At 56.2% G+C, this 46,721-nt stretch carries 55 protein-coding genes, 4 tRNA genes and 2 rRNA genes (2 of these 61 only partly in view); 54 read left to right on the top strand and 7 right to left on the bottom strand.

The window, feature by feature from the left end; genetic code table 11:
* From AC193Q_RS17295 to bfr, 52 genes are all read left to right on the top strand, one after another.
* Positions 1 to 474, top strand: a 23S ribosomal RNA gene (locus tag AC193Q_RS17295) (it extends 2,418 nt beyond the left edge of the window).
* 153 nt (positions 475 to 627) lie between these two features.
* Positions 628 to 743: ribosomal RNA gene (gene rrf / locus AC193Q_RS17290) — 5S ribosomal RNA — on the top strand.
* A 132-nt stretch (positions 744 to 875) separates the two neighbouring features.
* On the top strand, positions 876 to 1,829 hold the full coding sequence (gene birA, locus AC193Q_RS17285) for a bifunctional biotin--[acetyl-CoA-carboxylase] ligase/biotin operon repressor BirA (RefSeq protein WP_047296938.1): 954 nt from the start codon (positions 876 to 878) through the stop codon (positions 1,827 to 1,829).
* Positions 1,819 to 2,568, top strand: a complete 750-nt coding sequence (locus AC193Q_RS17280) for a pantothenate kinase (RefSeq protein WP_047296936.1) — start codon at positions 1,819 to 1,821, stop codon at positions 2,566 to 2,568. Before birA ends, AC193Q_RS17280 begins: the two co-directional genes overlap by 11 nt.
* Before the next feature lie 7 nt (positions 2,569 to 2,575).
* Complete coding sequence (locus AC193Q_RS17275; RefSeq protein ID WP_047296935.1) at positions 2,576 to 3,013, top strand: hypothetical protein; 438 nt, start codon at positions 2,576 to 2,578, stop codon at positions 3,011 to 3,013.
* A 142-nt stretch (positions 3,014 to 3,155) separates the two neighbouring features.
* A tRNA-Tyr gene (locus AC193Q_RS17270) sits at positions 3,156 to 3,240 on the top strand.
* A gap of 24 nt (positions 3,241 to 3,264) precedes the next feature.
* Positions 3,265 to 3,338, top strand: a tRNA-Gly gene (locus AC193Q_RS17265).
* Between the two features lie 26 nt (positions 3,339 to 3,364).
* Positions 3,365 to 3,440, top strand: a tRNA-Thr gene (locus AC193Q_RS17260).
* 84 nt (positions 3,441 to 3,524) lie between these two features.
* Positions 3,525 to 4,718: an elongation factor Tu gene (gene tuf, locus AC193Q_RS17255; protein ID WP_095668187.1), complete on the top strand. Its 1,194-nt coding sequence runs from the start codon at positions 3,525 to 3,527 to the stop codon at positions 4,716 to 4,718.
* A 53-nt stretch (positions 4,719 to 4,771) separates the two neighbouring features.
* Positions 4,772 to 4,847: transfer RNA gene (locus AC193Q_RS17250), tRNA-Trp, on the top strand.
* Between the two features lie 45 nt (positions 4,848 to 4,892).
* Positions 4,893 to 5,261 carry a preprotein translocase subunit SecE gene (secE, locus tag AC193Q_RS17245; RefSeq protein ID WP_041074957.1) on the top strand — a complete coding sequence of 123 codons (369 nt, stop codon included), beginning with the start codon at positions 4,893 to 4,895 and terminating at the stop codon, positions 5,259 to 5,261.
* A gap of 9 nt (positions 5,262 to 5,270) precedes the next feature.
* Positions 5,271 to 5,804: a transcription termination/antitermination protein NusG gene (gene nusG / locus AC193Q_RS17240; RefSeq protein ID WP_025113545.1), complete on the top strand. Its 534-nt coding sequence runs from the start codon at positions 5,271 to 5,273 to the stop codon at positions 5,802 to 5,804.
* Between the two features lie 117 nt (positions 5,805 to 5,921).
* Positions 5,922 to 6,353, top strand: coding sequence for a 50S ribosomal protein L11 (gene rplK / locus AC193Q_RS17235; protein WP_003228756.1), 432 nt, complete (start codon positions 5,922 to 5,924; stop codon positions 6,351 to 6,353).
* Positions 6,353 to 7,048, top strand: coding sequence for a 50S ribosomal protein L1 (gene rplA, locus AC193Q_RS17230; RefSeq protein WP_003228754.1), 696 nt, complete (start codon positions 6,353 to 6,355; stop codon positions 7,046 to 7,048). The genes rplK and rplA overlap by 1 nt, the downstream gene beginning before the upstream one ends.
* A 198-nt stretch (positions 7,049 to 7,246) precedes the next feature.
* Positions 7,247 to 7,747, top strand: coding sequence for a 50S ribosomal protein L10 (gene rplJ / locus AC193Q_RS17225; protein WP_003228752.1), 501 nt, complete (start codon positions 7,247 to 7,249; stop codon positions 7,745 to 7,747).
* Positions 7,748 to 7,821: 74 nt separating this feature from the next.
* Entirely contained in the window at positions 7,822 to 8,187 is a 366-nt protein-coding gene (rplL, locus tag AC193Q_RS17220) for a 50S ribosomal protein L7/L12 (RefSeq protein ID WP_041074960.1), read from the top strand.
* Between the two features lie 221 nt (positions 8,188 to 8,408).
* On the top strand, positions 8,409 to 12,482 hold the full coding sequence (gene rpoB / locus AC193Q_RS17215; protein WP_027614262.1) for a DNA-directed RNA polymerase subunit beta: 4,074 nt from the start codon (positions 8,409 to 8,411) through the stop codon (positions 12,480 to 12,482).
* A gap of 63 nt (positions 12,483 to 12,545) precedes the next feature.
* Positions 12,546 to 16,745: a DNA-directed RNA polymerase subunit beta' gene (rpoC, locus tag AC193Q_RS17210; protein WP_047296933.1), complete on the top strand. Its 4,200-nt coding sequence runs from the start codon at positions 12,546 to 12,548 to the stop codon at positions 16,743 to 16,745.
* 215 nt (positions 16,746 to 16,960) lie between these two features.
* Positions 16,961 to 17,332 carry a 30S ribosomal protein S12 gene (rpsL, locus tag AC193Q_RS17205; RefSeq protein ID WP_003186084.1) on the top strand — a complete coding sequence of 124 codons (372 nt, stop codon included), beginning with the start codon at positions 16,961 to 16,963 and terminating at the stop codon, positions 17,330 to 17,332.
* A 107-nt stretch (positions 17,333 to 17,439) separates the two neighbouring features.
* On the top strand, positions 17,440 to 17,913 hold the full coding sequence (gene rpsG, locus AC193Q_RS17200; protein ID WP_003228745.1) for a 30S ribosomal protein S7: 474 nt from the start codon (positions 17,440 to 17,442) through the stop codon (positions 17,911 to 17,913).
* A gap of 30 nt (positions 17,914 to 17,943) precedes the next feature.
* Positions 17,944 to 20,049: an elongation factor G gene (gene fusA / locus AC193Q_RS17195; protein ID WP_047296931.1), complete on the top strand. Its 2,106-nt coding sequence runs from the start codon at positions 17,944 to 17,946 to the stop codon at positions 20,047 to 20,049.
* A 31-nt stretch (positions 20,050 to 20,080) separates the two neighbouring features.
* Positions 20,081 to 21,274, top strand: a complete 1,194-nt coding sequence (gene tuf / locus AC193Q_RS17190; RefSeq protein WP_095668187.1) for an elongation factor Tu — start codon at positions 20,081 to 20,083, stop codon at positions 21,272 to 21,274.
* Positions 21,275 to 21,432: 158 nt separating this feature from the next.
* On the top strand, positions 21,433 to 21,744 hold the full coding sequence (gene rpsJ, locus AC193Q_RS17185) for a 30S ribosomal protein S10 (RefSeq protein WP_003186070.1): 312 nt from the start codon (positions 21,433 to 21,435) through the stop codon (positions 21,742 to 21,744).
* 80 nt (positions 21,745 to 21,824) lie between these two features.
* A complete protein-coding gene (rplC, locus tag AC193Q_RS17180; protein ID WP_003228738.1) occupies positions 21,825 to 22,460 on the top strand; it encodes a 50S ribosomal protein L3 in 636 nt (211 codons plus the stop codon).
* 12 nt (positions 22,461 to 22,472) lie between these two features.
* On the top strand, positions 22,473 to 23,075 hold the full coding sequence (gene rplD / locus AC193Q_RS17175; RefSeq protein WP_003228735.1) for a 50S ribosomal protein L4: 603 nt from the start codon (positions 22,473 to 22,475) through the stop codon (positions 23,073 to 23,075).
* The gene (gene rplW / locus AC193Q_RS17170; RefSeq protein WP_002555488.1) at positions 23,072 to 23,371 is read left to right on the top strand and encodes a 50S ribosomal protein L23; all 300 of its coding nucleotides are present in this window, start codon (positions 23,072 to 23,074) and stop codon (positions 23,369 to 23,371) included. Before rplD ends, rplW begins: the two co-directional genes overlap by 4 nt.
* A gap of 14 nt (positions 23,372 to 23,385) precedes the next feature.
* The gene (gene rplB, locus AC193Q_RS17165; protein WP_003228734.1) at positions 23,386 to 24,210 is read left to right on the top strand and encodes a 50S ribosomal protein L2; all 825 of its coding nucleotides are present in this window, start codon (positions 23,386 to 23,388) and stop codon (positions 24,208 to 24,210) included.
* Positions 24,211 to 24,226: 16 nt separating this feature from the next.
* Positions 24,227 to 24,502 carry a 30S ribosomal protein S19 gene (gene rpsS, locus AC193Q_RS17160; protein ID WP_003228731.1) on the top strand — a complete coding sequence of 92 codons (276 nt, stop codon included), beginning with the start codon at positions 24,227 to 24,229 and terminating at the stop codon, positions 24,500 to 24,502.
* 11 nt (positions 24,503 to 24,513) lie between these two features.
* Positions 24,514 to 24,846, top strand: coding sequence for a 50S ribosomal protein L22 (rplV, locus tag AC193Q_RS17155; protein ID WP_003103908.1), 333 nt, complete (start codon positions 24,514 to 24,516; stop codon positions 24,844 to 24,846).
* Between the two features lie 13 nt (positions 24,847 to 24,859).
* On the top strand, positions 24,860 to 25,546 hold the full coding sequence (rpsC, locus tag AC193Q_RS17150) for a 30S ribosomal protein S3 (RefSeq protein ID WP_003176422.1): 687 nt from the start codon (positions 24,860 to 24,862) through the stop codon (positions 25,544 to 25,546).
* A 12-nt stretch (positions 25,547 to 25,558) separates the two neighbouring features.
* Positions 25,559 to 25,972: a 50S ribosomal protein L16 gene (gene rplP, locus AC193Q_RS17145; protein ID WP_003228729.1), complete on the top strand. Its 414-nt coding sequence runs from the start codon at positions 25,559 to 25,561 to the stop codon at positions 25,970 to 25,972.
* Entirely contained in the window at positions 25,972 to 26,163 is a 192-nt protein-coding gene (gene rpmC / locus AC193Q_RS17140) for a 50S ribosomal protein L29 (RefSeq protein ID WP_002555481.1), read from the top strand. Before rplP ends, rpmC begins: the two co-directional genes overlap by 1 nt.
* A gap of 2 nt (positions 26,164 to 26,165) precedes the next feature.
* Positions 26,166 to 26,432, top strand: a complete 267-nt coding sequence (gene rpsQ, locus AC193Q_RS17135) for a 30S ribosomal protein S17 (RefSeq protein WP_003194644.1) — start codon at positions 26,166 to 26,168, stop codon at positions 26,430 to 26,432.
* A 23-nt stretch (positions 26,433 to 26,455) separates the two neighbouring features.
* Positions 26,456 to 26,824: a 50S ribosomal protein L14 gene (gene rplN, locus AC193Q_RS17130; RefSeq protein ID WP_002555479.1), complete on the top strand. Its 369-nt coding sequence runs from the start codon at positions 26,456 to 26,458 to the stop codon at positions 26,822 to 26,824.
* 11 nt (positions 26,825 to 26,835) lie between these two features.
* Complete coding sequence (rplX, locus tag AC193Q_RS17125; RefSeq protein WP_003186046.1) at positions 26,836 to 27,150, top strand: 50S ribosomal protein L24; 315 nt, start codon at positions 26,836 to 26,838, stop codon at positions 27,148 to 27,150.
* Positions 27,151 to 27,170: 20 nt separating this feature from the next.
* Positions 27,171 to 27,710, top strand: a complete 540-nt coding sequence (gene rplE / locus AC193Q_RS17120) for a 50S ribosomal protein L5 (RefSeq protein WP_003210069.1) — start codon at positions 27,171 to 27,173, stop codon at positions 27,708 to 27,710.
* Between the two features lie 13 nt (positions 27,711 to 27,723).
* Positions 27,724 to 28,029 carry a 30S ribosomal protein S14 gene (gene rpsN, locus AC193Q_RS17115; protein ID WP_007955639.1) on the top strand — a complete coding sequence of 102 codons (306 nt, stop codon included), beginning with the start codon at positions 27,724 to 27,726 and terminating at the stop codon, positions 28,027 to 28,029.
* Between the two features lie 209 nt (positions 28,030 to 28,238).
* Complete coding sequence (gene rpsH, locus AC193Q_RS17110; protein ID WP_007966178.1) at positions 28,239 to 28,631, top strand: 30S ribosomal protein S8; 393 nt, start codon at positions 28,239 to 28,241, stop codon at positions 28,629 to 28,631.
* Between the two features lie 12 nt (positions 28,632 to 28,643).
* Entirely contained in the window at positions 28,644 to 29,177 is a 534-nt protein-coding gene (rplF, locus tag AC193Q_RS17105; RefSeq protein ID WP_007966176.1) for a 50S ribosomal protein L6, read from the top strand.
* Between the two features lie 10 nt (positions 29,178 to 29,187).
* Entirely contained in the window at positions 29,188 to 29,538 is a 351-nt protein-coding gene (gene rplR, locus AC193Q_RS17100) for a 50S ribosomal protein L18 (protein ID WP_003186037.1), read from the top strand.
* Between the two features lie 3 nt (positions 29,539 to 29,541).
* Positions 29,542 to 30,042: a 30S ribosomal protein S5 gene (gene rpsE / locus AC193Q_RS17095; protein WP_003176409.1), complete on the top strand. Its 501-nt coding sequence runs from the start codon at positions 29,542 to 29,544 to the stop codon at positions 30,040 to 30,042.
* Between the two features lie 2 nt (positions 30,043 to 30,044).
* Positions 30,045 to 30,221 carry a 50S ribosomal protein L30 gene (rpmD, locus tag AC193Q_RS17090; protein WP_003176408.1) on the top strand — a complete coding sequence of 59 codons (177 nt, stop codon included), beginning with the start codon at positions 30,045 to 30,047 and terminating at the stop codon, positions 30,219 to 30,221.
* 3 nt (positions 30,222 to 30,224) lie between these two features.
* On the top strand, positions 30,225 to 30,662 hold the full coding sequence (gene rplO / locus AC193Q_RS17085) for a 50S ribosomal protein L15 (RefSeq protein WP_003228720.1): 438 nt from the start codon (positions 30,225 to 30,227) through the stop codon (positions 30,660 to 30,662).
* Positions 30,663 to 31,991 (top strand): preprotein translocase subunit SecY, encoded by a 1,329-nt coding sequence (secY, locus tag AC193Q_RS17080; protein ID WP_003228718.1) that lies wholly within the window; start codon positions 30,663 to 30,665, stop codon positions 31,989 to 31,991.
* 27 nt (positions 31,992 to 32,018) lie between these two features.
* On the top strand, positions 32,019 to 32,135 hold the full coding sequence (gene rpmJ, locus AC193Q_RS17075; protein ID WP_002555468.1) for a 50S ribosomal protein L36: 117 nt from the start codon (positions 32,019 to 32,021) through the stop codon (positions 32,133 to 32,135).
* 130 nt (positions 32,136 to 32,265) lie between these two features.
* Positions 32,266 to 32,622 (top strand): 30S ribosomal protein S13, encoded by a 357-nt coding sequence (gene rpsM / locus AC193Q_RS17070; RefSeq protein ID WP_008374135.1) that lies wholly within the window; start codon positions 32,266 to 32,268, stop codon positions 32,620 to 32,622.
* Positions 32,623 to 32,652: 30 nt separating this feature from the next.
* The gene (gene rpsK / locus AC193Q_RS17065; RefSeq protein ID WP_002555466.1) at positions 32,653 to 33,042 is read left to right on the top strand and encodes a 30S ribosomal protein S11; all 390 of its coding nucleotides are present in this window, start codon (positions 32,653 to 32,655) and stop codon (positions 33,040 to 33,042) included.
* An 18-nt stretch (positions 33,043 to 33,060) separates the two neighbouring features.
* Positions 33,061 to 33,681 (top strand): 30S ribosomal protein S4, encoded by a 621-nt coding sequence (rpsD, locus tag AC193Q_RS17060; protein ID WP_003176404.1) that lies wholly within the window; start codon positions 33,061 to 33,063, stop codon positions 33,679 to 33,681.
* Between the two features lie 22 nt (positions 33,682 to 33,703).
* Positions 33,704 to 34,705 (top strand): DNA-directed RNA polymerase subunit alpha, encoded by a 1,002-nt coding sequence (locus AC193Q_RS17055; RefSeq protein WP_003186012.1) that lies wholly within the window; start codon positions 33,704 to 33,706, stop codon positions 34,703 to 34,705.
* Between the two features lie 42 nt (positions 34,706 to 34,747).
* Positions 34,748 to 35,134 carry a 50S ribosomal protein L17 gene (gene rplQ / locus AC193Q_RS17050; RefSeq protein ID WP_003176402.1) on the top strand — a complete coding sequence of 129 codons (387 nt, stop codon included), beginning with the start codon at positions 34,748 to 34,750 and terminating at the stop codon, positions 35,132 to 35,134.
* Between the two features lie 240 nt (positions 35,135 to 35,374).
* Entirely contained in the window at positions 35,375 to 36,829 is a 1,455-nt protein-coding gene (locus tag AC193Q_RS17045; protein ID WP_095668188.1) for a catalase, read from the top strand.
* A 150-nt stretch (positions 36,830 to 36,979) separates the two neighbouring features.
* Positions 36,980 to 37,444, top strand: a complete 465-nt coding sequence (gene bfr / locus AC193Q_RS17040) for a bacterioferritin (protein WP_003228714.1) — start codon at positions 36,980 to 36,982, stop codon at positions 37,442 to 37,444.
* A 65-nt stretch (positions 37,445 to 37,509) separates the two neighbouring features.
* On the opposite strand, the gene uvrA is transcribed toward bfr, so the two are convergent.
* A complete protein-coding gene (gene uvrA, locus AC193Q_RS17035) occupies positions 37,510 to 40,344 on the bottom strand; it encodes an excinuclease ABC subunit UvrA (RefSeq protein WP_047296905.1) in 2,835 nt (944 codons plus the stop codon).
* Positions 40,345 to 40,535: 191 nt separating this feature from the next.
* Here uvrA and AC193Q_RS17030 point away from each other — a divergent pair, with 191 nt between their 5' ends.
* Both AC193Q_RS17030 and AC193Q_RS17025 read left to right on the top strand, forming a co-directional pair.
* On the top strand, positions 40,536 to 41,933 hold the full coding sequence (locus tag AC193Q_RS17030) for an MFS transporter (protein WP_095668189.1): 1,398 nt from the start codon (positions 40,536 to 40,538) through the stop codon (positions 41,931 to 41,933).
* A gap of 9 nt (positions 41,934 to 41,942) precedes the next feature.
* Positions 41,943 to 42,461, top strand: coding sequence for a single-stranded DNA-binding protein (locus AC193Q_RS17025; RefSeq protein ID WP_007966163.1), 519 nt, complete (start codon positions 41,943 to 41,945; stop codon positions 42,459 to 42,461).
* 80 nt (positions 42,462 to 42,541) lie between these two features.
* Here the strand turns inward: AC193Q_RS17025 and AC193Q_RS17020 are convergent, their stop codons facing one another.
* The 6 genes from AC193Q_RS17020 to AC193Q_RS16995 all read right to left on the bottom strand — a co-directional run.
* Entirely contained in the window at positions 42,542 to 43,699 is a 1,158-nt protein-coding gene (locus AC193Q_RS17020) for a glutathionylspermidine synthase family protein (RefSeq protein ID WP_483878631.1), read from the bottom strand.
* Positions 43,700 to 43,701: 2 nt separating this feature from the next.
* On the bottom strand, positions 43,702 to 44,388 hold the full coding sequence (locus AC193Q_RS17015; RefSeq protein WP_095668191.1) for a DUF1190 domain-containing protein: 687 nt from the start codon (positions 44,386 to 44,388) through the stop codon (positions 43,702 to 43,704).
* Positions 44,389 to 44,405: 17 nt separating this feature from the next.
* On the bottom strand, positions 44,406 to 44,831 hold the full coding sequence (locus AC193Q_RS17010; RefSeq protein WP_025109509.1) for a DUF350 domain-containing protein: 426 nt from the start codon (positions 44,829 to 44,831) through the stop codon (positions 44,406 to 44,408).
* Between the two features lie 14 nt (positions 44,832 to 44,845).
* Positions 44,846 to 45,493 carry a DUF2491 family protein gene (locus tag AC193Q_RS17005; protein WP_041074457.1) on the bottom strand — a complete coding sequence of 216 codons (648 nt, stop codon included), beginning with the start codon at positions 45,491 to 45,493 and terminating at the stop codon, positions 44,846 to 44,848.
* A 202-nt stretch (positions 45,494 to 45,695) separates the two neighbouring features.
* On the bottom strand, positions 45,696 to 46,394 hold the full coding sequence (locus tag AC193Q_RS17000) for a PspA/IM30 family protein (protein WP_041074459.1): 699 nt from the start codon (positions 46,392 to 46,394) through the stop codon (positions 45,696 to 45,698).
* Between the two features lie 17 nt (positions 46,395 to 46,411).
* On the bottom strand, positions 46,412 to 46,721 hold the 3' portion of the coding sequence (locus AC193Q_RS16995) for a YjfI family protein (RefSeq protein WP_230679397.1). It continues 272 nt past the right edge of the window; 310 of the gene's 582 nt are visible here — the last part of the coding sequence; its start codon lies off the right edge, out of view; the stop codon is at positions 46,412 to 46,414.

Below are 46,721 nucleotides of genomic sequence, written 5' to 3'. Positions count from 1 at the left end.
TAAAAGGTACTCCGGGGATAACAGGCTGATACCGCCCAAGAGTTCATATCGACGGCGGTGTTTGGCACCTCGATGTCGGCTCATCACATCCTGGGGCTGAAGCCGGTCCCAAGGGTATGGCTGTTCGCCATTTAAAGTGGTACGCGAGCTGGGTTTAGAACGTCGTGAGACAGTTCGGTCCCTATCTGCCGTGGACGTTTGAGATTTGAGAGGGGCTGCTCCTAGTACGAGAGGACCGGAGTGGACGAACCTCTGGTGTTCCGGTTGTCACGCCAGTGGCATTGCCGGGTAGCTATGTTCGGGAAAGATAACCGCTGAAAGCATCTAAGCGGGAAACTTGCCTCAAGATGAGATCTCACTGGAACCTTGAGTTCCCTGAAGGGCCGTCGAAGACTACGACGTTGATAGGTTGGGTGTGTAAGCGCTGTGAGGCGTTGAGCTAACCAATACTAATTGCCCGTGAGGCTTGACCATATAACACCCAAGCAATCTGAATGCTCGAAAGAGACCAGATTGCGGTGTGTGAAGACGCAATGAACCGAAAGTTCGCGCTGCTCACAAACACCTGTATCACATACCCGATTTGCTGAAGCGAGGCCAGTTGGTCACGAGTCAGTACCCGAATTTCTTGACGACCATAGAGCGTTGGAACCACCTGATCCCATCCCGAACTCAGAAGTGAAACGATGCATCGCCGATGGTAGTGTGGGGTTTCCCCATGTGAGAGTAGGTCATCGTCAAGATTAAATTCCGAAACCCCAATTGCGAAAGCAGTTGGGGTTTTGTTTTGTCCGCAGGAAAGTGGCTTGCTTGATTTCTATGCAATTGCCCGGGTCATGGCTATTATTCGGGCCTCATTGTGAGGCGAGACCTGCATGTTGACGTTGTTGAATCTTTTAAAGGATGGTCGATTCCATTCCGGCGAGGCTTTGGGGATTGCCCTGGGAATCAGTCGAAGTGCGGTGTGGAAGCAGCTTCAGCATCTTGAGGCCGAACTCGGATTGTCAATTAACAAAGTCCGGGGCAGAGGCTATCAACTGGCTGCACCCCTGACGCTGCTCGACCCCCTGAAGATTGGTGCCTTGGCAGCGGTTTGGCCGATTACAGTCTTTGACTCCATTGACTCCACTAACGCAGAGGCGCTTCGCGCGATCAATCAGGGTCGAGCGGCGCCGTTTCTGGTATTGGCAGAGCGACAGATTTCCGGTCGTGGCCGCCGGGGACGCAAGTGGGTAAGCCCTTTTGCTGAAAATCTCTACTACAGCCTCGTTCTGCGCATAGATGGTGGCATGCGTCAGCTTGAAGGCTTGAGTCTGGTGGTCGGTTTGGCTGTTATGCACGCCTTGCGAAAGTTGGGGGTGGCGGGCGCAGGATTAAAGTGGCCCAACGATGTGCTGGTCGGAAACAAGAAAATCGCCGGTATTCTTCTTGAGCTAGTAGGGGATCCGGCAGATGTTTGCCACGTGGTGCTGGGTATAGGTATCAACGTGAACATGCAGGTTGCTGAGGCGGTTGGCCAACAATGGACGTCGATTCGACTCGAGACCGGCAAAAGCTGCGATCGCAACGTCTTGGTGGCTGAGTTGAACGAGCAACTGCGCGGCTATATCCAGCGCCATCAGGTTGATGGTTTCTCTGCGCTCCAGGAAGAGTGGGAAAAGGATCACATGTGGCAAGGTCGCCCGGTTTCTTTGATTGCCGGGGTAAGTCATATAGAAGGCGTTGTGCTTGGCATCGATAGCCAAGGTGCGCTGCGCTTGAAGGTGGACGGCGTGGAAAAGGTTTTTAGTGGTGGTGAGCTCAGCCTGAGGTTGCGTGATGATTCTTGAGCTCGACTGTGGGAATAGCTTTATCAAGTGGCGTGTATTGAATACGGCCGCTGGCGGTCTTTTCGCGGAGGGTGTTGTCGACTCGGATCAGGCTCTGGTGGATAGCCTATGCGCATTTGATAGCCTGTCGTTGCGTAAATGTCGGTTGGTCAGTGTAAGAACCAGCGAAGAAACTGCCGCGCTCACCCGGATTCTCGAGCAGGCGTTCGGTGTCTCGGTTGTGTGCGCCACGTCGTCCAGTGAAATGGCTGGTGTCAGGAATGGCTATCACGACTATGAACGCTTGGGGCTGGATCGCTGGTTGGCGATGCTTGGTGGCTTTCATTTGGCTGCGGGCGCCTGTCTGATTCTGGATTTCGGCACTGCAGTGACGGCTGACTTTATTAATGCCGAAGGTGAGCACCTTGGGGGATTCATTTGCCCAGGGATGCCCTTAATGCGTAACCAATTGCGTACACATACCCGGAAAATCCGTTATGGGGACTCGGCTGCCGAAAGAGCGCTTGCGAGCCATGCTCCGGGGCGCAGTACCGTCGAAGCGGTGGAGCGTGGATGCTCTTTGATGTTGAGAGGCTTTGTCCTGACCCAGATGGAAATGGCTCGATCCTATTGGGGAGAGCGCTTTACTGTTTTTATTACCGGTGGCGATGCTGGGTTGGTGGCGGACATCGTGCCTGAAGCGCGGATCGTCCCTGATCTGGTATTCATAGGGTTGGCGATGGCCTGTCCGTTAACTTGAGGTTTGTATGCGTTGGTTGTTCCTGCTGCTCGTTGTTCTCAATGTGTTTTATTACGTCTGGCATCAGCAGGAAGCTCCCTTGCGTGCGAAAGATGTCACGCCCCTCAGCATGTACCGCGGGTCTCAACAAGATATTCGCTTATTGAGTGAGGCGAATGGTGGCTCTGGGGGAGGGCAGGGCGTGCTCCGAGCTGGGCAAGAGTGTCTATTTTTGGGTGGTTTGACTCAAGAAAGCATCATTTCCGCGCTGCAGCTGCGTCTAGCGGCCATGGGTGTGAAGGTTCAGGCGTCGCAAAAGGATCTCTCCGAGCCTGGTTATTGGTTGCGCATTGCGCCCGAAAGCCAGCGTTTATTAGGGGATGTGCAGTTGCAGAACCTTTCCAAGGAATTCAATGAGTTAAAACATAAAATAATGCTGTGTGAGGGGGTTGCACCGCTGGAATAGTTTGCATAGAATGGCGCCCGCTCCACAGCGAACACCTAATCAGGTGGTCAGCGCGGAGTGGTGTCAACGCAGCTAACCTCAGGTTTTTAATGAGAAAATGCTTGACAGAAGGTCGGCATAGTATAGAATGCCGGCTCGCTTAGGAGGGGTTCCCGAGCGGCCAAAGGGATCAGACTGTAAATCTGACGTCTACGACTTCGAAGGTTCGAATCCTTCCCCCTCCACCATTTTTAGCGTGAGCTGCAAGCTCCGCGGGTATAGTTTAGTGGTAGAACCTCAGCCTTCCAAGCTGATGATGCGGGTTCGATTCCCGCTACCCGCTCCAAGTTTGCAGGTTGTGCAAAGTGTTACGCTCTTGTAGCTCAGTTGGTAGAGCACACCCTTGGTAAGGGTGAGGTCAGCGGTTCAAATCCGCTCAAGAGCTCCATATAACAAGGCAGATATGAAAATATCTGCCTTTGTTTTAATGGTAGATATCGTTCGTCTAATTCTTCTGTTGAGGGTGTTATCGATGGCTAAGGAAAAATTTGATCGTTCCCTGCCCCACGTCAACGTAGGGACCATTGGTCACGTTGACCACGGTAAAACCACTCTGACCGCTGCTCTGACTCGCGTCTGCTCCGAAGTTTTCGGTTCGGCCGTAGTTGAGTTCGACAAGATCGACAGCGCTCCAGAAGAAAAAGCTCGCGGTATCACCATCAATACCGCGCACGTTGAGTACAACTCGAACATTCGTCACTACGCTCACGTTGACTGCCCAGGTCACGCTGACTATGTGAAGAACATGATCACCGGTGCTGCTCAAATGGACGGCGCTATCCTGGTTTGCTCGGCCGCTGATGGTCCGATGCCACAAACCCGTGAGCACATCCTGCTGTCCCGTCAGGTAGGCGTTCCGTACATCGTGGTTTTCCTGAACAAGGCTGACCTGGTAGACGACGCTGAGCTGCTGGAACTGGTTGAGATGGAAGTTCGCGACCTGCTGTCCACCTACGACTTCCCGGGCGATGACACCCCAATCATCATCGGTTCGGCTCGTATGGCGCTGGAAGGCAAAGACGACAACGAGATGGGCACCACTGCCGTCAAGAAGCTGGTTGAAACTCTGGACAGCTACATCCCAGAACCAGTTCGTATGATCGACAAGCCATTCCTGATGCCAATCGAAGACGTATTCTCGATCTCGGGTCGCGGTACTGTTGTGACTGGTCGTATCGAGCGCGGTATCGTTCGCGTTCAAGATGCACTGGAAATCGTTGGTCTGCGTGACACCACCACCACCACCTGCACCGGTGTTGAGATGTTCCGCAAGCTGCTCGACGAAGGTCGTGCTGGTGAGAACTGCGGCGTTCTGCTGCGTGGTACCAAGCGTGACGACGTTGAGCGTGGTCAGGTTCTGGTCAAGCCAGGTTCGGTTAAGCCGCACACCAAGTTCACCGCAGAAGTTTACGTTCTGAGCAAGGAAGAAGGCGGTCGTCATACTCCGTTCTTCAAAGGCTACCGTCCACAGTTCTACTTCCGTACTACTGACGTGACTGGTAACTGCGAGCTGCCAGAAGGCGTTGAAATGGTAATGCCAGGTGACAACATTCAGATGACTGTTACCCTGATCAAAACCATCGCGATGGAAGACGGTCTGCGTTTCGCTATCCGTGAAGGCGGTCGTACCGTCGGCGCTGGTGTAGTGGCCAAAATCATCGAATAAGCAGTTGTAATGTATTTTTCGGGCCGGCATAATGGTCGGCCTGATTTTGTTTTAGGTCAGTAGCTCAATTGGCAGAGCGACGGTCTCCAAAACCGTAGGTTGGGGGTTCGATTCCCTCCTGACCTGCCAGATTCACTCGGTGTGTCTGGCTTTCTTTTCACAGGATCTTCATAGATGACTCCTAAGGCTGAAGCTCAAGGCTCTCGCTTCGATCTGCTAAAGTGGCTTGTGGTAGCCGCTTTGGTAGTTGTGGGTGTAGTTGGCAATCAGTATTACGCTGCTTCGCCGATCCTGTACCGTGTACTCGCATTGCTCGTGATTGCTGCTGTAGCTGCCTTTGTAGGCCTGCAGACTGCAAAGGGCAAGTCGTTCTTTGTACTGGTTAAGGAAGCGCGCACCGAGATTCGTAAAGTCGTATGGCCAACTCGCCAGGAAACTACGCAGACAACGCTAATTGTTGTTGCTGTGGTTATCGTTATGGCGTTGCTGTTGTGGGGTGTTGATTCCCTGCTCGGCTGGCTTGTTTCCTTGATTGTCGGCTAAGGGTGTCCCGTGGCTAAGCGTTGGTACGTTGTGCATGCTTACTCGGGTTACGAGAAGCATGTCATGCGCTCGCTGATTGAGCGCGTTAAGCTGGCTGGCATGGAAGATGGCTTCGGCGAAATTCTGGTTCCCACTGAAGAAGTGGTTGAAATGCGTAATGGCCAGAAGCGCAAAAGCGAACGCAAGTTCTTCCCAGGCTATGTGCTGGTACAGATGGATATGAACGAGGGTACTTGGCACTTGGTCAAGGATACTCCTCGGGTGATGGGCTTCATTGGCGGTACCGCCGACAAGCCTGCTCCAATCACCGACAAAGAGGCGGAAGCCATTCTTCGTCGCGTGGCCGATGGTAGTGATAAGCCGAAGCCGAAGACTCTGTTTGAGCCGGGTGAGGTGGTTCGGGTTACCGATGGTCCATTCGCTGACTTTAACGGCACTGTCGAAGAAGTTAATTACGAAAAGAGCCGTGTCCAGGTGGCAGTGCTTATTTTCGGTCGCTCTACTCCGGTAGAGTTGGAGTTCAGTCAGGTCGAAAAGGTCTAACTGAACAAGCATCCCAACCCCGCAGCCCTAGGCTGTGGGGTTTTGTCGTCACTGGGATAAACGCGCAAGTAACCGGGGAGCCTTTCGAGGCGTTCGAACCCGTAATTGGAGTGCCTCATGGCCAAGAAGATTACCGCTTACATCAAGCTGCAAGTGAAGGCCGCTCAGGCTAACCCAAGCCCACCTGTTGGTCCTGCTCTGGGTCAGCACGGCGTGAACATCATGGAATTCTGCAAGGCTTTCAACGCCCGTACTCAGGGTCTTGAAGCAGGTCTGCCGACTCCAGTGATCATCACTGTCTACAGCGACCGTAGCTTCACTTTCGAAACCAAATCCACCCCTGCTTCGGTTCTGCTGAAGAAGGCGGCCGGTCTGACCAGCGGTTCCGCTCGTCCGAACACCGTTAAGGTTGGCACTGTTACCCGTGCTCAGCTGGAAGAAATCGCGAAAACCAAAAACGCGGATCTGACTGCAGCTGATATGGATGCAGCCGTGCGTACTATCGCCGGTTCTGCTCGTAGCATGGGCCTTAACGTGGAGGGTGTGTAATGGCTAAGCTGACCAAGCGTCAAAAGGCTATCGCCGGCAAAATCGAAGCAGGCAAGGCCTACAACATTGTAGACGCTGCTGCTCTGCTGGCTGAGCTGTCGACTGTCAAGTTCAGCGAGTCGTTCGACGTTGCTGTAAACCTGGGTGTAGACCCGCGCAAATCCGACCAGGTTGTTCGTAGCGCTACTGTGCTGCCACACGGCACTGGCAAGACCGTTCGCGTTGCTGTGTTCACCCAGGGTCCAGCTGCTGAGGCCGCTCTGGCTGCCGGCGCTGACCGTGTAGGTATGGACGACCTGGCTGCTGAAATGAAAGGCGGCGACCTGAACTATGACGTAGTGATCGCATCCCCGGATGCCATGCGCGTTGTAGGTCAACTGGGTCAGATCCTCGGTCCACGTGGCCTGATGCCTAACCCGAAAGTCGGCACCGTAACTCCAGACGTAGCTACCGCGGTTAAAAACGCCAAGGCTGGCCAGGTTCGTTATCGCACCGACAAAAACGGCATCATCCACACTTCCGTTGGCAAGATCGGCTTCGATGCCGTCAAGCTGAAGGAAAACGTTGAAGCCCTGATCGCTGATCTGAAGCGTATCAAGCCAGCTTCTTCGAAAGGTATCTACGTCAAGCGCGTTACCCTGAGCACCACTATGGGCCCAGGTCTGGTTATCGATCAGAGCTCGCTGGACGCGTAAGACAAAGATTGGCGCGTTTGATTGCGCCAATTGAAAGATTGGGGTCCCTGCCTGGCGGGGGCTATCCAAGACCGTAGGCGACGCAAGTCTTAAACCATAAGCCTACGCAGATGGTGCTCCCGGTTCCTTACCGAATCAGACACCAAAACGACATTCGGTTTCGACCGAGTGAAACGGTAACAAGCAGGAGTTAAACCCGTGGCAATTAATCTCGAAGACAAGAAGGCCATCGTCGCTGAAGTCAACGAGGCTGCCAAAGTCGCTCTGTCCGCTGTCGTGGTTGATGCCCGTGGCGTAACAGTAGGCGCAATGACCGGACTCCGTAAAGAGGCTCGTGAAGCTGGCGTTTACGTACGTGTTGTACGTAACACCCTGCTCAAGCGCGCTGTTGCTGACACTGAATACAGTGTCCTCAACGACGTGTTCACCGGCCCGACCCTGATTGCATTCTCGAACGAACATCCGGGCGCTGCTGCCCGTATCTTCAAAGAGTTTGCCAAGGGTCAGGACAAGTTCGAGATCAAGGCAGCTGCGTTCGAGGGCAAGTTCCTCGCAGCTAATCAGATCGACGTACTGGCAACTCTGCCGACCCGTGACGAAGCAATTTCTCAGCTGATGAGCGTGATTCAAGGCGCTACCAGCAAATTGGCTCGTACTCTGGCGGCAATTCGCGACCAGAAAGAAGCTGCCGCAGCCTAAGGCTCGTCGACTTCTCGCGTTTTTTGTTTATTTCGATGGTCGCGTAGGCCGTCCCCCAATTCAGGAATTGAGTCATGTCTCTGACTAACGAACAAATCATCGAAGCAATCGGCCAGAAATCCGTAGTGGAAATCGTTGAGCTGATCAAAGCGATGGAAGAAACCTTCGGCGTTACCGCTGCTGCCGCTTCGGCTGGCCCAGCTGTAGCTGCTGCTGCTGTTGAAGAGCAAACCGAGTTCAACGTTGTTCTGGTTGAAGCCGGCGAGAAGAAAGTAAACGTGATCAAGGCAGTTCGTGAACTGACCGGTCTGGGCCTGAAAGAAGCCAAAGAGAAAGTAGATGGCGCTCCTCAGGTTGTAGCTGAAGGCGTTTCGAAAGAAGCTGCTGAAGACGCTAAGAAGAAGCTGGAAGAAGCAGGCGCTAAAGTCGAGCTGAAATAAGTATCGACTTTGCTCCTCCAGCCCGAGCGTCAAGCGACAGGCTGATGGCTGGTGGCTCTTGCCACCGGCCTTTTTCCGTTATTGGCAGCCGACTGGGTCGGTGCTGATAAAGGCGCTGTAACCACCCGATGCGGTGGCGCAAACCATGGGGTTTGCACGATTTTCTGGCTGCTCCCGTCGGGAGGGGCCAAACAAGCAGGTGACCAAGCTGGGGAACGCTGATGGCTTACTCATATACTGAGAAAAAACGTATCCGCAAGGACTTTAGCAAGTTGCCGGACGTCATGGATGTGCCGTACCTCCTGGCCATCCAGCTGGATTCGTATCGTGAATTCTTGCAAGCGGGAGCGACTAAAGATCAGTTCCGCGACGTGGGCCTGCATGCGGCCTTCAAATCCGTTTTCCCGATCATCAGCTACTCCGGCAATGCTGCGCTGGAGTACGTCGGTTATCGCTTGGGCGAACCGGCATTTGATGTCAAAGAATGCGTATTGCGCGGTGTAACTTTCGCCGTACCTTTGCGGGTAAAAGTGCGCCTGATCATTTTCGACAAAGAATCGTCGAACAAAGCGATCAAGGACATCAAAGAGCAAGAAGTCTATATGGGCGAAATCCCATTGATGACTGAGAACGGTACCTTCGTAATCAACGGTACCGAGCGTGTTATCGTTTCCCAGCTGCACCGTTCCCCGGGCGTGTTCTTCGACCACGACCGCGGCAAGACGCACAGCTCCGGTAAACTGTTGTACTCCGCGCGCATCATTCCTTACCGCGGTTCGTGGCTGGATTTCGAGTTCGACCCGAAAGACTGCGTATTCGTGCGTATCGACCGTCGTCGCAAGCTGCCGGCCTCGGTACTGCTGCGCGCGCTCGGCTACACCACCGAAGAAGTGCTGGACGCGTTCTACACCACCAACGTATTCCACGTTAAAGGCGAAGGCCTGAGCCTGGAACTGGTGCCTCAGCGTCTGCGCGGTGAAGTGGCTGTCCTCGATATCCAGGATGATAAAGGCAAGGTGATTGTAGAGCAGGGCCGTCGTATTACTGCCCGCCACATCAACCAGCTGGAGAAAGCCGGGATCAAAGAGCTGGACGTGCCTCTGGACTACGTTCTGGGTCGCACTACCGCCAAGGTCATCGTGCATCCGGCTACCGGCGAAATCCTGGCAGAGTGCAACACCGAGCTGTCGACCGAAGTCCTGGCGAAAATTGCCAAGGCCGGCGTTGTTCGCATCGAAACTCTGTACACCAACGACATCGACTGCGGTCCGTTCATCTCCGACACGCTGAAGATCGACTCCACCAGCAACCAATTGGAAGCGCTGGTCGAAATCTATCGCATGATGCGTCCAGGCGAGCCGCCAACCAAAGACGCTGCCGAAACCCTGTTCAACAACCTGTTCTTCAGCCCTGAGCGCTATGACCTGTCTGCGGTCGGCCGGATGAAGTTCAACCGTCGTATCGGTCGTACCGAAATCGAAGGTTCGGGCGTGCTGTGCAAGGAAGACATCGTCGCGGTCCTGAAGACTCTGGTCGACATCCGTAACGGTAAAGGCATTGTCGATGACATCGACCACCTGGGTAACCGTCGTGTTCGCTGCGTAGGCGAAATGGCCGAGAACCAGTTCCGCGTTGGCCTGGTACGTGTTGAGCGTGCGGTCAAAGAGCGTCTGTCGATGGCTGAAAGCGAAGGCCTGATGCCGCAAGACCTGATCAACGCCAAGCCAGTGGCTGCGGCGGTGAAGGAGTTCTTCGGTTCCAGCCAGCTCTCGCAGTTCATGGACCAGAACAACCCGCTGTCCGAGATCACCCACAAGCGTCGTGTCTCTGCACTCGGCCCTGGCGGTCTGACTCGTGAGCGTGCAGGCTTTGAAGTCCGTGACGTACACCCGACTCACTATGGTCGTGTCTGCCCGATTGAAACGCCGGAAGGTCCGAACATCGGTCTGATCAACTCCCTGGCTGCTTACGCCCGCACCAACCAGTACGGCTTCCTGGAAAGCCCGTACCGTGTGGTGAAAGAGGGTGTGGTCACCGACGAGATCGTGTTCCTGTCCGCCATTGAAGAAGCCGATCACGTGATCGCGCAGGCTTCGGCGACCATGAACGAGCAGAAAGTCCTGATCGACGAGCTGGTAGCCGTACGTCACCTGAACGAATTCACCGTCAAGGCGCCGGAAGACGTCACCCTGATGGACGTTTCGCCGAAGCAGGTAGTTTCGGTTGCAGCGTCGCTGATTCCGTTCCTCGAGCACGACGACGCCAACCGTGCGTTGATGGGTTCGAACATGCAGCGTCAAGCTGTACCAACCCTGCGCGCTGATAAGCCGCTGGTAGGTACCGGCATGGAACGTAACGTGGCTCGCGACTCCGGCGTTTGCGTCGTGGCTCGTCGTGGCGGCGTGATCGACTCCGTTGATGCCAGCCGTATCGTGGTTCGTGTTGCTGATGATGAAGTTGAAACCGGTGAAGCCGGTGTCGACATCTACAACCTGACCAAATACACCCGCTCGAACCAGAACACCTGCATCAACCAGCGTCCGCTGGTGAGCAAGGGTGATCGCGTTCAGCGTAGCGACATCATGGCCGACGGCCCGTCCACCGACATGGGTGAGCTGGCACTGGGTCAGAACATGCGCATCGCGTTCATGGCATGGAACGGCTTCAACTTCGAAGACTCCATCTGCCTGTCCGAGCGTGTGGTTCAGGAAGACCGTTTCACCACGATCCACATTCAGGAACTGACCTGTGTGGCGCGTGACACCAAGCTTGGCCCAGAGGAAATCACTGCGGACATCCCGAACGTGGGTGAAGCTGCACTGAACAAGCTGGACGAAGCCGGTATCGTTTACGTAGGTGCTGAAGTAGGCGCAGGCGACATCCTGGTCGGTAAGGTCACTCCGAAAGGCGAGACCCAACTGACTCCGGAAGAAAAACTGCTGCGTGCGATCTTCGGTGAAAAAGCCAGCGACGTTAAAGACACCTCCCTGCGTGTACCTACCGGTACCAAAGGTACTGTCATCGACGTACAGGTCTTCACCCGTGACGGCGTTGAGCGTGATGCTCGTGCACTGTCGATCGAGAAGTCCCAGCTGGACGAGATCCGCAAGGATCTGAACGAAGAGTTCCGTATCGTAGAGGGCGCGACCTTCGAACGTCTGCGCTCCGCTCTGGTAGGCCACAAGGCTGAAGGCGGCGCCGGTCTGAAGAAAGGTCAGGACATCACCGACGAAGTACTCGACGGTCTTGAGCATGGTCAGTGGTTCAAACTGCGCATGGCTGAAGATGCTCTGAACGAGCAGCTCGAGAAGGCTCAGGCCTACATCGTTGATCGTCGCCGTCTGCTGGACGACAAGTTCGAAGACAAGAAGCGCAAACTGCAGCAGGGCGATGACCTGGCTCCGGGCGTGCTGAAAATCGTCAAGGTTTACCTGGCAATCCGTCGTCGCATCCAGCCGGGCGACAAGATGGCCGGTCGTCACGGTAACAAGGGTGTGGTCTCCGTGATCATGCCGGTTGAAGACATGCCGCACGATGCCAATGGCACCCCGGTCGACGTCGTCCTCAACCCGTTGGGCGTACCTTCGCGTATGAACGTTGGTCAGATCCTTGAAACCCACCTGGGCCTCGCGGCCAAAGGTCTGGGCGAGAAGATCAACCGGATGGTCGAAGAGCAGCGTAAAGTCGCTGAGCTGCGCACCTTCCTGGACGAGATCTACAACCAGATCGGTGGTCGTAACGAAGATCTGGACAGCTTCTCCGATCAGGAAATCCTGGATCTGGCGAAGAACCTGCGTGGCGGTGTTCCAATGGCCACTCCAGTGTTCGACGGTGCCAAGGAAAGCGAAATCAAGGCCATGCTGAAACTGGCAGACCTGCCGGAAAGCGGCCAGATGCAGCTGACTGACGGCCGTACCGGCAACAAGTTCGAGCGTCCAGTTACCGTTGGCTACATGTACATGCTGAAGCTGAACCACTTGGTAGACGACAAGATGCACGCGCGTTCTACCGGTTCGTACAGCCTGGTTACCCAGCAGCCGCTGGGTGGTAAGGCGCAGTTCGGTGGTCAGCGTTTCGGGGAGATGGAGGTCTGGGCACTGGAAGCATACGGTGCTGCATACACTCTGCAAGAAATGCTCACAGTGAAGTCGGACGATGTGAACGGCCGTACCAAGATGTACAAAAACATCGTGGATGGCGATCACCGTATGGAGCCGGGCATGCCCGAGTCCTTCAACGTGTTGATCAAGGAAATTCGTTCCCTCGGCATCGATATCGATCTGGAAACCGAATAACACGTGACGCGATCGAGAGCGGGGCAGGACTGCCCGCTCTCTGCTCCGCCAGGAGGAAAGGCCTTGAAAGACCTACTGAATTTGCTGAAAAACCAGGGTCAAGTCGAAGAGTTCGACGCCATCCGTATCGGATTGGCCTCGCCTGAGATGATCCGCTCGTGGTCGTTCGGTGAAGTTAAAAAGCCGGAAACCATCAACTACCGTACGTTCAAACCTGAGCGTGACGGTCTGTTCTGCGCCAAGATCTTTGGCCCGGTAAAGGATTACGAGTGCCTGTGCGGTAAGTACAAGCGCTTGAAGCACCGTGGTGTGATCTGCGAGAAGTGCGGCGTTGAAGTCGCACTGGCCAAGGTTCGTCGTGAGCGCATGGCGCACATCGAACTGGCTTCGCCGGTTGCCCACATCTGGTTCCTGAAATCGCTGCCGTCCCGTATCGGCCTGCTGATGGACATGACCCTGCGTGATATCGAGCGCGTTCTCTACTTCGAGAGCTACGTCGTTATCGATCCGGGCATGACTACCCTTGAAAAAGGTCAGCTGCTGAACGACGAGCAGTACTTCGAAGCGCTGGAAGAGTTCGGTGATGACTTCGACGCCCGCATGGGTGCTGAAGCTGTCCGTGAACTGCTGCACGCTATCGACCTGGAACACGAGATTGGCCGTCTGCGCGAAGAAATTCCGCAAACCAACTCGGAAACCAAGATCAAGAAGCTGTCCAAGCGTCTGAAGTTGATGGAAGCCTTCCAGGGTTCCGGCAACCTGCCAGAGTGGATGGTGCTGACCGTTCTGCCGGTTCTGCCGCCAGATCTGCGTCCACTGGTCCCGCTGGATGGCGGTCGTTTCGCGACTTCCGACCTCAACGATCTGTATCGTCGAGTGATCAACCGTAACAACCGTTTGAAGCGTCTGCTGGATCTGTCCGCTCCGGACATCATCGTGCGCAACGAAAAGCGTATGTTGCAGGAAGCTGTCGATGCACTGCTCGACAACGGTCGTCGTGGCCGCGCTATCACCGGTTCGAACAAGCGTCCTCTGAAATCCCTGGCTGACATGATCAAGGGTAAGCAGGGTCGTTTCCGTCAGAACTTGCTCGGCAAGCGTGTTGACTACTCCGGTCGTTCGGTAATTACCGTAGGCCCGACCCTGCGTCTGCACCAGTGCGGCCTGCCGAAGAAGATGGCTCTCGAGCTGTTCAAACCGTTCATTTTCGGCAAGCTGGAAATGCGTGGTCTGGCGACCACCATCAAAGCGGCCAAGAAGATGGTCGAGCGCGAGCTGCCAGAGGTTTGGGACGTTCTCGCTGAAGTGATTCGCGAACACCCGGTTCTTCTCAACCGTGCACCGACCCTTCACCGTCTGGGTATCCAGGCGTTTGAACCGGTACTGATCGAAGGTAAGGCTATCCAGCTGCACCCGCTGGTCTGCGCCGCGTACAACGCCGACTTCGACGGCGACCAGATGGCCGTGCACGTACCGCTGACGCTGGAAGCCCAGCTCGAAGCGCGTGCGTTGATGATGTCGACCAACAACATTCTGTCGCCAGCCAACGGTGAGCCAATCATCGTTCCGTCGCAGGACGTTGTATTGGGTCTGTACTACATGACTCGTGAAGCGATCAACGCCAAGGGCGAAGGTCGTGTGTTCGCGGATCTGCAGGAAGTTGACCGTGTGTTCCGTGCCGGCGAAGCCGCACTGCACGCCAAGGTTAAAGTGCGTATCAACGAAACCGTCAACGACCGTGACGGCAACAGCGTGAGCAACACTCGTATCGTCGACACCACTGTCGGCCGTGCGCTGCTGTTTCAGGTGGTGCCGAAAGGTCTGTCGTTCGATGTCGTCAACCTGCCAATGAAGAAAAAGGCGATCTCCAAGCTGATCAACCAGTGCTACCGCGTGGTTGGTCTGAAAGAGACCGTGATCTTTGCTGACCAGTTGATGTACACCGGTTTCGCTTATTCGACCATCTCCGGCGTTTCCATCGGTGTTAACGACTTCGTTATCCCGGACGAAAAAGCCCGCATCATCGGTGCAGCCACCGACGAAGTGAAAGAGATCGAGAGCCAGTACGCCTCCGGCCTGGTAACTCAGGGCGAGAAGTACAACAAAGTGATCGACCTTTGGTCGAAGGCGAACGACGAAGTTTCCAAGGCGATGATGGCCAACCTCTCGAAAGAGAAAGTCATCGACCGTCACGGCGACGAAGTTGACCAAGAGTCCTTCAACTCGATGTACATGATGGCCGACTCGGGTGCGCGGGGTTCCGCAGCACAGATTCGTCAGCTGGCCGGTATGCGTGGTCTGATGGCCAAGCCGGACGGTTCCATCATTGAAACGCCGATTACTGCGAACTTCCGTGAAGGTCTGAGCGTACTCCAGTACTTCATCTCGACTCACGGTGCTCGTAAAGGTCTGGCGGATACCGCGTTGAAAACTGCGAACTCCGGTTACCTGACTCGTCGTCTGGTAGACGTGGCGCAGGATCTGGTTGTAACCGAGATCGATTGCGGCACCGAACACGGTCTGCTGATGACTCCGCACATTGAAGGCGGTGACGTTGTAGAGCCGTTGGGTGAGCGCGTATTGGGTCGTGTTATTGCCCGTGACGTATTCAAGCCAGGCACCGAGGACGTTATCGTTCCTGCCGGTACTCTGGTGGACGAGAAGTGGGTCGAGTTCATCGAGCTGAACAGCATCGACGAAGTGATCGTGCGTTCGCCGATCAGCTGCGAAACCCGCTATGGCATTTGCGCCAAGTGCTACGGCCGTGATCTGGCTCGTGGTCACCAGGTGAACATCGGTGAAGCGGTCGGCGTTATTGCTGCCCAGTCCATCGGTGAGCCGGGTACCCAGCTGACGATGCGTACGTTCCACATCGGTGGTGCGGCAAGCCGTACTTCCGCAGCCGACAGCGTTCAGGTGAAGAATGGCGGTACCGTCCGTCTGCATAACCTGAAACACGTTGAGCGAGTGGATGGCCACCTGGTTGCCGTGTCCCGTTCCGGTGAGCTGGCCATCGCTGATGACTTCGGTCGTGAGCGTGAGCGTTACAAGCTGCCGTACGGTGCTGTGATTTCGGTTAAAGAAGGTGACAAGGTCGACGCTGGCGCAATCGTCGCCAAGTGGGATCCGCACACTCACCCGATCGTTACCGAAATGAAAGGTACCGTGACCTACGTGGGCATGGAAGAAGGCATCACGATCAAGCGTCAGACTGACGAATTGACCGGTATGACCAACATTGAAGTACTCGATGCGAAAGATCGTCCAGCTGCGGGCAAGGAAATCCGTCCAGCAGTGAAGATGGTCGACGACAACGGCAAGGATCTGTTGCTGCCAGGCACTGACGTTATCGCTCAGTACTTCCTGCCAGCCAACGCCCTGGTCGGTGTTGCGGACGGTGCGAAGATCGCGATCGGTGATGTTATCGCTCGTATCCCGCAAGAAACTTCGAAAACCCGCGACATCACCGGTGGTCTGCCGCGTGTTGCCGACCTGTTCGAAGCTCGTCGTCCGAAAGAGGCGTCGATTCTGGCTGAAGTCAGCGGTACCATCGCATTCGGTAAAGAGACCAAAGGCAAGCGCCGTCTGGTTATTACCCCGAACGACGGTAGCGATCCGTACGAAGAGCTGATTCCGAAGTGGCGTCACCTGAACGTGTTCGAAGGCGAACAGGTTAACCGCGGCGAAGTTATCTCCGACGGTCCAAGCGATCCGCACGACATCCTGCGTCTGCTGGGTGTGAGCGCGCTGGCCAAGTACATCGTGAACGAGATCCAGGACGTTTACCGTCTGCAAGGCGTGAAAATCAACGATAAGCACATCGAGACCATCCTGCGTCAGATGCTGCGTAAAGTTGAGATCTCCGAGTCCGGCGATTCCAGCTTCATCAAGGGCGACCAGATGGAACTGACTCACGTACTGGTAGAGAACGAGCGTCTGAACGCGGAAGACAAGTTTGTCTCCAAGTTCACCCGCGTTCTGCTGGGTATCACCAAGGCGTCGTTGTCGACCGAATCGTTCATCTCGGCGGCTTCCTTCCAGGAAACCACCCGCGTACTGACCGAAGCGGCAGTCACCGGCAAGCGCGACTACCTGCGCGGCCTGAAAGAAAACGTGGTCGTGGGTCGTCTGATCCCGGCCGGTACCGGTCTGGCTTATCACAGCGAGCGCAAGCGTCGTCGTGATGCAGACAAGCCGTTGCGCGTAAGCGCCAGTGAAGTGGAAGCTGCACTGACCGAAGCGCTGAACTCGAGCGGTAACTGAGTTCTGCGGTAAATAAGCTGAGGCCCTGATCGCTCCGTTCGTCGAATCGAGACAAATTGTCAAGGTTCGACGGGCGGGGTGGTCGGGGCCTTGCCTTGACTGGGGGCAAGATCCTCTTTAGACTCTTGATCCCCTAAATTTGGCGGGAATCCGTTCCTGTCATTTTGCTTTTCTTGCAAGACAATAGCGTCGCAAGACAACAGTGGAGCTAGTAGATGGCAACTATCAACCAGCTGGTACGTCAGCCGCGTAAGCGTATCGTCGAGAAATCCGACGTACCTGCGCTGCAGAACTGCCCGCAGCGTCGTGGCGTGTGCACCCGTGTGTACACCACTACGCCGAAAAAACCTAACTCGGCACTGCGTAAAGTATGCCGTGTGCGTCTGACCAACGGTTTCGAGGTTTCCTCGTACATCGGTGGTGAAGGCCACAACCTGCAAGAGCACAGCGTGGTACTGATCCGCGGCGGTCGTGTAAAAGACTTGCCAGGTGTTCGTTACCACACCGTTCGCGGCTCCTTGGATACTTCCGGCGTTAAAGGCCGTAACCAGGGTCGTTCGAAGTACGGTACCAAGCGTCCGAAGTAATCGGCCGTTTTGCAGATTTTCATTTTATTGAGTCGATAAGAGTAAGGTCGGGCTTGCATCCACTGGATCTGTCCCGAACTAACCTGAAGACCGCTTGAGGGCTTATCATGCCAAGACGTCGCGTAGCAGCAAAGCGTGAGATTCTGGACGATCCGAAATACGGAAGCCAGATCCTCGCCAAATTCATGAACCACGTTATGGAAAGCGGCAAGAAAGCCGTTGCCGAGCGTATCGTTTATGGTGCCCTGGAAACCGTGAAGGCTCGTAAGGCCGGCACCGATCCCCTGGAACTCTTCGAAAAAGCACTCGACGCCATCGCTCCGCTGGTCGAAGTGAAGTCGCGCCGCGTTGGTGGTGCTACTTACCAGGTTCCGGTCGAGGTTCGTCCTTCCCGCCGTAACGCTCTGGCAATGCGCTGGTTGGTAGACTTCGCACGTAAGCGTGGCGAGAAGTCTATGGCTCTGCGCTTGGCTGGCGAACTGCTGGATGCTGCTGAAGGTAAAGGTGCTGCTGTTAAGAAGCGTGAAGACGTGCACCGTATGGCCGAAGCCAACAAAGCTTTCTCGCACTACCGCTTCTAATTTTAGCTTCACTAATTTTGCGAGGGCTTTATGGCTCGTACTACTCCGATTAGTCGCTACCGTAACATCGGTATCGTCGCTCACGTGGATGCTGGTAAAACCACCACCACCGAGCGCGTCCTTTTTTACACTGGCAAAAGTCACAAAATGGGCGAGGTGCATGACGGCGCCGCGACTACAGACTGGATGGTGCAGGAGCAGGAGCGTGGTATTACCATTACTTCTGCTGCCATCACCGCCTTCTGGAAAGGTTCCGAGAAGCAGTATCCTCACGAACACCGCTTCAACGTCATCGATACCCCGGGCCACGTAGACTTCACCATTGAAGTTGAGCGTTCCCTGCGCGTACTCGACGGCGCTGTGGTTGTATTCTGCGGTACCTCGGGTGTTGAGCCTCAGTCGGAAACCGTATGGCGTCAAGCCAACAAATACGGCGTTCCACGTCTTGTTTACGTAAACAAGATGGACCGTGCTGGTGCCAACTTCCTGCGCGTGATCGGTCAGATCAAGCAGCGTCTGGGTCACACTCCGGTGCCGATCCAGCTGGCTATCGGTTCGGAAGACAACTTCCAGGGCCAGATCGACCTGATCAACATGCAGGCTGTTTACTGGAACGACTCTGACAAGGGTATGGTTCCTGTTCGCAAGGAAATCCCTGCGGACATGCTCGAGCTGGCTACTGAGTGGCGCAGCAACATGGTTGAGGCTGCGGCCGAAGCCAGTGAAGAGCTGATGAACAAGTACCTGGAAGGCGAAGAGCTGTCGATCGAAGAGATCAAGGCTGCTCTGCGTCAGCGCACTATCGCTGGCGAAATCGTTCTGGCTGTGTGCGGTTCTTCGTTCAAGAACAAGGGCGTTCCCCTGGTTCTCGACGCCGTCATCGACTTCCTGCCTGCTCCAACCGACATTCCTGCGATCAAGGGCTCCAACCCTGATAACGAGGAAGAGGAAATGGAGCGTCACGCAAGTGACGACGAGCCGTTCGCGGCACTGGCGTTCAAAATCGCTACTGACCCATTCGTGGGTACCTTGACCTTCGTCCGTGTTTACTCGGGCGTGTTGAACTCCGGCGACGGTGTGATCAACTCGGTTAAAGGCAAGAAAGAGCGCGTGGGTCGTATGGTGCAAATGCACGCAAACGCCCGTGAAGAGATCAAGGAAGTGCGCGCTGGCGACATCGCGGCCCTGATCGGCATGAAGGACGTCACCACTGGTGAAACCCTCTGCAACGCTGACAAGCCAATTATCCTGGTTCGTATGGACTTCCCGGAGCCGGTTATTTCGGTTGCCGTAGAGCCTAAGACCAAGGATGACCAGGAAAAAATGGGTATCGCACTGGGCAAGCTGGCTCAGGAAGACCCGTCTTTCCGCGTTAAGACTGATGAAGAGACTGGTCAGACGATCATCTCCGGCATGGGCGAGCTGCACCTGGACATCCTGGTTGACCGGATGCGCCGTGAGTTCAACGTCGAAGCCAACATCGGCAAGCCTCAAGTTTCGTACCGTGAGCGCATCACGAAGAACTGCGAAATCGAAGGCAAGTTCGTTCGCCAGTCCGGCGGTCGCGGCCAGTTCGGTCACTGCTGGATCCGTTTTGCTCCTGCTGACGAAGGTCAGGAAGGTCTGCAATTCCTGAACGAAGTAGTAGGTGGTGTGGTTCCTAAGGAATACATCCCGGCTATCCAGAAGGGTATCGAAGAGCAGATGAAGAACGGCGTTGTTGCCGGCTATCCGCTGATCGGCCTGAAGGCTACCGTGTTCGATGGTTCTTACCACGACGTCGACTCCAACGAGATGGCGTTTAAAGTGGCTGCTTCCATGGCGACCAAGCAACTGGCCCAGAAGGGTGGTGGTGAGTTGCTCGAGCCGATCATGGCGGTAGAGGTTGTTACGCCTGAAGACTATATGGGTGATGTAATGGGCGACCTTAACCGTCGTCGCGGCATGATCCAGGGTATGGAAGACACAGTGTCCGGCAAGGTTATCCGTGCCGAGGTTCCACTGGGTGAGATGTTCGGTTATGCGACCGACGTTCGTTCCATGTCCCAGGGTCGCGCAAGCTACTCTATGGAATTCAAAAAATACGATACGGCTCCGTCGCACATCGTCGAATCCGTAACCAAAAAACAAGGCTGATTCAGCCCCTTTAGGCTAGGAGTTAATTGTCGTGGCTAAAGAAAAATTTGATCGTTCCCTACCGCACGTCAACGTTGGCACCATCGGTCACGTTGACCACGGTAAAACCACTCTGACCGCTGCTCTGACTCGCGTCTGCTCCGAAGTTTTCGGTTCGGCCGTAGTTGAATTCGACAAGATCGACAGCGCTCCAGAAGAAAAAGCTCGCGGTATCACCATCAACACCGCGCACGTTGAGTACAACTCGAACATTCGTCACTACGCTCACGTTGACTGCCCAGGTCACGCTGACTATGTGAAGAACATGATCACCGGTGCTGCTCAAATGGACGGCGCTATCCTGGTTTGCTCGGCCGCTGATGGTCCGATGCCACAAACCCGTGAGCACATCCTGCTGTCCCGTCAGGTAGGCGTTCCGTACATCGTGGTTTTCCTGAACAAGGCTGACCTAGTAGACGACGCTGAGCTGCTGGAACTGGTTGAGATGGAAGTTCGCGACCTGCTGTCCACCTACGACTTCCCGGGCGATGACACCCCAATCATCATCGGTTCGGCTCGTATGGCGCTGGAAGGCAAAGACGACAACGAGATGGGCACCACTGCCGTCAAGAAGCTGGTTGAAACTCTGGACAGCTACATCCCAGAACCAGTTCGTATGATCGACAAGCCATTCCTGATGCCAATCGAAGACGTATTCTCGATCTCGGGTCGCGGTACTGTTGTGACTGGTCGTATCGAGCGCGGTATCGTTCGCGTTCAAGATGCACTGGAAATCGTTGGTCTGCGTGACACCACCACCACCACCTGCACCGGTGTTGAGATGTTCCGCAAGCTGCTCGACGAAGGTCGTGCTGGTGAGAACTGCGGCGTTCTGCTGCGTGGTACCAAGCGTGACGACGTTGAGCGTGGTCAGGTTCTGGTCAAGCCAGGTTCGGTTAAGCCGCACACCAAGTTCACCGCAGAAGTTTACGTTCTGAGCAAGGAAGAAGGCGGTCGTCATACTCCGTTCTTCAAAGGCTACCGTCCACAGTTCTACTTCCGTACTACTGACGTGACTGGTAACTGCGAGCTGCCAGAAGGCGTTGAAATGGTAATGCCAGGTGACAACATTCAGATGACTGTTACCCTGATCAAAACCATCGCGATGGAAGACGGTCTGCGTTTCGCTATCCGTGAAGGCGGTCGTACCGTCGGCGCTGGCGTCGTAGCCAAAATCATCGAGTAATTCTCTTTTATAGAGTCTGCTTGATGAATTGAAAAAGCCCCCGCTCAGCGGGGGCTTTTTTATTGGGTTGACACCTATCTGGGGCGTCTATAGAATTGCGCCTCCTTTTAACGGGCGTATTGCGCCCGGTGGGAATAGCAGCCGGAGTCTGAAATCCAATGCAAAATCAGCAAATCCGTATCAGGTTGAAGGCTTTCGACCATCGCCTGATCGACCAATCAACCCAGGAAATCGTGGAAACCGCGAAACGTACTGGTGCTCAAGTGCGTGGTCCAATTCCACTGCCTACCCGTAAAGAGCGGTTCACCGTTCTGGTTTCCCCGCACGTCAACAAAGACGCGCGTGACCAGTACGAAATCCGTACTCATAAGCGCGTTCTGGACATCGTCCAGCCAACGGATAAAACCGTTGATGCACTTATGAAGCTTGATCTTGCGGCCGGTGTGGAAGTGCAGATCAGCCTCGGCTAAGACTCGGTCTTGGTCGTGTAACGCTCTGAAATGGGCGGCCATAGCGGGTGAAAGCCCCGTACACTCATGAGGTTTACAACATGACTATTGGTGTAGTCGGTCGTAAATGCGGTATGACCCGTATTTTCACCGAAGAAGGTGTCTCCATTCCGGTCACGGTCATTGAGATCGAGCCGAATCGCGTCACCCAGTTCAAAACTGAAGAGACCGATGGCTATCGTGCAGTGCAAGTCACTGTCGGCGAGCGTCGCGCTTCGCGTGTAACAGCAGCTCAAGCTGGCCACTTCGCTAAAGCGAACGTTGCCGCTGGTCGCACCACCATGGAATTCCGTCTTGAAGAAGGCGAGTACCAGGCTGGCGATCTGATCAACGCTGAAATCTTCGCCGCTGGTCAACTGGTTGATGTAACCGGTCAGTCCAAGGGTAAAGGCTTCCAGGGTACGATCAAGCGTTGGAATTTCCGCGGGCAAGATAACACCCACGGTAACTCCGTATCCCACCGCGTCCCAGGCTCTATCGGCCAGTGCCAGACTCCTGGTCGTGTATTCAAGGGCAAAAAAATGTCCGGTCATATGGGCGCTGAGCGCGTGACCGTGCAGTCCCTGGAAGTAGTGCGCGTGGACGCTGAACGCAATCTGTTGTTGGTCAAGGGCGCTGTTCCTGGCGCTACTGGCGGCAACCTGGTTGTACGTCCAGCAGCCAAGGCTCGCGGTTAAGGGGAAGCTGACATGCAATTAAATGTAAATGACGCTCAAGCGATCGAAGTTTCCGAACTGACATTTGGCGGCGAATTCAACGAGACGCTGGTTCACCAAGCAGTCGTGGCCTACATGGCTGGCGGCCGTCAAGGTAGCAAGCAGCAGAAGACCCGTTCCGACGTTCGTGGTGGCGGCAAGCGCCCATGGCGTCAGAAAGGTACTGGCCGTGCTCGTGCCGGTACTATCCGTAGCCCAATCTGGCGTGGCGGCGGTACCACTTTCGCAGCTCGTCCACAAGATCACTCCCAGAAGCTGAACAAGAAGATGTATCGCGCAGCAATGCGTTCCATCCTTGCTGAGCTGGTGCGTACTGATCGTCTGGTCGTGGTTCAGGATTTCGCTGTTGAAACTCCGAAAACCAAAGATCTGCTGGGCAAACTGAACAACATGAGCCTGACCGACGTTCTGATCGTGTCGGACGCTGTTGATCAGAACCTGTACCTGGCTGCTCGTAACCTGCCACACGTAGATGTACGTGACGTGCAAGGTTCCGATCCAGTTAGTCTGATCGCATACGACAAGGTGTTGATCACCGTGTCGGCCGTGAAGAAATTCGAGGAGCTGCTGGGATGAACCAGGAACGCGTATTTAAAGTTCTGCTTGGCCCGCACGTTTCCGAGAAGGCTACGGTTCTGGCAGACAAGAAAGGCCAGTTCGTTTTCAAGGTTGCTACTGATGCAACCAAGCTGGAAATCAAGAAGGCCGTCGAAAGCCTGTTCAGCGTGAAAGTAGAGCGCGTCACTACCCTGAACGTTCTGGGTAAGAGCAAGCGCACTGCTCGCGGTCTGGGCAAGCGTAATGACTGGAAGAAGGCAGTTATCTCCCTTCAGCCAGGCCAAGATCTCGATTTCAGCAGCAGTGCTGAGTAAGGAAGGGGTGCATCATGGCAATCGTTAAATGCAAACCGACTTCCCCTGGCCGCCGTTTTGTGGTCAAGGTGGTCAACCAGGAGCTGCATAAAGGCGCTCCTCACGCACCGCTGCTCGAGAAAAAATCGAAGACTGGTGGTCGTAACAACAATGGCCGTATTACCACTCGTCACATCGGTGGTGGTCATAAGCAGCATTACCGTATGGTCGATTTCCGTCGCAACGACAAAGATGGCATCGTCGCCACTGTCGAGCGTATCGAATACGATCCAAACCGTACCGCTCACATCGCACTGCTCTGCTACGCAGACGGCGAGCGTCGCTACATTATCGCCCCTAAAGGCGTGAGTGCTGGCGACCAGCTGATCGCAGGCGCTCTGGCTCCAATCAAGCCAGGTAACGCTCTGCAACTGCGCAACATTCCAGTCGGTTCTACCGTACACGGCATCGAACTGAAGCCAGGTAAAGGCGCACAGATCGCTCGTTCCGCTGGTGCTTCGGCTCAGCTGATCGCTCGTGAAGGCGTGTACGTTACCCTGCGTCTGCGTTCCGGTGAAATGCGTAAAGTCCTGGCTGAATGCCGTGCGACCCTGGGCGAAGTCTCGAACTCCGAGCACAGCCTGCGTTCGCTGGGTAAAGCTGGTGCCAAACGCTGGCGTGGCGTTCGCCCAACCGTTCGTGGTGTTGCCATGAACCCGGTTGACCACCCACATGGTGGTGGTGAAGGTCGTACCTCTGGTGGTCGTCATCCGGTATCGCCATGGGGCTTCCCGACTAAGGGCGCGAAGACTCGTGGTAATAAGCGTACCGACAAAATGATCGTCCGTCGTCGCAAGTAAATAGAGGGATACGACAGTGCCACGTTCTCTGAAAAAAGGTCCTTTTATTGATCTTCACCTACTGAAGAAGATCGAAGTGGCGGCGGAAAAGAACGATCGCAAACCAATTAAGACTTGGTCGCGTCGTTCGATGATCCTGCCACAAATGGTCGGTCTGACCATTGCAGTACACAACGGCCGTCAGCACGTCCCAGTTCTCGTGAACGAAGACATGGTTGGCCATAAACTGGGCGAGTTCGCCGGTACCCGCACTTATCGTGGGCACGTGGCTGACAAGAAAGCCAAGCGTTAAGGGGTAAGGAAATGGAAGTAGCCGCTAAGTTGTCGGGCGCTCGAATCTCCGCCCAGAAAGCCCGCTTGGTCGCCGACCAGATCCGCGGGAAGAAGGTGGGCGAAGCGCTCAACCTGTTGGCTTTCAGCAGTAAGAAAGCCGCCGAGATCATGAAAAAAGTGCTGGAGTCGGCCGTAGCCAACGCCGAGCATAACGAAGGCGCAGACGTTGATGACCTGAAGGTCAGCACCGTTTTCGTCAACGAAGGGCGTTCGCTGAAGCGCATCATGCCACGTGCCAAAGGCCGTGCTGATCGCATCGTCAAGCGGTCTTGCCATATCACTGTCAAGGTTGCTGACAAGTAACGGAGTCGAAGAGATGGGTCAGAAAGTACATCCCATTGGCATTCGCCTGGGAATCGTCAAGGAGCACACCTCCGTCTGGTACGCAGACGGTCGGACTTATGCGGACTACTTGTTCGCAGATCTGAAGGTGCGTGAGTATCTCCAAGACAAACTAAAAAGCGCGTCCGTAAGCCGTATCGATATCCATCGTCCGGCTCAAACTGCACGCATCACCATCCACACCGCTCGTCCAGGTATCGTTATCGGGAAGAAGGGTGAAGATGTTGAGAAACTGCGTCAGGACCTGACCAAGCAAATGGGTGTGCCTGTGCACATCAATATCGAAGAGATCCGCAAGCCGGAGCTCGACGGTATGCTGGTTGCGCAGAGCGTAGCTCAGCAGCTGGAGCGTCGTGTAATGTTCCGTCGCGCTATGAAGCGCGCAGTACAGAACGCCATGCGCATTGGTGCCAAAGGCATCAAAATCCAAGTGAGCGGTCGTCTCGGCGGTGCTGAAATCGCACGTACTGAATGGTATCGCGAAGGTCGTGTGCCACTGCACACCCTGCGTGCCGACATCGACTATGCCAACTACGAAGCTCACACCACTTACGGTGTGATCGGTGTAAAGGTTTGGATCTTCAAAGGCGAAGTAATTGGTGGTCGCCAAGAAGAGCTGAAGCCACAAGCACCAGCGCCTCGTAAAAAAGCTGCTAAGTAAGGGGTACGCCAAATGTTGCAACCTAAGCGTACGAAGTTCCGCAAGCAGATGACCGGCCACAACCGTGGTCTGGCACTGCGCGGTAGCAAAGTCAGCTTCGGCGAGTTCGCGCTGAAGTCTGTTGCTCGTGGTCGTCTCACCGCTCGTCAGATCGAGTCAGCGCGTCGTGCTCTGACCCGTCACGTAAAACGTGGCGGCAAGATCTGGATCCGTGTATTCCCGGACAAGCCGATCTCCAAAAAGCCTCTCGAGGTTCGTATGGGTAAAGGTAAGGGTAACGTGGAATACTGGGTTGCCCAGATTCAGCCAGGCAAAGTCCTGTATGAAATCGAGGGTGTTTCTGAAGAGCTGGCGCGTGAGGCTTTCGCCCTGGCTGCTGCAAAGCTGCCGCTCGCCACCTCCTTTGTTAAACGGACGGTGATGTGATGAAAGCGAATGAACTTCGTGAAAAATCCGCACAGCAGCTGAACGAGCAACTGCTCGGCTTGCTGCGCGACCAGTTCAATCTGCGCATGCAGAAAGCAACTGGCCAGTTGGGGCAGTCTCATCTGCTCTCGCAAGTTAAGCGTGACATCGCTCGCGTGAAGACTGTGCTCAACCAGCAGGCAGGTAAGTGATCATGGCTGAAGCCGAAAAAACTGTCCGTACGCTGACTGGCCGTGTTGTCAGCGACAAGATGGACAAAACCATCACCGTTCTGATCGAGCGTCGCGTTAAGCACCCGATCTACGGTAAATACGTTAAGCGTTCGACTAAGCTGCACGCGCACGACGAAACCAATCAGTGCCACATCGGCGACAAAGTCACTATTCGTGAAACTCGTCCGATGGCCAAGACCAAGTCTTGGGCGCTGGTTGATGTTCTCGAACGCGCTGTGGAAGTCTAAGGGCTAGGGGTCGGAGAAATTATATGATTCAGACTCAATCCATGCTCGATGTGGCCGATAACAGCGGCGCTCGCCGTGTTATGTGCATCAAGGTGCTGGGTGGCTCCCATCGTCGTTACGCTGGTATCGGTGACATCATCAAAGTTACCGTGAAGGAAGCAATTCCTCGCGGTAAAGTGAAAAAAGGCCAAGTGATGACTGCTGTTGTAGTCCGCACTCGTCACGGCGTACGTCGTGCTGATGGCTCCATTATCCGCTTTGATGGCAACGCTGCTGTTCTTCTGAACAACAAGCAAGAGCCGATCGGCACCCGTATCTTTGGGCCAGTGACCCGTGAACTTCGTACTGAGAAGTTCATGAAGATCGTCTCGCTCGCCCCAGAAGTGCTGTAAGGAGATCCGACATGCAAAAGATTCGTCGTGACGACGAGATCATCGTGATCGCCGGCAAAGACAAAGGTAAGCGCGGTAAGGTGCTGAAGGTTCTTGCTGACAACCGTCTGGTTGTTGGTGGTCTGAACCTGGTCAAGCGTCATACCAAGCCTAACCCGATGTCGGGCGTACAGGGCGGTATCGTCGAGAAAGAAGCGCCACTGCACGCTTCCAACGTCGCCATCTTCAACGGCGAAACCAACAAGGCTGACCGCGTTGGTTTCAAAGTAGAAGACGGTAAGAAAATTCGTGTCTTCAAGTCGACCCAAAAAGCGGTTGATGCTTGAACACTGCTAGGTAGAAGACCATGGCACGACTAAAAGAGATTTACCGGAAGGAAATCGCTCCGAAACTTAAGGAAGAACTTAAGCTTTCGAACGTGATGGAAGTTCCGCGCGTTACCAAAATCACCCTGAACATGGGTCTGGGCGAAGCGATCGGCGACAAAAAAGTCATCGAGCACGCTGTTGCTGACCTGGAAAAGATCACCGGCCAAAAAGTCGTTGTGACCTACGCTCGTAAATCCATCGCTGGCTTTAAAGTCCGTGAAGGATGGCCGATCGGTGTCAAAGTGACTCTGCGCCGTGAGCGTATGTACGAGTTCCTGGATCGTCTGCTGTCGATCTCCCTGCCTCGGGTTCGCGACTTCCGCGGCCTGAATGCCAAGTCCTTCGATGGTCGTGGCAACTACAGCATGGGCGTGAAAGAGCAGATCATTTTCCCGGAAATCGACTACGACAAGATCGATGCTCTCCGCGGTCTGGACATTACCCTGACCACCACTGCCAAGAACGATGATGAAGGCCGCGCTCTGCTGCGTGCTTTCAAATTCCCGTTCCGCAACTGATTGGAGTAGGAAAATGGCCAAGAAGAGCATGAAAAACCGTGAGCTGAAGCGTCAGCTCACTGTTGCCAAGTACGCCGTCAAGCGTGCAGCGCTGAAAGCTATCATCGTTGATCTGAACGCAAGTCCAGAAGCGCGTTGGGAAGCGACCGTAGCTCTGCAGAAGCAACCACGTGACGCAAGCGCTTCGCGCATGCGTAACCGTTGCCGCCTGACTGGTCGTCCGCACGGCGTTTACCGCAAGTTCGGCCTGGGCCGTAACAAACTGCGTGAAGCGGCAATGCGTGGTGACGTTCCAGGTCTGGTTAAAGCCAGCTGGTAATCGCTGTCAAAGCCTTGATGGTCGGGGTCGCAAGAACCTGACCATCGGTGGCCTTGAATTTGAATCAAGCCCCTTTTGGGGCTTGATTCATTTCTGGGGTGTGTCTAGAATGACCGGCTCGCCTGAGCCCGTGTTTTTCGTGCCCGGAATTTCTCGGCGACAAGTAGTAGCCGCAAGGCTAATTTTTCTGTATTAGGAGCGTCTAGCCCATGAGTATGCAGGACCCGTTAGCGGACATGCTAACTCGAATCCGTAATGCCCAGATGGCTGAAAAGTCTGTCGTAAGCATGCCGTCTTCCACGTTGAAGGTGGCTGTAGCAAAAGTCCTGAAGGACGAAGGTTACATCGCGGATTTTCAGATCACCACCGACGCTAAGCCGTCGTTGTCCATCTCGCTGAAATACTTCGAAGGCCGTCCGGTCATCGAGGAAGTCAAGCGCGTTAGTCGTCCAGGCCTGCGTCAGTACAAGTCCGTTGAAGATCTGCCGAAAGTTCGTGGCGGTCTTGGCGTGTCTATCGTCTCCACCAACAAAGGTGTGATGACGGATCGTGCTGCGCGCGCTGCCGGTGTCGGCGGCGAAGTTCTTTGCACTGTGTTCTAAGGGGGGATAAGCATGTCTCGCGTCGCTAAGAACCCCGTTAAGCTGCCAGCCGGTGTCGAAGTCAAATTCGCAGGCCAGCAGCTTTCGGTGAAGGGTGCCAAGGGTACTCTTGAACTGAACATCCATTCGTCCGTTGAGATCGTTGAAGAAGCTGGTGAGCTGCGTTTCGCTGCTCGCAATGGCGATCAACAGACTCGCGCAATGGCCGGTACCACGCGTGCGTTGGTAAACAACATGGTCCAAGGCGTAAGCCAAGGCTTTGAGCGCAAGCTCCAGCTGGTCGGTGTTGGTTACAAGGCGCAAGCAAAAGGTCAGGTGCTGAACCTGGCTCTTGGCTTCTCGCACCCAGTGGATTACGAACTGCCGCAAGGCATCACCGCTGAGACTCCTAGCCAGACCGATATCCTGATCAAGGGCATCGACAAGCAGCTGGTAGGTCAAGTGGCCGCTGAGATCCGCGACTTCCGTCCACCAGAGCCGTACAAAGGCAAAGGTGTGCGCTACGCGGACGAAGTCGTCCGTCGTAAAGAAGCCAAGAAGAAGTAGGGCATAGCAAATGACCGACAAAAAAGTTACTCGACTGCGTCGCGCTCGCAAAGCACGCCTGAAAATGCACGAACTCGAAGTCGTGCGTCTCTGCGTGTTCCGCTCGTCGCAGCACATCTACGCCCAGGTCATCTCGGCCGACGGCAACAAAGTCCTGGCAAGTGCCTCGACTTTGGATAAAGAACTGCGTGATGGTGCCACTGGCAACATCGACGCGGCCACAAAGGTTGGCCAGCTGGTCGCTACGCGTGCTAAGGCCGCTGGCGTCTCGCAAGTGGCTTTCGACCGCTCTGGCTTCAAGTACCATGGCCGCGTTAAAGCGCTGGCTGATGCTGCTCGTGAAGCTGGGCTGGAGTTCTAAGTTATGTCAAATAACGACCAAAAGCGCGACGAAGGCTACATCGAGAAGCTGGTTCAAGTTAACCGCGTAGCCAAAACCGTTAAAGGCGGCCGTATCTTCACTTTCACCGCGTTGACCGTGGTTGGTGATGGTAAAGGGCGTGTTGGCTTCGGCCGTGGCAAGTCGCGTGAAGTGCCTGCTGCGATCCAGAAGGCAATGGAAGCTGCTCGCCGCAACATGATTCAAGTTGACCTGAACGGCACCACCCTGCAGTACGCAATGAAGTCCGCTCACGGCGCTTCGAAGGTGTACATGCAGCCTGCTTCTGAAGGTACCGGTATCATCGCTGGCGGCGCTATGCGTGCTGTCCTCGAAGTTGCTGGCGTTCAGAACGTTCTGGCCAAGTGCTACGGCTCGACTAACCCGGTAAACGTGGTTCACGCCACTTTCAAGGGTCTGAAGGCTATGCAATCTCCTGAGTCCATTGCTGCCAAGCGTGGCCTGACTGTCAAGGAGATCTTCTGATCATGGCTACCGTTAAAGTTACGCTGATCAAAAGCATGACCGGCCGCATCCCTAACCACAAACTGTGCGTTAAGGGTCTGGGTCTGCGTCGCATCGGTCACACTGTAGAAGTCCAGGATACTCCCGAGAATCGCGGGATGATCAACAAGGCTTACTACATGCTGCGTGTCGAGGGTTAATCGATGAAACTCAATGATCTGAGTCCAGCGCCGGGTTCCCGTCGCGAAAAGCATCGTCCGGGCCGTGGTATCGGTAGTGGTTTGGGTAAGACTGGTGGCCGTGGTCACAAAGGTCAAACCTCCCGCTCCGGTGGCACCATTGCTCCAGGCTTTGAAGGCGGTCAACAGCCGCTGCATCGTCGCCTGCCGAAGTTCGGTTTCGTTTCCCTGAAAGCCATGGATCGCGCAGAAGTGCGTCTGTCCGAGCTGGCCAAAGTGGAAGGCGACATCGTCACCGTGCAGTCCCTGAAAGATGCCAACGTGATCAACGTCAACGTACAGCGTGTGAAAATCATGCTGTCCGGTGAAGTGACTCGCGCTGTCACTATCGGCAAGGGAATCGGCGCCACCAAAGGTGCGCGTGCGGCTATCGAAGCAGCTGGCGGCAAGTTCGAGGAATAAATGGCTAAGCAAGGTGCTCTCTCTGCGCTCGGCAAAGGCGGTATGTCTGAACTCTGGGCTCGTCTGCGTTTTCTGTTCCTGGCGATTATCGTCTACCGAATAGGCGCACACATCCCGGTTCCAGGTATCAACCCGGACCGACTCGCAGACCTGTTTCGACAGAATGAGGGGACCATTCTTAGCTTGTTCAACATGTTCTCCGGCGGCGCGCTGGAACGGATGAGCATCTTTGCACTGGGGATCATGCCGTACATTTCGGCATCGATCATCATGCAACTGATGACCGCCGTCAGCCCGCAGCTGGAGCAGTTGAAGAAGGAAGGTGAAGCTGGCCGTCGCAAGATCAGCCAGTACACCCGCTACGGCACCGTCGTCCTCGCTCTCGTTCAGGCTATTGGCATGTCCATTGGCCTGGCGGGGCAGGGCGTTGCGTTCACTGGTGACTTTGGCTTCCATTTCGTCGCGGTCTCCACTTTTGTGGCTGGTGCGATGTTCATGATGTGGCTGGGTGAGCAGATTACTGAGCGTGGTGTAGGCAACGGTATCTCGATGTTGATTTTTTCGGGTATCGTCGCCGGTCTTCCGAGAGCAATCGGGCAGTCTTTCGAGTCTGCGCGTCAGGGTGATATCAATATCTTCGCCCTGGTTGCCATCGGTTTGCTGGCAGTAGCGATTATCGGTTTCGTGGTGTTCATTGAGCGTGGTCAGCGTCGTATCGCTGTTCACTACGCCAAGCGTCAGCAGGGCCGCAAGGTTTTTGCTGCGCAGACAAGCCACTTGCCGCTGAAGGTGAACATGGCCGGTGTTATTCCGGCTATTTTCGCGAGCAGCATTCTGCTGTTCCCGGCTTCGTTGGGTGCCTGGTTTGGTCAGTCTGAAGGTATGGGCTGGTTGCAGGACATCTCGCAGTCGATCGCTCCTGGTCAGCCGTTGAATATTCTGCTGTTTAGTGCAGGGATTATTTTCTTCTGCTTCTTCTATACGGCGTTGATGTTCAATCCGAAAGACGTAGCGGAAAACCTGAAGAAGTCCGGTGCCTTTATTCCGGGCATCCGTCCAGGTGAGCAGTCTGCGCGCTATATTGATGGCGTTCTGACTCGCTTGACCATGTTCGGTGCTCTTTACATGACGGCCGTGTGCCTGTTGCCCCAGTTCCTGGTGGTTGCAGCAAACGTTCCGTTCTACCTTGGCGGGACCTCGTTGCTGATCGTGGTCGTGGTTGTGATGGACTTCATGTCCCAAGTACAATCGCACCTCGTTTCGCACCAGTACGAATCCCTGATGAAGAAAGCCAACCTGAAGGGTTACGGCAGCGGCATGTTGCGCTGAGTACCCATAAGGTTCGAGGAGTTGGTGATGAAAGTTCGTGCATCGGTGAAAAAGCTGTGCCGTAACTGCAAGATTATTCGCCGCGAAGGTGTTGTTCGAGTAATTTGCAGCGCGGAACCGCGTCACAAACAGCGCCAAGGCTGAGTGTGATTGTGCTTCAAGCCCGGCAGCTAGTGCGCTGCCGGGTTGATTATTTGTTATTACAGCGATATTATCTCGCGCCCTATTTCTTGGCTTCCGGGGCGTAGGTAGCTGTCAATTGGAGTCCCACTGAATGGCCCGTATTGCAGGCGTTAACATTCCAGATAACAAGCATACTGTTATCTCGCTGACCTACATCTATGGTGTCGGTCGCACTACTGCGCAGAAAATCTGTGCAGACACTGGGGTAAACCCAGCAGCAAAGATCAAAGATCTGAGCGACGAGCAAATTGAACAGCTGCGTGGCGAAGTGGCGAAGTTCACCACTGAAGGTGACCTGCGTCGCGAAATCAACATGAAAATCAAGCGCTTGATGGACCTCGGTTGCTATCGCGGTCTGCGTCATCGTCGCGGTCTTCCAGTACGCGGTCAGCGTACCAAGACCAACGCGCGTACCCGTAAAGGTCCGCGTAAGCCGATCCGCAAGTAATCGCCCCAGCGAATCGACAGGAATTTAATCATGGCAAAACCTGCTGCTCGTCCTCGTAAAAAAGTTAAAAAGACAGTGGTTGATGGCATCGCCCACATCCATGCTTCTTTTAACAACACCATCGTGACCATTACCGACCGTCAAGGTAACGCTCTTTCCTGGGCTACCTCCGGTGGTTCGGGTTTCCGCGGTTCCCGCAAGTCCACCCCGTTCGCTGCTCAAGTAGCTGCTGAGCGTGCTGGTCAAGCTGCGCTGGAATACGGCCTGAAAAACCTCGACGTTAACGTCAAGGGTCCAGGTCCAGGTCGTGAATCCGCAGTCCGCGCTTTGAACGGCTGTGGCTACAAGATCGCCAGCATCACCGACGTGACGCCAATCCCGCACAACGGGTGCCGTCCGCCGAAGAAGCGCCGCGTGTAATCCAGGAGATTGTAAAGAATGGCTCGTTACATTGGTCCAAAATGCAAACTCGCTCGTCGCGAAGGCACCGATCTCTTCCTGAAGAGCGGCGTGCGCGCGATCGAATCGAAGTGCAACATTGAAGCAGCACCTGGTATCCACGGCCAACGCCGCGGTCGCCAGTCCGACTACGGCACCCAACTGCGTGAAAAGCAGAAGGTCCGTCGTATCTACGGCGTTCTCGAGCGTCAGTTCAGCGGCTACTACAAAGAAGCTGCTGGCAAGAAAGGTGCAACCGGTGAAAACCTGCTGCAACTGCTCGAATGCCGTCTGGACAACGTTGTATACCGTATGGGCTTTGGTTCGACTCGTGCCGAATCCCGTCAGCTGGTATCGCACAAGTCGATCAGCGTTAACGGTCAGACCGTAAACGTTCCGTCGTATCAGGTTCGTGCTGGTGACGTGGTCGCAGTTCGCGAGAAAGCAAAAAACCAACTTCGCATTGTCCAAGCTCTCGATCTGTGTGCCCAACGTGGCCGCGTAGAATGGGTAGAAGTAGACACTGAGAAGAAGTCGGGCGTTTTCAAGAACGTTCCTGCTCGCAGTGATCTGTCCGCCGACATCAACGAAAGCCTGATTGTCGAGCTCTACTCCAAGTAAGGGCTAGAAAATAGGTGCATCCATGCAGATTTCGGTAAATGAGTTCCTGACACCCCGCCACATTGATGTGCAGGTTGTCAGTCCAACCCGCGCCAAGATCACTCTCGAGCCTCTCGAGCGTGGTTTTGGCCACACCCTGGGCAACGCGCTGCGCCGCATCCTGTTGTCCTCAATGCCCGGCTGCGCAGTAGTCGAGGCCGAGATTGACGGTGTGCTCCACGAGTACAGCGCCATCGAAGGTGTACAGGAAGACGTAATTGAAATCCTGTTGAACCTTAAAGGTCTGGCCATCAAGCTGCACGGTCGTGACGAAGTTACGCTGACCTTGTCGAAGAAGGGTTCGGGGGTGGTTACCGCTGCCGATATTCAGCTGGATCATGATGTCGAGATCGTTAACCCCGATCACGTAATCGCTAACCTGGCGTCTAACGGCGCCCTGAACATGAAGCTCACCGTAGCTCGTGGTCGTGGTTATGAACCAGCCGACTCGCGTCAGAGCGATGAAGACGAAAGCCGCAGCATTGGTCGCTTGCAGCTCGACTCTTCGTTCAGCCCGGTTCGCCGTATCGCATACGTGGTGGAAAACGCCCGTGTCGAGCAGCGTACCAACCTGGACAAGCTGGTTATTGATCTGGAAACCAACGGTACTCTGGATCCTGAAGAGGCTATCCGCCGCGCTGCAACCATCCTGCAACAGCAGTTGGCTGCGTTCGTCGACCTCAAAGGTGACAGTGAGCCAGTGGTTGTCGAGCAGGAAGACGAGATCGATCCGATCCTGCTTCGCCCGGTTGACGATCTGGAACTGACTGTACGTTCGGCTAACTGCCTTAAGGCGGAAAACATCTACTACATCGGCGACCTGATTCAGCGTACCGAAGTAGAGCTGTTGAAGACTCCGAACCTGGGCAAGAAATCCTTGACTGAAATCAAGGACGTTCTGGCCTCCCGCGGTCTGTCCCTCGGCATGCGCCTCGACAACTGGCCGCCTGCAAGTCTTAAGAAGGACGACAAGGCGACTGCCTGATCGTCGTAATCACCGAACGTAGTGTTTGGTAAGGAATGAACCATGCGTCATCGTAAAAGTGGGCGTCACCTGAGCCGCACCAGCTCGCACCGCAAGGCCATGTTCCAGAACATGGCGGTGTCGTTGTTCGAGCACGAGCTGATCAAGACTACTCTGCCAAAAGCCAAAGAACTGCGCCGCGTTGCCGAGCCGCTGATCACTCTGGCCAAGACAGACAGCCTGGCTAACCGCCGTCTGGCTTTCGACCGTACTCGTTCGAAAGCTATCGTTGGTAAGCTCTTCAACGACCTGGGCAAGCGTTACGCTACCCGTGAGGGTGGCTACCTGCGCATCCTCAAGTGCGGTTTCCGCGCTGGCGACAACGCGCCTATGGCGTACGTCGAGTTGGTTGATCGTGCTACTGCTGGCGAAGCTGTATCCGCCGAGTAAGACGTCAGTCTGAAACGAAAAACCGGGCCTAGTGCCCGGTTTTTTGTGCCCGCAAGAAAATGCGCTGTTCGTACAAGCTTCTGACAATGTTCTGTTGTCACTATGTGTTGGGAAACATAATTAGTAATTATCTATCGATGACTACAGATTAATGAATTTGTAGGTGTTACATCGATGATCAATACTTCCCAGCAAGCCGATTAGCCGGCAGTTTCAAGACTGACAGAGGAAGAAGACCGTATGAGCCAGTTCAAAACGCTTACGACCGCCAGTGGCGCACCTGTCGCTGATAACCAGAATTCTCGCTCCGCCGGCCCTCGTGGCCCGCTGCTGCTCGACGATTTTCACCTGATCGAGAAACTTGCCCACTTCAACCGTGAAAACATTCCTGAGCGTCGTGTGCACGCCAAGGGCTCAGGTGCTTACGGTACGTTCACCGTCACTCGCGATATCACTGAATACACCAGTGCCAAACTGTTTGAGTCCGTGGGCAAGCAAACCCCAACATTCCTGCGCTTCTCCACTGTAGGCGGTGAACGCGGCTCGGCTGACACCGAGCGTGATCCACGTGGTTTCGCCCTGAAGTTCTACACCGAAGAAGGCAACTGGGACATCGTTGGCAACAACACTCCGGTGTTCTTCATTCGTGACCCGCTGAAGTTTCCTGACTTTATCCACACCCAGAAGCGTCTGCCGCAGAGCAACCTGAAAAGCGCGCAAATGATGTGGGACTTCTGGTCGCATTCGCCTGAAGCGCTGCACCAAGTGACCATTCTGTTTTCGGATCGTGGGATTCCCGACGGCTATCGTCATATGCATGGCTTTGGCAGCCACACCTACAGCTTGATCAACGCTCGAGGCGAGCGTCACTGGGTGAAATGGCACTACAAGACCCGGCAAGGGATCAAAAACCTCGCGCCGGCCGAGGCCGCGCGTCTCGCGGGTACCGACCCGGATTACGCTCAGCGTGACCTGTTCGAGGCCATCGAGCGTGGTGACTTCCCGAAATGGCGCGTGTGCATTCAGATCATGACTGAGGCTCAAGCTGCAGCGCATTACGAGAACCCGTTCGACGTGACCAAGACTTGGTCGCAGAAGGAGTTCCCGCTGATAGAAGTCGGCGAACTGGAACTGAACCGCAACCCGCTGAACTACTTCGCAGAAGTCGAGCAAGCCGCATTCGGTCCAAGCAATATGGTGCCAGGTGTTGGTCTGTCGCCGGATCGCATGCTGCAAGGTCGCGTATTCGCTTACGCCGATGCACACCGCTATCGCGTCGGCACCAACCACCAGCAATTGCCGGTGAATGCGCCGCGCAGCCCGGTCAATACCTACCAGCGCGACGGCTCCATGGCGTTCGGCAGCAACGGTGGTGCAGCGCCTAACTACGAGCCCAACAGCTACGTGGAATCACCGAAGCAGGCGCCGCGTTACGCTGAACCTTCGTTGGCCTTGAGCGGTCCGGCAGATCGTTACGATCATCGCGAGGACAGCGATTACTACAGCCATGCGGGTGCGTTGTTCCGATTGATGAATGACGAACAGAAAGCGCTTCTGGTCAGCAACATCGCCGGCGCCATGAGCGGTGTTTCACCCGACGTGGTTGACCGTCAGTTGCAGCATTTCTTCAAAGCCGATCCGGCGTATGGAGAAGCAATCGCAAAGCTGCTCGACGTACAGCTTAACGAAGTCTAAACGAGAAGCAGAACCGCCCTCATTGAGGGCGGTTTTTGCGTTATTTCGCCAGCTTTTCTCAGAACATCTTCGCTTTTATTGCGCAAAACGGGTGACCTTCCGGTCGGCTTGGTTCAAACTACCGACTTTCAAGCAGGGAGATGTAGGGCGATGCAAGGCCACCCAGATGTTATCGATTACCTCAACACGTTGCTGACCGGCGAATTGGCCGCGCGTGACCAATATTTTGTTCACTCGCGGATGTATGAGGACTGGGGTTTCACCAAGCTCTACGAACGAATCAACCATGAGATGGAAGAAGAAGCCGGTCACGCCGACGCACTGATGCGCCGGATCCTGATGCTCGAAGGCACGCCGCGCATGCGCCCGGACGATCTCGACGTCGGTACCACCGTTCCGGAGATGCTCGAAGCCGATCTGCGTCTCGAGTACAAAGTTCGCGCCGCTCTGTGCAAAGGCATTGAGTTGTGCGAGCAGCATAAGGATTACGTCAGTCGCGAGATCCTGCGTGTTCAGCTCAACGACACCGAAGAAGATCACACCTATTGGCTGGAAAAACAGTTGGGCCTGATCAAGCTCATCGGTCTCGAGAATTACCTGCAATCGCACACCTGATTGCGCAGACACAAAAAAAGCCCCTGTCACTGTACAAGTAACAGGGGCTTTTTCATGCCCTCAGATCAGGCCCGATCGCGAATCAACAATGGCTTGAGGTAGTGACCGGTGTGAGATTGCTTCATCTCGGCCACTTCCTCCGGCGTGCCGGTGGCGATGATCTGCCCACCCTTGGAGCCGCCTTCCGGCCCCAGGTCCACCAGCCAGTCGGCGGTCTTGATCACGTCCAGGTTGTGTTCGATCACCACCACCGTGTTGCCGTGGTCGCGCAGGCGATGCAACACGTCGAGCAGTTGCTGGATATCCGCGAAATGCAGGCCGGTGGTCGGCTCGTCGAGGATATACAGGGTCTTGCCGGTGTCACGCTTGGACAGTTCGCGAGACAGCTTGACCCGTTGTGCTTCACCACCGGACAGCGTGGTCGCAGACTGCCCGAGCTTGATGTACGACAGGCCCACATCCATCAACGTCTGCAGCTTGCGCGCCAGCGCAGGCACCGCGTCGAAGAACTCCCGTGCCTCCTCGATAGTCATCTCGAGGGTTTCGTGGATGCTCTTGCCCTTGTATTTGATCTCAAGGGTTTCGCGGTTGTAGCGCTTGCTCTTGCACACATCGCACGGCACGTAGATATCCGGCAGAAAGTGCATTTCGACCTTGATCAGACCATCGCCCTGACAGGCCTCGCAGCGCCCGCCCTTGACGTTGAACGAGAAACGCCCAGGGCCGTAACCACGGGAGCGCGATTCGGGCACACCGGCAAACAGTTCGCGGATGGGGGTGAACAGCCCGGTGTAGGTCGCCGGGTTGGAGCGCGGCGTGCGGCCGATCGGGCTCTGGTCGATATCGACGACCTTGTCGAGATGCTCCAGGCCCTTGATGCTGTCGTGCGCGGCCGCTTCCAGCGTGGTGGCACCGTTGAGTGCAGTAGCGCTCAACGGGAACAGCGTGTTGTTGATCAGCGTGGATTTGCCGGAGCCGGAAACGCCGGTCACGCAGGTCAGCAGGCCGATCGGAATTTCCAGATCGACATTGCGCAGATTGTTGCCGCGCGCGCCTTTGAGCGACAGCGTCAGCTTCTTGTTGCGCGGCGTGCGTTTGGCCGGTACTTCGATCTTCACCCGGCCCGACAGGTATTTACCGGTCAACGAGTCAGGGTGCGCCATGACTTCGGCGGGCGTTCCTTCCGCCACGATCTGCCCGCCGTGCACGCCGGCACCCGGGCCGATATCCACTACATAGTCGGCCAGGCGAATCGCGTCTTCATCGTGTTCGACCACAATCACCGTGTTGCCGATATCGCGCAGGTGCTTGAGGGTGCCGAGCAAGCGGTCGTTATCGCGCTGGTGCAAGCCGATGGAGGGTTCGTCGAGGATGTACAGCACTCCGACCAGACCGGCGCCGATCTGGCTGGCCAGACGAATCCGCTGTGCCTCGCCGCCGGACAATGTGTCAGCGCTGCGGTCGAGAGACAGATAGTCGAGGCCGACGTTGACCAGAAACTGCAGGCGCTCGCGGATTTCCTTGAGGATCTTGTCGGCGATCTCGCCACGCCGGCCGGTCATCTTCAGTTCGCCGAAGTACTCGCAGGCATCGCCGATCGGCAGGTTGGTCACCGCCGGCAGGGTTTTCTCGCCGACCCAAACGTGTCGCGCTTCACGACGCAGACGGGTGCCACGGCAATCCGGGCAGGCCTGGGTGCTGAGGAACTTGGCCAACTCTTCGCGGACGCTGGCCGATTCGGTTTCGCGGTAGCGGCGCTCAAGGTTCGGCACGATGCCTTCGAACGGATGCGAACGTTTGACGATGTCGCCGCGGTCGTTGAGGTACTTGAAGTCGACATTCTGTGAGCCGCTGCCGTGCAGGATGTGCTTCTGCTGTTCGGCGGTCAGCTCGTTGAATGGCTTCTCAAGACTGAACTTGTAGTGCGAGGCCAGTGAGCCGAGCATCTGGAAGTAATAGACGTTGCGCCGGTCCCAGCCGCGAATCGCGCCCTCGGCCAGGGTCAGTTCACCGTTGACCAGGCGCTTGATGTCGAAGAACTGTTTCACACCCAGACCATCACAGGTCGGGCAGGCGCCAGCCGGGTTGTTGAAAGAGAACAGCTTCGGCTCGAGCTCGCTGATCGCGTGGCCGCAGATCGGGCAGGCAAAACGCGCAGAGAAGATCATCTCTTCGCCCGGCTCATCGTCCATCGGCGCCACCAGGGCAATGCCGTCCGCCAGCTTGAGAGCGGTTTCGAACGATTCGGCCAGACGCTGCTGCAGGTCGGCACGGACCTTGAAACGGTCGACGATGACATCGATCGAGTGCTTCTTCTGTTTGTCCAGTTTCGGCAGCTCGTCGAGCTCGCAGATGCGGCCATTGACCCGCGCCCGGACGAAGCCTTGGGCGCGCAGCTCTTCGAACACCGACAGGTGTTCACCTTTGCGTTCGCGAACAACCGGCGCCAGCAACATCAGCTTGCTGCCTTCCGGCTGCGCCAGCACCAGGTCAACCATCTGGCTGACGGTCTGCGCTTCCAGCGGAATGTCGTGATCCGGGCAGCGTGGCGTACCGACGCGTGCATACAGCAAACGCAGGTAGTCGTAGATTTCGGTGATGGTGCCGACCGTGGAGCGCGGGTTGTGCGAGGTCGACTTCTGCTCGATGGAGATGGCCGGCGACAAACCTTCAATGGTGTCGACGTCGGGTTTTTCCATCATCGACAGGAACTGTCGGGCGTAGGCCGACAGGGATTCGACATAGCGGCGCTGACCTTCGGCGTACAGCGTGTCGAAGGCCAGGGACGACTTGCCGGATCCGGACAGGCCGGTGATGACGATCAGTTTGTCCCGTGGCAGGGTCAGGTCGATGTTCTTCAGGTTGTGGGTACGGGCCCCACGTATCAGGATCTTGTCCAAAGTGGCCTCGCTCGGCGGGCGTCGAAAACGTAGGAGTATACGGGCAAATACTGGATGGATGCACACTATCAAACGAAGGGTTTTTTGCCTTGCATGAAGAGAGTTTCATCTATACGCGTCATAGCGTCGCGATATACCCCGTCTTTCGATGGGACTGGTAGAATCGCCGCCGGTTCACACGAGGTTTTTCCATGCACGATCCCCACAGCGAACGCATGAGTGGCAGCGAGACCCGCGCAGCGAGCGGCCTGGCCCTGGTGTTCGCCTTCCGTATGCTTGGCATGTTCATGGTGTTGCCGGTCCTGGCGACCTACGGCATGGACCTGGCGGGAGCGACCCCGGCCCTGATCGGGCTGGCGATTGGCGCTTACGGCCTGACCCAGGCGATTTTCCAGATTCCGTTCGGGATCATTTCCGACCGCATCGGCCGGCGTCCGGTGATTTTCCTCGGGCTGATCGTTTTCGCCCTCGGCAGTGTGCTGGCGGCTCAGGCCGATTCGATCTGGGGCGTGATCGCCGGACGTATCCTGCAGGGGGCCGGGGCGATTTCCGCCGCGGTCATGGCATTGCTCTCTGACTTGACCCGTGAACAACACCGCACTAAGGCCATGGCCATGATTGGCATGACCATCGGTCTGTCGTTCGCCGTGGCGATGGTGGTCGGGCCGTTGTTGACCCGGGCCTTTGGCCTGTCCGGACTGTTTCTCGCCACCGGCGGCATGGCGCTGGTGGGCATCCTGATCATTATGTTCATGGTGCCGAAATCCACCGGGCCGCTGAGCCATCGTGAATCCGGCGTGGCGCGTCAGGCCTTGATGCCGACACTCAAGCATCCGGATCTGTTGCGCCTGGACCTCGGCATCTTTGTGTTACATGCCATGTTGATGTCCAGCTTCGTTGCCTTGCCGCTGGCACTGGTGGAAAAAGCCGGGTTGCCCAAGGAGCAGCACTGGTGGGTCTATCTCACCGCGCTGCTGATCTCTTTCTTCGCCATGATTCCGTTCATCATCTACGGCGAGAAGAAACGCAAAATGAAACGAATCTTGCTCGGCGCCGTCCTGACGCTGATGCTCACTGAGCTATTCTTCTGGCAGTTCGGTGATAGCTTGCGGGCGCTGGTGATCGGCACGGTGGTATTCTTCACCGCGTTCAATCTGCTGGAGGCTTCGCTGCCGTCGCTGATCAGCAAGGTTTCACCGGCAGGCGGGAAGGGCACGGCGATGGGCGTGTATTCCACCAGCCAATTCCTCGGTTCGGCACTCGGCGGGATACTCGGCGGCTGGCTGTTTCAGCATGGCGGTCTGTCGGTTGTGTTCCTTGGATGTGCCGGTCTGGCTGCCATCTGGCTGGCCTTTGCTGTTACCATGCGCGAACCACCCTATGTGACGAGCCTGCGCTTGCCGTTGTCGCCTGAGGCGATCCGCGAAGCGGGTCTGGTCGAGCGCCTCAAGGCCCTCGTAGGGGTAACAGATGCAGTGATAGTTGCTGATGAAGCAGCTGTTTACATCAAACTGGACAAAGAATTAGTGGATCGCGACACCCTCGAACGCCTGGTGAACAACCCGGCCGGGGCTGCTTGCGAAGCCTAGGAGAACGTTATGGCCCGTGGGGTTAACAAAGTCATATTGGTCGGCACTTGCGGCCAGGATCCCGAAGTTCGCTACCTGCCTAACGGTAACGCCGTGACCAACCTGAGTCTGGCAACCAGCGAACAGTGGACCGACAAGCAAACCGGTCAGAAGGTCGAGAAGACCGAGTGGCACCGTGTTTCGATGTTCGGCAAGGTTGCGGAAATCGCCGGCGAATACCTGCGTAAAGGTTCGCAGGTGTACATCGAAGGCAAGCTGCAGACCCGCGAATGGGAAAAAGACGGTATCAAGCGTTACACCACTGAAATCGTGGTCGACATGCAAGGCACCATGCAACTGCTCGGCGGCCGTCCACAACAGGGCGACCAGCAAGGCGGTGGCAACAACTATCAGCAGCAGGCGCCACGTCAACAGGCTCCGCGTCCGCAGCAATCGGCTCCGCAACAGCGTCCAGCCCCGGCTCCACAGCAGGCGGCACCGCAACCGGCTCCGGATTTCGACAGTTTCGATGACGATATTCCGTTCTGATTGGATGCTGCATCCACGCTGAATAAAAAAGGCCCGTCGTTCAAAACGACGGGCCTTTTTTGTGGGCGCGGATGCATGCCTCAGTCGAGGATCAGGTGCGGCAGAAACCGGCTCGAATCCTTGGTAATCAGACTATTGTCCTCCCGCACGCCGATCCCCGCCGCCTGATCGCCAATCACCCAGGAGCCGATCAGCGTGTAGCTGTCGTCGAACTTCGGCAATGGCGCAAATTCCTGCAGGATGAATGGCGCATCGGTGTAGGGCCCGTCTTCTTTGACGATCAGACCTTCTGCCGTGTGCAGTTCGATATTGGCGCCTTCGCGGGAGAAGTACGGTTTGCGCACCCAACCCTTGGGCACCGCACTGGCCGGATTCGGATCAAGGTGCGCCGCCAGCAGGTTCGGGTGGCCCTGGTGGAGTTCCCACAGCAGCGGCAGCGCGCCTTTGTTCGACAGGATCGACTTCCATGCCGGTTCGAAAAACTGTGTATCGCACTCGGCGATCGCCGCACCGAACGGCTCGTGGAAGATGAATTCCCAGGCGTGCAGTTTGAACAGGTGCGGGATCCAGCGATCCTCAAGGTCAACGAAGCGACCCTCGGCGGTCAGGCCGATGTCTTCGATGTCGATGTGCCGGGATTCGATGCCGACCTTTTCCGCGATCAGGCGCAGGTAGTCGGTCGTGCCTTTGTCCTCGACCGAGTCTTTCATCGAGGCAAAGTAGAACGGACGCTTGAGCTGCAACTCGGCAAACGCCTGATGCAGCCCGGTATCGATGCTGTTGAACTGGTCGGCGTGGCGCGGCAACATTCCGCGCTCGATGCATTGCTCCAGCCAACCCCACTGAAACGCCGCCGCCTCATAGAGGCTGGTCGGCGTGTCGTAGTTGAGCTCCAGCAGTTTGGCAGGGCCATTGCCGCTGTAGGAAAAGTCCATGCGTCCGTACAGATGCGGATGACCTTCCAGCCAGGAAGTACGAATCATGTCGTAGTACGACGCCGGGATGCTCAGGCGATCCAGCAGCTCTTCGCTGTGCACCACGCGGTCGACCAGATCCATGCACATCTCGTGCAGTTCGGTGGTCGGGTCCTCCAGGTCGTTTTCGATCTGCGCGAGCGTGAACTGGTAGTAGGCGCGTTCGTCCCAGTACGGCTCGTCGTCAATGGTGTGGAACAGAAAGCCGAGACTTTCGGCTGTCTGTTTCCAGTCGGGGCGCTCGGCGCAGTGGATCTTTTTCATGGTCAGCTGCTCGAGCGTCCGGAACTGCTGCCCCAGCCACCCCAGCCGCTGCGAGCGGAAGACTGGCTGCCGAAGCCGCCACGGGAGGTCGACGAGGCGACGTTCACCGGTTTGCTTTTGCTGCTCTCGTAGTCCGGTTGACTGCGCGGCGCCGATTCGATTTTGCGGTACTGCGTTGAGGTGTTGTAGGTCTGACGCGTGTCGCGATCGCGATAAACGGTGCGGTTGGCGTTGTTGCTCATCGCATTGCCGATCAGCCAGCCCGTGAGCCAACCGTTGCCGCCGCCACCAGAGGCGTGGGAAGTGCTTTGCGCGTTCTGCGCAGCCGCTGCTTCACCGGCAGGCATCTGCGCGTTGGCAAGCGCATTCAGGTCCTGCGGGGGCTCGCCGTTCTGCGGTACCTTGAAACCGCCGAGTTTGGGCACGAAGCGGCCGTCGGAGTTTTTCTGGCACCAGTCGGCGGCGAAGTCAGCGTCGCACGTGGCCTTGTCGGCGTAGGCCGGGGCAATGCGTCGGTGCTCGGTCAATGCCGCGACGTAGGCGTTGGAGCAGACATCGGCCGCCACTTCGGCGCCGACGCACTCCTCGACCGATTGAAAGCGTTGCTGATCCTGCGCGGCAACCTCGCCGGAAATCGCCAGCGCCACCGAAGCGGCGAGGGACAGTTGAACGTACTTGCTGCGTTTCATCGAAGGCTTCCTGCCGATCAGTTGGACGGGGTCATGCACGCGGCATTGAGCATGCCGACACTGATGGCCACTGCGGCCACGTAGATACCCGAAGCGATTTCACCGTTGGCGATTCGCCTGGAGGTGCCTTTGAGAACCAGGCCGGTGGCGAGGAACGCGAGCAATTGCACCACCGCCGCAATCACTGCCCACAGCACGAAATCGAGGACGTTGACCGAAAACGCGATGACATTGCTGGCCGGAATCGCAAAACCGATGATCGCGCCGGACAGGGCGATCGCGGCAGCGATGTTGCCGGAGCGGATCAGCTCAAATTCTTTATGGGGCGTGATGCGCGTGTAGACGAACTGAAACAGCATGAACAGCAGCACAGCGCCGATCAGGTAGACGACGAAACCGACCAGCGCGGTCTTGTTCAGGGAAACGGCCAGCACTTCCAGCATGGAAAACTTCCTTTTTAAATGGTGCTCAGATCAGTCGTGTACAGCGAAATGCCCAGCGAGGTGCTCAGGCTGACGGTGCCTTCTTCGTCCTGTTCGACGGAGAACAGCAGCAATTCGCGGCGATCGGTCAGGCCGGTCTCGCGCGCATAAAGCATGGAGTGGTGTTCGATGGTGTAACTCTCGTCCGGATTGACCACGTGTTCGGTCAGCGGGACCAGTTCGGTCTGGCCCAGCTCGGTGCCCCATTCGCGGCTGTACTGGACGCCGTCGTGGGTGTAGGTCGGCAAGCCGATCGGGCTTGCAGGACCGGCCAGGCGCTGGAGCTCGGCGTCACTGTTGACGGTCACGTAGTTGAGGTAGTTGAACAGGGTGACCGACTCGATCTGGTCGTCACCGGTGACGTGGATCTGCAGCCAGAAATCCTCGTTGTTGAGGTAGTAGCGATGCAGTTTGTTGGATTGGCCAAGGTCGATCCAGCCAGCGCTCCAGATTGCCTCTGCCGCCGGAACCTGCACTGAGGTGCTGCCATCAAGCAGCAAGGCCAGGGTCGAATCGAATCGCACGCCTTTGCCCTGTGCCATTCCGAGTGGGCCGCCGGCTACCGGAGCGGGCGCAGCCGGCTGCCAGTTGCTGGTGCCCAGCAAATCTTTTAACCATCCCATGGGTACATTCCTTGAGGCGGGTGGAGGTGTTCGTCGGTAAAAAAACGTCGCTAGTGTACCGGGCCGGGCGACGAACGAGCAGGCACAATGCAAATATTCCGGGTGCAAAAAACCTGTAGGAGCTGCCGCAGGCTGCGATCTTTTGATCTGGATTGAAGAACAAAAGATCGCAGCCTGCGGCAGCTCCTACAGGAGAGCGATTTTACTGCGCGGACTTCTGTTTCAGCCGCTCAAGAATCGCATTGGCGCTGCCTTCGTTCGGCGTGATGCCGGCGTCGCGCAGTTTGCGCTCCAGGTCGTTGCCGGTCGAAGCGTCGGCCAGTTCGTCGGCGGCGCTCAGCTCGGCAGCGCGTTGCTGCTGCTTGGCCTGCAGACGGTTCAGGGTGCCGACGGCGGTTTCCAGTTTGCCGTTGGCGCCGCCGCTGGCGATGGACGCGCTGACCTGCGCCTTCTGTACGCTTTCACGGGCCTTGGCCATGTCCACTTGCTGGCGCAGGCTCTTGATCCGTGACTCGGCCTTGGTGATGTCCTTGCGCATGTTTTCGGCGTAGGTGCCGAATTCGTCGCTCTGGGCTTTCTCGGCGGTCAGGTCGTTGGTCAGGGTCGAAATCGCTTCGGCCACTTCCATGGCCAGGTCTTCGCGGCCGGCGTTCAGCGCGGCAACCGCCTTGGCTTCCAGGTCCTTGATCTTGGCGTCGTACTCGCTCACGCGGTCGGCGGCCAGCTTGTGCTTGGCCATGATGGTGACCAGCTCGCGGCGCGCGTTCGACAGCGCGGTGTCAGCGTCGCGGATCTCCTGATCGAGGATGCGCAGGGCCTGCTGGTCGACGATCGCTTCGCCGACTTCATTGGCGCCGCCGCGCAGAGCGGTGAACAACTTGCTCCAGATGGACTGAGTCATTGGATATTCCCTGTTGATTACTTGAAGAAGTGTTCGAAGGCTTCGCTCGCGCGCTGCACGTTGTCGACCAGGGTTTTCACCTCGGTCACGACGTTGGTCAGGCTCGAGTCGGCGCTGAGGGCGCCAAACATGTTGTAAACGGTCTGGCCGTTAGGCATCGACTCGATGCCGATCGACGACAGCGGGAACATTTCCCGGCTGCGCAGCACGGCGTCGTTGAAGGCGCGCACGTCAGTGATCGAATCGATGTCCACCAGCACGGTGTCGACGATGATCTGCTGACCGGCCACGGCGATGTGAATCGGCAGACCGCCGAATTCGTTCATT

The organism is Pseudomonas sp. F2 (assembly GCF_057174385.1).
Note: the sequence above shows the minus strand (reverse complement) of the source record. Positions and strands in the feature narration are given on the sequence as shown.

What these genes read in the sequence shown, in the direction of transcription:
- AC193Q_RS17000 (WP_041074459.1), bottom strand. Translation starts at nt 46,394, where the DNA reads ATGACTCAGTCCATCTGGAGCAAGTTGTTCACCGCTCTGCGCGGCGGC.
- rplN (WP_002555479.1), top strand. Translation starts at nt 26,456, where the DNA reads ATGATTCAGACTCAATCCATGCTCGATGTGGCCGATAACAGCGGCGCT.
- rplC (WP_003228738.1), top strand. Translation starts at nt 21,825, where the DNA reads ATGACTATTGGTGTAGTCGGTCGTAAATGCGGTATGACCCGTATTTTC.
- rpsQ (WP_003194644.1), top strand. Translation starts at nt 26,166, where the DNA reads ATGGCTGAAGCCGAAAAAACTGTCCGTACGCTGACTGGCCGTGTTGTC.
- rplD (WP_003228735.1), top strand. Translation starts at nt 22,473, where the DNA reads ATGCAATTAAATGTAAATGACGCTCAAGCGATCGAAGTTTCCGAACTG.
- fusA (WP_047296931.1), top strand. Translation starts at nt 17,944, where the DNA reads ATGGCTCGTACTACTCCGATTAGTCGCTACCGTAACATCGGTATCGTC.
- rplR (WP_003186037.1), top strand. Translation starts at nt 29,188, where the DNA reads ATGACCGACAAAAAAGTTACTCGACTGCGTCGCGCTCGCAAAGCACGC.
- AC193Q_RS17010 (WP_025109509.1), bottom strand. Translation starts at nt 44,831, where the DNA reads ATGCTGGAAGTGCTGGCCGTTTCCCTGAACAAGACCGCGCTGGTCGGT.
- rplF (WP_007966176.1), top strand. Translation starts at nt 28,644, where the DNA reads ATGTCTCGCGTCGCTAAGAACCCCGTTAAGCTGCCAGCCGGTGTCGAA.
- rplB (WP_003228734.1), top strand. Translation starts at nt 23,386, where the DNA reads ATGGCAATCGTTAAATGCAAACCGACTTCCCCTGGCCGCCGTTTTGTG.
- rpmD (WP_003176408.1), top strand. Translation starts at nt 30,045, where the DNA reads ATGGCTACCGTTAAAGTTACGCTGATCAAAAGCATGACCGGCCGCATC.
- rpsJ (WP_003186070.1), top strand. Translation starts at nt 21,433, where the DNA reads ATGCAAAATCAGCAAATCCGTATCAGGTTGAAGGCTTTCGACCATCGC.
- rpsH (WP_007966178.1), top strand. Translation starts at nt 28,239, where the DNA reads ATGAGTATGCAGGACCCGTTAGCGGACATGCTAACTCGAATCCGTAAT.
- AC193Q_RS17020 (WP_483878631.1), bottom strand. Translation starts at nt 43,699, where the DNA reads ATGAAAAAGATCCACTGCGCCGAGCGCCCCGACTGGAAACAGACAGCC.
- rplL (WP_041074960.1), top strand. Translation starts at nt 7,822, where the DNA reads ATGTCTCTGACTAACGAACAAATCATCGAAGCAATCGGCCAGAAATCC.
- AC193Q_RS17015 (WP_095668191.1), bottom strand. Translation starts at nt 44,388, where the DNA reads ATGAAACGCAGCAAGTACGTTCAACTGTCCCTCGCCGCTTCGGTGGCG.
- rplW (WP_002555488.1), top strand. Translation starts at nt 23,072, where the DNA reads ATGAACCAGGAACGCGTATTTAAAGTTCTGCTTGGCCCGCACGTTTCC.
- rpsG (WP_003228745.1), top strand. Translation starts at nt 17,440, where the DNA reads ATGCCAAGACGTCGCGTAGCAGCAAAGCGTGAGATTCTGGACGATCCG.
- rpsC (WP_003176422.1), top strand. Translation starts at nt 24,860, where the DNA reads ATGGGTCAGAAAGTACATCCCATTGGCATTCGCCTGGGAATCGTCAAG.
- birA (WP_047296938.1), top strand. Translation starts at nt 876, where the DNA reads ATGTTGACGTTGTTGAATCTTTTAAAGGATGGTCGATTCCATTCCGGC.
- secE (WP_041074957.1), top strand. Translation starts at nt 4,893, where the DNA reads ATGACTCCTAAGGCTGAAGCTCAAGGCTCTCGCTTCGATCTGCTAAAG.
- rpmC (WP_002555481.1), top strand. Translation starts at nt 25,972, where the DNA reads ATGAAAGCGAATGAACTTCGTGAAAAATCCGCACAGCAGCTGAACGAG.
- rpsN (WP_007955639.1), top strand. Translation starts at nt 27,724, where the DNA reads ATGGCCAAGAAGAGCATGAAAAACCGTGAGCTGAAGCGTCAGCTCACT.
- rplQ (WP_003176402.1), top strand. Translation starts at nt 34,748, where the DNA reads ATGCGTCATCGTAAAAGTGGGCGTCACCTGAGCCGCACCAGCTCGCAC.
- tuf (WP_095668187.1), top strand. Translation starts at nt 3,525, where the DNA reads ATGGCTAAGGAAAAATTTGATCGTTCCCTGCCCCACGTCAACGTAGGG.
- AC193Q_RS17030 (WP_095668189.1), top strand. Translation starts at nt 40,536, where the DNA reads ATGCACGATCCCCACAGCGAACGCATGAGTGGCAGCGAGACCCGCGCA.
- AC193Q_RS17280 (WP_047296936.1), top strand. Translation starts at nt 1,819, where the DNA reads ATGATTCTTGAGCTCGACTGTGGGAATAGCTTTATCAAGTGGCGTGTA.
- AC193Q_RS17055 (WP_003186012.1), top strand. Translation starts at nt 33,704, where the DNA reads ATGCAGATTTCGGTAAATGAGTTCCTGACACCCCGCCACATTGATGTG.
- rplE (WP_003210069.1), top strand. Translation starts at nt 27,171, where the DNA reads ATGGCACGACTAAAAGAGATTTACCGGAAGGAAATCGCTCCGAAACTT.
- rpsD (WP_003176404.1), top strand. Translation starts at nt 33,061, where the DNA reads ATGGCTCGTTACATTGGTCCAAAATGCAAACTCGCTCGTCGCGAAGGC.
- rpoB (WP_027614262.1), top strand. Translation starts at nt 8,409, where the DNA reads ATGGCTTACTCATATACTGAGAAAAAACGTATCCGCAAGGACTTTAGC.
- AC193Q_RS17025 (WP_007966163.1), top strand. Translation starts at nt 41,943, where the DNA reads ATGGCCCGTGGGGTTAACAAAGTCATATTGGTCGGCACTTGCGGCCAG.
- rpmJ (WP_002555468.1), top strand. Translation starts at nt 32,019, where the DNA reads ATGAAAGTTCGTGCATCGGTGAAAAAGCTGTGCCGTAACTGCAAGATT.
- rplA (WP_003228754.1), top strand. Translation starts at nt 6,353, where the DNA reads ATGGCTAAGCTGACCAAGCGTCAAAAGGCTATCGCCGGCAAAATCGAA.
- rplX (WP_003186046.1), top strand. Translation starts at nt 26,836, where the DNA reads ATGCAAAAGATTCGTCGTGACGACGAGATCATCGTGATCGCCGGCAAA.
- rplK (WP_003228756.1), top strand. Translation starts at nt 5,922, where the DNA reads ATGGCCAAGAAGATTACCGCTTACATCAAGCTGCAAGTGAAGGCCGCT.
- rplP (WP_003228729.1), top strand. Translation starts at nt 25,559, where the DNA reads ATGTTGCAACCTAAGCGTACGAAGTTCCGCAAGCAGATGACCGGCCAC.
- AC193Q_RS17045 (WP_095668188.1), top strand. Translation starts at nt 35,375, where the DNA reads ATGAGCCAGTTCAAAACGCTTACGACCGCCAGTGGCGCACCTGTCGCT.
- secY (WP_003228718.1), top strand. Translation starts at nt 30,663, where the DNA reads ATGGCTAAGCAAGGTGCTCTCTCTGCGCTCGGCAAAGGCGGTATGTCT.
- rplV (WP_003103908.1), top strand. Translation starts at nt 24,514, where the DNA reads ATGGAAGTAGCCGCTAAGTTGTCGGGCGCTCGAATCTCCGCCCAGAAA.
- rpsE (WP_003176409.1), top strand. Translation starts at nt 29,542, where the DNA reads ATGTCAAATAACGACCAAAAGCGCGACGAAGGCTACATCGAGAAGCTG.
- AC193Q_RS17005 (WP_041074457.1), bottom strand. Translation starts at nt 45,493, where the DNA reads ATGGGATGGTTAAAAGATTTGCTGGGCACCAGCAACTGGCAGCCGGCT.
- rpsL (WP_003186084.1), top strand. Translation starts at nt 16,961, where the DNA reads ATGGCAACTATCAACCAGCTGGTACGTCAGCCGCGTAAGCGTATCGTC.
- rpsM (WP_008374135.1), top strand. Translation starts at nt 32,266, where the DNA reads ATGGCCCGTATTGCAGGCGTTAACATTCCAGATAACAAGCATACTGTT.
- AC193Q_RS17275 (WP_047296935.1), top strand. Translation starts at nt 2,576, where the DNA reads ATGCGTTGGTTGTTCCTGCTGCTCGTTGTTCTCAATGTGTTTTATTAC.
- rpsK (WP_002555466.1), top strand. Translation starts at nt 32,653, where the DNA reads ATGGCAAAACCTGCTGCTCGTCCTCGTAAAAAAGTTAAAAAGACAGTG.
- rplO (WP_003228720.1), top strand. Translation starts at nt 30,225, where the DNA reads ATGAAACTCAATGATCTGAGTCCAGCGCCGGGTTCCCGTCGCGAAAAG.
- bfr (WP_003228714.1), top strand. Translation starts at nt 36,980, where the DNA reads ATGCAAGGCCACCCAGATGTTATCGATTACCTCAACACGTTGCTGACC.